General features: G+C 69.3%; 56 protein-coding genes (1 of these 56 running past the window's edge). 39 read left to right on the forward strand and 17 right to left on the reverse strand.

Translation table 11 applies throughout. The features are described 5' to 3' along the window. Positions 1-309: 309 nt before the first annotated feature. Positions 310-1080 carry a precorrin-6A synthase (deacetylating) gene (cobF, locus tag AB8M46_RS37725; protein WP_394363291.1) on the reverse strand — a complete coding sequence of 257 codons (771 nt, stop codon included), beginning with the start codon at positions 1078-1080 and terminating at the stop codon, positions 310-312. 96 nt (positions 1081-1176) lie between these two features. Here cobF and AB8M46_RS37730 point away from each other — a divergent pair, with 96 nt between their 5' ends. From AB8M46_RS37730 to AB8M46_RS37740, 3 genes are read left to right on the forward strand one after another with little or no spacing between them, the layout of a single operon-like run. Further along, complete coding sequence (locus AB8M46_RS37730) at positions 1177-1383, forward strand: heavy-metal-associated domain-containing protein (protein WP_037347815.1); 207 nt, start codon at positions 1177-1179, stop codon at positions 1381-1383. Continuing rightward, on the forward strand, positions 1380-1541 hold the full coding sequence (locus AB8M46_RS37735; RefSeq protein ID WP_199755231.1) for a hypothetical protein: 162 nt from the start codon (positions 1380-1382) through the stop codon (positions 1539-1541). Before AB8M46_RS37730 ends, AB8M46_RS37735 begins: the two co-directional genes overlap by 4 nt. Beyond that, positions 1538-3766 carry a heavy metal translocating P-type ATPase gene (locus AB8M46_RS37740; protein ID WP_394363292.1) on the forward strand — a complete coding sequence of 743 codons (2229 nt, stop codon included), beginning with the start codon at positions 1538-1540 and terminating at the stop codon, positions 3764-3766. Before AB8M46_RS37735 ends, AB8M46_RS37740 begins: the two co-directional genes overlap by 4 nt. Here the strand turns inward: AB8M46_RS37740 and AB8M46_RS37745 are convergent. Next, positions 3717-3998: a metal-sensitive transcriptional regulator gene (locus AB8M46_RS37745; protein ID WP_007034631.1), complete on the reverse strand. Its 282-nt coding sequence runs from the start codon at positions 3996-3998 to the stop codon at positions 3717-3719. The genes AB8M46_RS37740 and AB8M46_RS37745 overlap by 50 nt on opposite strands. Positions 3999-4167: 169 nt before the next feature. Here AB8M46_RS37745 and AB8M46_RS37750 point away from each other — a divergent pair, with 169 nt between their 5' ends. Beyond that, positions 4168-4530 carry a YciI family protein gene (locus AB8M46_RS37750; RefSeq protein WP_037347812.1) on the forward strand — a complete coding sequence of 121 codons (363 nt, stop codon included), beginning with the start codon at positions 4168-4170 and terminating at the stop codon, positions 4528-4530. On the opposite strand, the gene AB8M46_RS37755 is transcribed toward AB8M46_RS37750, so the two are convergent. Further along, entirely contained in the window at positions 4531-5199 is a 669-nt protein-coding gene (locus AB8M46_RS37755) for a M protein (protein ID WP_394363293.1), read from the reverse strand. A gap of 290 nt (positions 5200-5489) precedes the next feature. On the opposite strand from AB8M46_RS37755, the gene AB8M46_RS37760 reads away from it, so the two are divergent. Next, positions 5490-6107: a maleylpyruvate isomerase family mycothiol-dependent enzyme gene (locus tag AB8M46_RS37760; RefSeq protein WP_378426430.1), complete on the forward strand. Its 618-nt coding sequence runs from the start codon at positions 5490-5492 to the stop codon at positions 6105-6107. Here AB8M46_RS37760 and AB8M46_RS37765 read toward each other — a convergent pair whose 3' ends face one another. From AB8M46_RS37765 to AB8M46_RS37780, 4 genes are all read right to left on the reverse strand, one after another. Beyond that, complete coding sequence (locus AB8M46_RS37765; RefSeq protein WP_394363294.1) at positions 6108-7442, reverse strand: copper resistance protein CopC; 1335 nt, start codon at positions 7440-7442, stop codon at positions 6108-6110. Beyond that, complete coding sequence (locus AB8M46_RS37770; RefSeq protein ID WP_394363295.1) at positions 7439-8017, reverse strand: hypothetical protein; 579 nt, start codon at positions 8015-8017, stop codon at positions 7439-7441. Before AB8M46_RS37770 ends, AB8M46_RS37765 begins: the two co-directional genes overlap by 4 nt. Before the next feature lie 115 nt (positions 8018-8132). Further along, positions 8133-8819, reverse strand: coding sequence for a helix-turn-helix domain-containing protein (locus tag AB8M46_RS37775; RefSeq protein ID WP_125737539.1), 687 nt, complete (start codon positions 8817-8819; stop codon positions 8133-8135). A 40-nt stretch (positions 8820-8859) separates the two neighbouring features. Next, positions 8860-9699, reverse strand: coding sequence for an AfsR/SARP family transcriptional regulator (locus AB8M46_RS37780; RefSeq protein WP_016332220.1), 840 nt, complete (start codon positions 9697-9699; stop codon positions 8860-8862). Between the two features lie 223 nt (positions 9700-9922). Between AB8M46_RS37780 and AB8M46_RS37785 the strand changes: the two genes are divergently transcribed. From AB8M46_RS37785 to AB8M46_RS37860, 16 genes are all read left to right on the forward strand, one after another. Continuing rightward, the gene (locus AB8M46_RS37785; protein WP_350598176.1) at positions 9923-12193 is read left to right on the forward strand and encodes a TOMM precursor leader peptide-binding protein; all 2271 of its coding nucleotides are present in this window, start codon (positions 9923-9925) and stop codon (positions 12191-12193) included. A 42-nt stretch (positions 12194-12235) separates the two neighbouring features. Then, positions 12236-13681, forward strand: a complete 1446-nt coding sequence (locus AB8M46_RS37790) for a SagB family peptide dehydrogenase (protein WP_394363395.1) — start codon at positions 12236-12238, stop codon at positions 13679-13681. Positions 13682-13854: 173 nt separating this feature from the next. Continuing rightward, complete coding sequence (locus AB8M46_RS37795; RefSeq protein WP_369797490.1) at positions 13855-14757, forward strand: AraC family transcriptional regulator; 903 nt, start codon at positions 13855-13857, stop codon at positions 14755-14757. A gap of 161 nt (positions 14758-14918) precedes the next feature. Beyond that, positions 14919-15875: a DUF1702 family protein gene (locus tag AB8M46_RS37800; protein ID WP_255355420.1), complete on the forward strand. Its 957-nt coding sequence runs from the start codon at positions 14919-14921 to the stop codon at positions 15873-15875. Then, the gene (locus AB8M46_RS37805) at positions 15872-17836 is read left to right on the forward strand and encodes a CRTAC1 family protein (RefSeq protein WP_394363296.1); all 1965 of its coding nucleotides are present in this window, start codon (positions 15872-15874) and stop codon (positions 17834-17836) included. Before AB8M46_RS37800 ends, AB8M46_RS37805 begins: the two co-directional genes overlap by 4 nt. Next, positions 17833-18828: an enediyne biosynthesis protein gene (locus AB8M46_RS37810; RefSeq protein WP_394363297.1), complete on the forward strand. Its 996-nt coding sequence runs from the start codon at positions 17833-17835 to the stop codon at positions 18826-18828. Before AB8M46_RS37805 ends, AB8M46_RS37810 begins: the two co-directional genes overlap by 4 nt. Next, positions 18825-20177 (forward strand): cytochrome P450, encoded by a 1353-nt coding sequence (locus AB8M46_RS37815; protein ID WP_394363298.1) that lies wholly within the window; start codon positions 18825-18827, stop codon positions 20175-20177. The genes AB8M46_RS37810 and AB8M46_RS37815 overlap by 4 nt, the downstream gene beginning before the upstream one ends. 5 nt (positions 20178-20182) lie before the next feature. Beyond that, a complete protein-coding gene (locus tag AB8M46_RS37820; RefSeq protein WP_037347793.1) occupies positions 20183-20740 on the forward strand; it encodes a DUF5987 family protein in 558 nt (185 codons plus the stop codon). Beyond that, entirely contained in the window at positions 20737-22389 is a 1653-nt protein-coding gene (locus tag AB8M46_RS37825; RefSeq protein WP_378426417.1) for a GMC family oxidoreductase N-terminal domain-containing protein, read from the forward strand. Before AB8M46_RS37820 ends, AB8M46_RS37825 begins: the two co-directional genes overlap by 4 nt. A gap of 2 nt (positions 22390-22391) precedes the next feature. Further along, positions 22392-23342 carry a carboxymuconolactone decarboxylase family protein gene (locus AB8M46_RS37830; protein ID WP_394363299.1) on the forward strand — a complete coding sequence of 317 codons (951 nt, stop codon included), beginning with the start codon at positions 22392-22394 and terminating at the stop codon, positions 23340-23342. A gap of 266 nt (positions 23343-23608) precedes the next feature. After that, positions 23609-29428: an SDR family NAD(P)-dependent oxidoreductase gene (locus tag AB8M46_RS37835; RefSeq protein WP_394363300.1), complete on the forward strand. Its 5820-nt coding sequence runs from the start codon at positions 23609-23611 to the stop codon at positions 29426-29428. Position 29429: 1 nt separating this feature from the next. Continuing rightward, positions 29430-29870 carry a thioesterase family protein gene (locus AB8M46_RS37840; protein WP_037347784.1) on the forward strand — a complete coding sequence of 147 codons (441 nt, stop codon included), beginning with the start codon at positions 29430-29432 and terminating at the stop codon, positions 29868-29870. A 1-nt stretch (position 29871) separates the two neighbouring features. After that, on the forward strand, positions 29872-30444 hold the full coding sequence (locus AB8M46_RS37845) for a flavin reductase family protein (RefSeq protein WP_037347782.1): 573 nt from the start codon (positions 29872-29874) through the stop codon (positions 30442-30444). A gap of 16 nt (positions 30445-30460) precedes the next feature. Further along, the gene (locus AB8M46_RS37850) at positions 30461-30628 is read left to right on the forward strand and encodes a DUF6222 family protein (protein WP_394363301.1); all 168 of its coding nucleotides are present in this window, start codon (positions 30461-30463) and stop codon (positions 30626-30628) included. Positions 30629-30786: 158 nt separating this feature from the next. After that, positions 30787-32328 (forward strand): acyl-CoA carboxylase subunit beta, encoded by a 1542-nt coding sequence (locus AB8M46_RS37855; RefSeq protein WP_369797493.1) that lies wholly within the window; start codon positions 30787-30789, stop codon positions 32326-32328. Positions 32329-32339: 11 nt separating this feature from the next. Then, a complete protein-coding gene (locus AB8M46_RS37860; RefSeq protein WP_394363302.1) occupies positions 32340-32531 on the forward strand; it encodes an acyl-CoA carboxylase subunit epsilon in 192 nt (63 codons plus the stop codon). Between the two features lie 102 nt (positions 32532-32633). Here AB8M46_RS37860 and AB8M46_RS37865 read toward each other — a convergent pair whose 3' ends face one another. Continuing rightward, positions 32634-32810 carry a hypothetical protein gene (locus tag AB8M46_RS37865; RefSeq protein WP_162836919.1) on the reverse strand — a complete coding sequence of 59 codons (177 nt, stop codon included), beginning with the start codon at positions 32808-32810 and terminating at the stop codon, positions 32634-32636. Between the two features lie 290 nt (positions 32811-33100). Between AB8M46_RS37865 and AB8M46_RS37870 the strand changes: the two genes are divergently transcribed. From AB8M46_RS37870 to AB8M46_RS37905, 8 genes are all read left to right on the forward strand, one after another. Beyond that, a complete protein-coding gene (locus tag AB8M46_RS37870; protein WP_162836918.1) occupies positions 33101-33250 on the forward strand; it encodes a hypothetical protein in 150 nt (49 codons plus the stop codon). Positions 33251-33352: 102 nt separating this feature from the next. Next, positions 33353-33661 carry a DUF6235 family protein gene (locus AB8M46_RS37875; RefSeq protein WP_016332236.1) on the forward strand — a complete coding sequence of 103 codons (309 nt, stop codon included), beginning with the start codon at positions 33353-33355 and terminating at the stop codon, positions 33659-33661. A 240-nt stretch (positions 33662-33901) separates the two neighbouring features. Next, entirely contained in the window at positions 33902-34387 is a 486-nt protein-coding gene (locus AB8M46_RS37880) for a DUF6423 family protein (protein ID WP_016332237.1), read from the forward strand. A gap of 8 nt (positions 34388-34395) precedes the next feature. Continuing rightward, positions 34396-35715, forward strand: a complete 1320-nt coding sequence (locus AB8M46_RS37885) for an FAD-dependent oxidoreductase (protein WP_394363303.1) — start codon at positions 34396-34398, stop codon at positions 35713-35715. Next, entirely contained in the window at positions 35708-36184 is a 477-nt protein-coding gene (locus AB8M46_RS37890) for a DUF6187 family protein (RefSeq protein ID WP_378421929.1), read from the forward strand. The genes AB8M46_RS37885 and AB8M46_RS37890 overlap by 8 nt, the downstream gene beginning before the upstream one ends. After that, the gene (locus AB8M46_RS37895; RefSeq protein WP_037347771.1) at positions 36156-36710 is read left to right on the forward strand and encodes a carboxymuconolactone decarboxylase family protein; all 555 of its coding nucleotides are present in this window, start codon (positions 36156-36158) and stop codon (positions 36708-36710) included. The genes AB8M46_RS37890 and AB8M46_RS37895 overlap by 29 nt, the downstream gene beginning before the upstream one ends. Before the next feature lie 269 nt (positions 36711-36979). Continuing rightward, positions 36980-37171 carry a hypothetical protein gene (locus AB8M46_RS37900; RefSeq protein ID WP_037347770.1) on the forward strand — a complete coding sequence of 64 codons (192 nt, stop codon included), beginning with the start codon at positions 36980-36982 and terminating at the stop codon, positions 37169-37171. Between the two features lie 243 nt (positions 37172-37414). Beyond that, entirely contained in the window at positions 37415-38023 is a 609-nt protein-coding gene (locus AB8M46_RS37905; RefSeq protein WP_081976077.1) for a DNA-binding response regulator, read from the forward strand. On the opposite strand, the gene AB8M46_RS37910 is transcribed toward AB8M46_RS37905, so the two are convergent. Beyond that, a complete protein-coding gene (locus AB8M46_RS37910; RefSeq protein WP_394363304.1) occupies positions 38020-40341 on the reverse strand; it encodes a sensor histidine kinase in 2322 nt (773 codons plus the stop codon). The two genes, AB8M46_RS37905 and AB8M46_RS37910, sit on opposite strands and share 4 nt — an antisense overlap. Positions 40342-40667: 326 nt before the next feature. Here AB8M46_RS37910 and AB8M46_RS37915 point away from each other — a divergent pair, with 326 nt between their 5' ends. Further along, positions 40668-41288: an L-threonylcarbamoyladenylate synthase gene (locus tag AB8M46_RS37915; protein WP_005154159.1), complete on the forward strand. Its 621-nt coding sequence runs from the start codon at positions 40668-40670 to the stop codon at positions 41286-41288. 38 nt (positions 41289-41326) lie between these two features. On the opposite strand, the gene AB8M46_RS37920 is transcribed toward AB8M46_RS37915, so the two are convergent. From AB8M46_RS37920 to AB8M46_RS37930, 3 genes are all read right to left on the reverse strand, one after another. After that, positions 41327-42013, reverse strand: coding sequence for a winged helix-turn-helix transcriptional regulator (locus AB8M46_RS37920; RefSeq protein ID WP_394363305.1), 687 nt, complete (start codon positions 42011-42013; stop codon positions 41327-41329). 48 nt (positions 42014-42061) lie between these two features. After that, the gene (locus AB8M46_RS37925; RefSeq protein ID WP_394363306.1) at positions 42062-42841 is read right to left on the reverse strand and encodes a BTAD domain-containing putative transcriptional regulator; all 780 of its coding nucleotides are present in this window, start codon (positions 42839-42841) and stop codon (positions 42062-42064) included. A gap of 166 nt (positions 42842-43007) precedes the next feature. Next, positions 43008-43613: a DNA-binding response regulator gene (locus AB8M46_RS37930; protein ID WP_037347757.1), complete on the reverse strand. Its 606-nt coding sequence runs from the start codon at positions 43611-43613 to the stop codon at positions 43008-43010. A gap of 419 nt (positions 43614-44032) precedes the next feature. Here AB8M46_RS37930 and AB8M46_RS37935 point away from each other — a divergent pair, with 419 nt between their 5' ends. Next, on the forward strand, positions 44033-45028 hold the full coding sequence (locus AB8M46_RS37935) for a DUF1702 family protein (RefSeq protein WP_394363307.1): 996 nt from the start codon (positions 44033-44035) through the stop codon (positions 45026-45028). 79 nt (positions 45029-45107) lie between these two features. Here the strand turns inward: AB8M46_RS37935 and AB8M46_RS37940 are convergent, their stop codons facing one another. Then, positions 45108-45806 carry an AraC family transcriptional regulator gene (locus AB8M46_RS37940; RefSeq protein ID WP_016332248.1) on the reverse strand — a complete coding sequence of 233 codons (699 nt, stop codon included), beginning with the start codon at positions 45804-45806 and terminating at the stop codon, positions 45108-45110. Between the two features lie 456 nt (positions 45807-46262). Between AB8M46_RS37940 and AB8M46_RS37945 the strand changes: the two genes are divergently transcribed. Continuing rightward, the gene (locus AB8M46_RS37945; protein ID WP_037347878.1) at positions 46263-46868 is read left to right on the forward strand and encodes a DNA-binding response regulator; all 606 of its coding nucleotides are present in this window, start codon (positions 46263-46265) and stop codon (positions 46866-46868) included. Positions 46869-46879: 11 nt separating this feature from the next. Here AB8M46_RS37945 and AB8M46_RS37950 read toward each other — a convergent pair whose 3' ends face one another. After that, on the reverse strand, positions 46880-47977 hold the full coding sequence (locus AB8M46_RS37950) for a glutamate--cysteine ligase (RefSeq protein WP_394363308.1): 1098 nt from the start codon (positions 47975-47977) through the stop codon (positions 46880-46882). A 135-nt stretch (positions 47978-48112) separates the two neighbouring features. On the opposite strand from AB8M46_RS37950, the gene pip reads away from it, so the two are divergent. Continuing rightward, positions 48113-49051, forward strand: a complete 939-nt coding sequence (gene pip, locus AB8M46_RS37955) for a prolyl aminopeptidase (RefSeq protein WP_394363309.1) — start codon at positions 48113-48115, stop codon at positions 49049-49051. A gap of 56 nt (positions 49052-49107) precedes the next feature. Here pip and AB8M46_RS37960 read toward each other — a convergent pair whose 3' ends face one another. Together AB8M46_RS37960 and AB8M46_RS37965 are read right to left on the reverse strand one after the other, a co-directional pair. Then, positions 49108-49923, reverse strand: coding sequence for a DUF4097 family beta strand repeat-containing protein (locus tag AB8M46_RS37960; RefSeq protein ID WP_394363310.1), 816 nt, complete (start codon positions 49921-49923; stop codon positions 49108-49110). Between the two features lie 142 nt (positions 49924-50065). After that, positions 50066-50479, reverse strand: coding sequence for a VOC family protein (locus AB8M46_RS37965; RefSeq protein ID WP_350576962.1), 414 nt, complete (start codon positions 50477-50479; stop codon positions 50066-50068). Between the two features lie 106 nt (positions 50480-50585). Between AB8M46_RS37965 and AB8M46_RS37970 the strand changes: the two genes are divergently transcribed. After that, positions 50586-51428: a sigma-70 family RNA polymerase sigma factor gene (locus AB8M46_RS37970; protein WP_037347744.1), complete on the forward strand. Its 843-nt coding sequence runs from the start codon at positions 50586-50588 to the stop codon at positions 51426-51428. Further along, entirely contained in the window at positions 51425-51820 is a 396-nt protein-coding gene (locus tag AB8M46_RS37975; RefSeq protein WP_378421944.1) for a VOC family protein, read from the forward strand. The genes AB8M46_RS37970 and AB8M46_RS37975 overlap by 4 nt, the downstream gene beginning before the upstream one ends. On the opposite strand, the gene ligD (AB8M46_RS37980) is transcribed toward AB8M46_RS37975, so the two are convergent. After that, positions 51798-52763 carry a non-homologous end-joining DNA ligase gene (gene ligD / locus AB8M46_RS37980; RefSeq protein WP_394363311.1) on the reverse strand — a complete coding sequence of 322 codons (966 nt, stop codon included), beginning with the start codon at positions 52761-52763 and terminating at the stop codon, positions 51798-51800. The genes AB8M46_RS37975 and ligD (AB8M46_RS37980) overlap by 23 nt on opposite strands. A gap of 46 nt (positions 52764-52809) precedes the next feature. Between ligD (AB8M46_RS37980) and ligD (AB8M46_RS37985) the strand changes: the two genes are divergently transcribed. The 4 genes from ligD (AB8M46_RS37985) to AB8M46_RS38000 all read left to right on the forward strand — a co-directional run. After that, positions 52810-53727: a non-homologous end-joining DNA ligase gene (gene ligD, locus AB8M46_RS37985; protein ID WP_394363312.1), complete on the forward strand. Its 918-nt coding sequence runs from the start codon at positions 52810-52812 to the stop codon at positions 53725-53727. Between the two features lie 60 nt (positions 53728-53787). Beyond that, on the forward strand, positions 53788-54060 hold the full coding sequence (locus AB8M46_RS37990) for a hypothetical protein (RefSeq protein ID WP_394363313.1): 273 nt from the start codon (positions 53788-53790) through the stop codon (positions 54058-54060). 114 nt (positions 54061-54174) lie between these two features. Next, positions 54175-54702 carry a MarR family winged helix-turn-helix transcriptional regulator gene (locus AB8M46_RS37995; RefSeq protein WP_152611166.1) on the forward strand — a complete coding sequence of 176 codons (528 nt, stop codon included), beginning with the start codon at positions 54175-54177 and terminating at the stop codon, positions 54700-54702. Positions 54703-54787: 85 nt separating this feature from the next. Further along, positions 54788-55955, forward strand: partial view of a pyridoxal phosphate-dependent decarboxylase family protein gene (locus AB8M46_RS38000; protein ID WP_394363314.1) — the 5' portion only. The gene runs 197 nt beyond the window's last position; only the first 1168 of its 1365 coding nucleotides appear in the window; it begins with the start codon at positions 54788-54790; its stop codon lies off the right edge, out of view.

The following is a 55955-nucleotide window of genomic DNA, read 5'->3' on the forward strand; positions in this document are numbered from 1 at the left end:
AAGGCTTGGGCCCCGGTCGAGAACCACGAGTTCTCCCGGGGCCCAAGCCCTTTTCTCATACCCGAAACCCGCCACACCCGTGATCAGACACGCAACACGCGTGATTGCAGGGCGAACACGCGTGATCCCACGGACGACACGGCCGGTGGTTGTGTCGTCCACCTGATCACGTGTGTCGTCCGTCTGATCACGCGAGATCCCTCCCTAAACACGCGAGATCCGCCTGTAATCACGCGAACCACGGCCTGGAGCACGTGAGTGACGGGACGGGCACGGGGAGGGGAGGGTGAGCCGGGCGCATTTAGAGGACTAAATGCGGGAGGGGGCGGGGCGGCGTAGGTGGTAGATGTCCATGATCCAGCCCTTGCGGGTGCGGGCGGAGGCGCGGACGGAGCGGATCTCCTCGGCGAGGGCCGCGGTCAGCGGGCCGGAGAGCAGGAGCTCGTCGGGGGTGCCGAGGTACGCGCCCCAGTAGATCTCCAGGCCCGTGTCCACGAACTGCGAGAACGTGCACCCCGCGTCCAGCATGACGAAGACGTCGTCCACGTCCGCGGGCCAGTCGGCTTCGAGGCGGCGGCCGGTGGTGACCAGGACCGGACGGCCGATCTGGTTCATCGTGGTCCGGTGCCGTGACGTCAGCGCGGCCACACTGCTCACCCCGGGGATGACGTCGTACTCGAACTCGACGTTCCCGCGGTCGAGCACCGCGTCCAGCAGGGTCAGGGTCGAGTCGTAGAGCGCCGGGTCGCCCCAGACGAGGAACGCGCCCCGCTCATCGGGCCCCAGGGAAGCGATCATGCTCTCGTAGACGTCGGTGCGGAGTCGGTGCCAGTCGGCGACGGCCTTCCGGTAGTCGTCAGGAGTACGGTCGCGTTCGGGGTCCGGTGCCCGCACGACGCGGTAGCCGGGCCGCTCGACGAAGCGGTCGAGGATCTCCTGACGCAGAGCCACCAGGTCCTGCTTTTCCGAGCCCTTGTCGAGCACGAAGAACACATCGGTCTCGTTGAGCCGCCGGATCGCCTGGACGGTCAGGTGGTCCGGGTCGCCGGCGCCGATGCCGATGGCGGAGATCTTCCTCATTTCCGCAGTGTCCCCGCACCCTCTGTGCACACCCCTACCCCCACGGGGTATAAAGGAAGTGATCGCTCCACCTGTCCTGTAGAGGAGTTCGAACCGATGGCCGAAACCACCTACATCGTCAAGGGCATGTCCTGCGGGCACTGCGCCTCCTCCGTCACCGAGGAGGTCAGCGAGATCGCGGGCGTCAGCGCCGTGAACGTGGACGTCGCCAGCGGCAAGGTCACCGTCACCAGCGATGCGCCGTTGGACGTCCAAGCCGTCGACGCGGCCGTCAGCGAGGCCGGTTACCAGCTCGTCTCGTGAGCACCGCCGTCAAGGTGTCGGCGTTCGCCGCGGCTCTGGTCGCGGTGTTCGCCGTCGCCTGGGCGATCGGCTCCGCCGTCGGGCCGCTGGACGAGGAGCCGCCCCCACCGGCGCCGACCAGCGAACACCACGGGCACCACCCGGGAGGTACGCCGTGACATCCCAGCGCGTCGAATTGGCCATCGGCGGGATGACCTGCGCGTCCTGCGCCGCGCGGGTCGAGCGCAAACTGAACAAGGTCGACGGCGTCTCCGCCACGGTCAATTACGCCACCGAGAAGGCGCAGGTCGACTTCCCCGCGGCGGTCTCGGTCGAAGACCTCGTCGGCGTCGTCGAGTCCGCCGGCTACACGGCCCAACCGCCCACACCCGACGAGGACGAGGACCAGGCCGGCTCCCTGAGAACCCGTCTCGTGGTCTCCGCCGTCCTCGCCGTGCCGGTGATCGTGCTGGCGATGGTCCCGGCCTGGCAGTTCCCCTACTGGCAGTGGGTCTCGCTGGCCTTAGCCGCGCCGGTCGTCACCTGGGGCGCGTGGCCGTTCCACCGCCCAGCCTGGACGAACCTCCGCCATGGCGCCGCCACCATGGACACCCTGATCTCCCTCGGCGTCGTCGCCGCCACGCTCTGGTCGCTGTACGCGCTGCTGTTCGGCACCGCCGGGACCCCCGGCATGCGCCACGGCTTCGAGCTGATCATGGAACGCGGGCACGGCGCGGGCAACGTCTATCTCGAGGTCGCCGCCGGGGTGACCACGTTCCTTCTCGCGGGCCGCTACTTCGAGGCCCGGTCCAAGCGCCGCTCCGGCGCCGCGCTGCGGGCACTGCTCGAACTCGGTGCGAAGGACGTCGCGCTCCTCAAGGACGGCATCGAGAGCCGTGTCCCGATCGGCGAGCTGAAGACGGGCGACGAGTTCGTCGTCCGGCCGGGGGAGAAGATCGCCACCGACGGGGTGGTGACCGAAGGTGGCTCGGCCGTCGACCTGAGCATGCTGACGGGTGAGGCCGTCCCGGTCGAGGTGGTGGCCGGGGACGCCGTCGTCGGCGGGACGGTCAACGCGAGCGGCAGGCTCGTCGTCCGCGCCACCCGGATCGGTGCCGACACGCGGCTCGCGCAGATGGCGCGGCTGGTCGAGGACGCGCAGAACGGCAAGGCGCGGGTCCAGCGGCTCGCCGACCGGGTGTCGGCGGTGTTCGTCCCGGTGGTGATCGCCCTCGCGGTCGGCACCCTCGGCTTCTGGCTCGGCGCGGGCAGCGGGGCCGACGCCGCCTTCACCGCCGCCGTCGCGGTCCTGATCATCGCCTGCCCGTGCGCGCTCGGCCTGGCCACGCCGACGGCGCTGCTGGTCGGCACCGGCCGCGGCGCGCAGCTGGGCATCCTCATCAAGGGTCCGGAGGTGCTCGAGTCCACTCGCGCGGTCGACACCGTCGTACTCGACAAGACCGGCACGGTGACCGCCGGGAAGATGAGTCTCACCGACCTGTTCGGCGACGACGAGACCGAAGTCCTGCGCCTGGCCGCGGCGGTCGAGCACGGCTCCGAACATCCGATCGCCCGCGCGATCGTCGCGGCCGCCGAGGAACGGGTGGGCGAGCTGCCGCCGGTCGGCGGGTTCCGCAACGTCGAGGGCCTGGGTGTCGTCGGTGAGGTCGAGGGCAAGACCGTCCTGGCCGGGCGGCCCGCCCTCCTCGACCGGCACGACATCGCCGTCGGCGACGAGTTCACCCAGGCCAAGAAGGTCGCCGAGGAACGCGGCGCGACCGCGGTCGTCGTCGCGTGGGACGGCGAGGCACGCGGTGTGGTCGTCGTCGCCGACACGGTCAAGCCGACTTCCGCCGAGGCCGTGGCCGGGTTGAAGGCGCTCGGGCTCCGGCCGGTCCTGCTGACCGGGGACAACGCCGGTTCCGCGGCGGCCGTCGCCGCCGAAGTGGGGATCGACGAGGTCGTCGCGGAGGTGCTGCCCGCCGACAAGGTCGACGTCGTCAAGCGCCTTCAGGCGCGAGGCAACGTGGTCGCCATGGTCGGCGACGGCGTCAACGACGCGCCCGCGCTCGCGCAGGCCGACCTCGGTCTCTCGATGGGGACCGGGACCGACGCCGCGATCGAAGCGGGCGACCTCACCCTGGTACGTGGCGACCTGCGCGCGGCCGTGGACGCCATCCGCCTCGCCCGCCGCACGCTCGGCACGATCAAGGGCAACCTGTTCTGGGCGTTCGCCTACAACGTCGCCGCCCTGCCACTGGCCGCGCTCGGCCTGCTCAACCCCATGATCGCCGGGGCCGCGATGGCGTTCTCGTCGGTCTTCGTCGTCACCAACAGCCTGCGGTTGCGACGCTTCAGGACCGGACCAGCCGGGCGATGGCGTCGGACGCCTCCCGGACCTTGAGGTCGGCCTCTTCACCGCCCGCGGCCGCGGCGTGGACCACGCAGGTGGCGAGGTGCTCGTCCAGCAGTTCGAGGGAGAACGACTGCAGCGCCTTCGTGGCCGCGGACACCTGGGTCAGGATGTCGATGCAGTACTTGTCCTCTTCCACCATCCGCTGCAAACCGCGGATCTGCCCCTCGATCCGGCGCAGGCGCTTGAGGTAGGCCTCCCGCTCGGTGCCGTAGCCCGTCATTCCCGCACCCGTTCTCTCGTCGTTCCCTGTCGTCTTCCCACTATACCCTCCCCACGTATGCGGCCGGAGAGCGGAAAAAAGTGGGGTGTCAGGATGTCGAGAACGATCCGGTCGCTCCGACTCCTGCGTGAGTGGCCGGGCACCGGCCGCACGACCAGGAGGAACACCGATGAAGTACATGATCATGATCACGATGAACCCCACCGCCTGGGACGCCCTCCCCGAAGAGGAGCGCAACGAGGTGGTCGCCCGCATCGACCCTTTCATGAAGAAGCTCACCGAGAGCGGCGAACTGCTCGGGACGCAGGCGCTGGCGGAGCCGAAGGACAGCACCGTGGTCCGGGTGCGTGACGGCGTCCCGGTGGTCACCGACGGCCCGTTCGCGGAGTCGAAGGAGTACCTGGCCGGCTTCTACCTGGTCGAATGCGACAGCAAGGAGCGGGCGATCGAGATCGCGGGTCAGATCCCGGACGCGCACATCAACGCGATGGAGATCCGGCCGGTGGTCTTCTCGTCCGGCGACAACGCTTAGTCAGGTGGCGGCGGCTTCGGTGCCGGTGCGGGCTTCGGGCCTGCTCCGGCGCTGAACGGGCACTTCCGGTTTCGGTGAGTCCGGTACGGCCAGCACCATGCCGGCTTCGGTGAGCAGTTCGCGGCAGCCGACCAGCTGTTTCAGCACGTCGTCGCGCAGGCGGAGGGCCACATCGGCCTTCTGCCGCGCTTCGGCGACCAGGCGCTCGGCCTCTTCGGCGGCGTCGTCGAGCAGTTTCCGCGCCTTCGCCTGCGCGGCTTCGTCCCGCGCGGCGAGCGCGCGCATCGCCTCCGCGCGGCGCAGTGTCATGGCGCGCTCGAAGTCTTCGGCGATCCGCTTTCGTTCCGCCTCGGCCTTGGTGGCTTCTTCGGCGGCCCGCGCGGCGATGTCGTCGGCTTCCTCGCGTGTGAGTTCGAGCATCCGGCGCGAGCGTTCCTGCAACGCGTCGGGTGCGATCGGCACGCGGCTGATCCGGTCGACGCTGGCCTTCAGTTCGCGATTTTCCTCTTGTGTGGCGGCGAGCTCGCCAGCGAGAGCTTGCCCACGGCGGATCGCTTCGTCGCGTTCGGCTTCCACTCGTCGTAGTTCGGCTTCCACCTCGCGGACGAATTCCCGGACCTGGGCGCGATTGAAACCACGCCACGCCAGATCGAAGCCGGGCATCTCCATTGGTCACCTCCACAGTGGTCGATGTGTCACCGTTGGGCGCTTTTCTTTGCCACACGGGGCTTTCAACGACCAGTGTGCCTGAAGCCGCGACGACACGCGCCACGGGTGGGTGGTCTTTGCGGTGAACGGTCCGCCGCAAGCGGGAAGAAGGGTGAAGTCTCCCGGCGGTGGGAGAATGGACGACCATCGCATACCCCACGGGAGGTGGCCGCGTGACGAGCAGCCGAATTCGGGTCCCTGGCTGGAATACGGCGACAGCGGCCGAAGGATATCGGCAGGTCAGGGAGAACATCGCGATCTTGGTCACCGACCACGCGGGGGCGGGCGAGCGGGCCGTCCCGGCCTGTCCACAGTGGACCGTGCGCGACCTGATCGCGCATCTGACCGAGATCTGCGATCGGGTGATCACCCGGTTCGGTGGCGAGGCCTGCCCGATCCCGGAATCCGCGTCGGCCGTCGAATTGCTGAAACTCTGGCTCGAACGCGGTCCCGAGGCCGACAACCTCCTCGCCGCCGACGGTGCCGGGAAGAGCCGCGGCGACATCATGGTGATGGACGCCTTCACCCACGAACTCGACATCCGGTACGCGCTCGGCGCTCCGCCGCCGCAAGCGCACGCGGCCTGGCTGCGGGGATTCGAAGTGCTCGTCGGCGGGCTCGGCGCCTCGCTGGGCAGGCACGGGCTGCCGGGGATGCGGCTCGAGACCGAGGGTGCGACCTGGATCGCCGGCACCGAGCCGGTCGCGGCGGTGCTCTCGGGCGCGCCCTCGGACCTGTACCGGACGCTCGCCGGGCGGCGGAGCCCGGCCCAGATCGCCGCCATGGACTGGCTGGGCGATCCCGAGCCGTGGCTCCGCGCCTTCACCTGGGGACCGTTCACTCCGCCGGAAGCGGAGATCGAGCGGTGATCAGCCGGTCGGGGACATCGAGGACAACGCCGCGGCCAGCGCGAGCACCACGGCCACGATCAGCACCTCGACGCCGACGCTGACCCGCAGTTTCCGCAGGTCGGCGGTCACCACGCCGGTGCCGCCCCGCCCGGAGATCCCGCGGCGCACCGCATTGCGGCTCATGTTCGCCACGAGCAGCAACGCGGCGAACCCGGTCAGCTTCAGCACGAAGACGATGCCGTAGGCCGACGTCCAGAGCGCCTCCACCGACGGGACGAGCCGGAAACCCAGGTAGGCGCCGCTGACCACCATGATCACGATCGACCGGGTGGCGATCGGATGGAACCGCGCCAGCGCGGGCTCGGCCTCCGACGCCGGGTACCTGCCGCGCAGGAGCACGGCCAGCTGGATCAGCCCGCCCACCCAGACGGCCATCGCGCCGAAATGCGCGAGGTCCGCGCTGACCGAGAGGAACATGATCTTGTCGGCCACCGCGTGCCCGGTCGCGGAGAAGCTCAGCATCACGATGAACCCGGCCGCGATGCCGAGGTTCTCGTAGCGCGATCGCAGCCGATCCGGCAGGTCGCCCGCCAGCAGCCGCCGCACGAGGACGGCGAGCGCGACGATCGCGGCCAGACGCAGGAGCAGGAGCTTCCCGTACGCCACCCGCAGGGTCGCCTCGATCAGCGCGCCGTCGAAGATCGCGCCGGCGCCGCGGCCCGCGACGTACGGGCCTTGCAGCAGGAACCCGGCCACGGCCGTGACACCGGAGAGCCACAGACCCGCGGTGATCAGCTTCCGCGCCGCCGGGTCCGTCCGGCCGCCCGGACGGCAGACCAGCAGGAACACCAGCCCGCCGAGCAGCGCGACCCCGCCGAAGGATACCCAGCGGAACGTGGTGAACAGCGCGTCGGTCACCGGGTCGGTCCCGGTGGAGGCGGACACCGCGCCCGCCGAGGTGATCAGGGGACCGGTGCCGACCACGAAGGCGATCGTGCCGCGCACCGGATGCGAGTCGGTCGAGACGAAGGCGTACTCGACGAGATAGCTGCCGTCGGGAAGGTCCGGTTCGAGTGCGACGGCGACCTCTTCGGCGACTTCGCCGGGCTGGAACACCGGGCCGGACACCACGTCGGTGCCCTGCTGGTCGACGACCTTGATCGAATTCGGCTGGATGCCGATGTTCTCCGACAGGGTGATCGAGACCCGCGCCGGCGCCGAGGTGAGCCGGGCGCCGTCGGCGGGGTTCGAGGAGAGGAGTTCGACGTGGGCCGAGGCCGGGGCCGCGGCGAGTACCGCGACCCCGAACCACGCCGCCACGAGGGCCAGGAGCGCGCAGAGTCTCCCGGTCACGATGCCGCGGTCGCCAGCTCACGCCGGCTGATGGGCGAGCACGTGCAGCCGGTCAGCTCCCGCTCGGCGGCGGAGGCCTTCCGGTGCACGAGCATCGCGATGATCATCGGGATGGTGACGATCGTGTTGTAGAACAGGTGCAGTTCCACCCGCGGGATGAACAGCTGGATGATGCTGCTCGGCGCGGTGCCGCCGCCGAGCCGCCAGCCGGTCTGCGCCTGGATCAGCAGGAGCAGGTGCTCGATGTGGTGCCAGAACTGCAGGCCGAGCGCCAGGTTCCACCACTGCCGCGAGCGGCCGGCGAAACCCTTGCGCAGGGCGAACAGGAAGATCAGCATGACGATGGCGTAGCCGTAGTGCAGCCATTCGGAGCTGATCAGTTTGGGGAACGGGATCCCGAGCACGCCGCGGGCGTCCGGGGTCTTCCAGCCGAGCACGTAGATCTGGAACGCCTGCACCAGGTGTTCCGCCCAGTGGGCCACGACGACCACCGCGAAGGTGAGGAGCGCCGCACGGTGGTATTTCCCGTTGAGCGAGGCGAGCAGACCCGGACGAGGCGAATCGAGTGCGGCCATGAAGGGCTCCTTGGGCGAAAGACCGACCGGTGACGGATGTCGACGATATCCCGCGTTCCGAGGTTTTCCGTTACTCCGGATTGCTGATCCGACCGGCGGTGTTACGCCGGATGGATCAGCGGACGACGATTCCGTCGGACATTTTCGGAGCGGCGGGAATGTGGAACAATTCCGTGAAAAGCTCCAGATATTCGAAGGCGCCCTCGATCCGGATCTTCCCGGTGCGCGTCGCGTCGGCCGCGGAGAGATCCCCGCTCAGCAGATCCTTGATGAACGGGCCCAGCGGTTCGATGACCGCGTCGGCGCCGGGGTGCGCGCCTTCCGCGACCTTGAGCGCGCCGTCCTCGACGATCGCGTGCAGGACCATCTCGCCCGGGTAGCGCAGCTCGTAGGTGACCTGGACGCCCTTGGCCTTTTCACTCCGGAAGGTCGTGTACAGCGAAAGGATCGCCGAATCCAGGGTGAAGACGTCCTCGGCCGCCGGCTGCCCGAGCGATCGCGCGCCCCAAAGCCCGAGGTCCAGCACGATCTGGTCGAGTTCGCTGCCGTATTCGGTGAGCTCGTAGACCACCGCGGCGTCGAGCTGGGGGAGCAGGCGGCGGCGCAGTACGCCGGACTGCTCGAGTTCGTTGAGCCGCGCGGACAGCGTGCTCGCCGGGATCTTGGGGAGACCCGCCTGCAGTTCGGTGAACCGCTTCGGGCCGAGGACGAGGTCACGGACGATCAGCAGCGACCAGCGTTCGCCGATGATCTCCAGCGCGCGGGCCAGACCGCAGAACTGTCCATAGGTACGACTGCTCATCCGTCGATCCTCACTTTCGTTTCCGTGGCGGGAGCGGGGTTCACGCGGGTTCACCTTCGGAAAGCAGGTCGTGGTGCAGGACCTGCAGTTCGTCACAGGGTTCCACGCCCAGTTCGTTGTTGAGCCTCGCCCGCACCTGACGGTACGTGGCGAGCGCGTCGGAGCGGCGCCCGCTGCGGCCGAGCACGCGGATCAGTTGCCCGTGCAAGGCCTCGTCGAGCGGGTTCGCGGTGACCAGGGAACGCAGTTCGCCGATCAGCTCGTGCCGCATCCCGGCCGCGATGTCCGCCTCGATCCGCAGGTGCAGCGTGCTGCGCCGCTGCTCGACGAGGTCGACCGCGTACGCCGACAGCACCGGTCCACAGTGGACGTTCGCGAGCGGCGGACCGGACCACAGGTCGAGCGCCGACCGGAAGGCCTTCGCCGCTTCGGTGTGCTCGCCGCGCAGGTGCAGCTCGCGGCCCTTGTGCTGCAGCTCCTGGAACTCGAAGACGTCCACCTGCTCCGGCGCGATCCGGAACACGTACCCCGGCGGTTTCGTCGCCAGCATGGTCTCGCCGTACGGGGCCAGCTCGTTCTCGTCGATGCACTTGCGCAGCTGGTAGACGTAGGTGTGCATGGTGGTGCGGACGCTGCGCGGCGGGTCGTTGGCCCACAGCTCCTGCACGATCGTGTCGATGTGCACGATCTTCCCCGGGCTCATGACCAGCATGGCGAGCACCTGCAGCAGCTTCGGCGTCGTCGGCGCGTAGTCGATCCCGTCCCGGACGAGTTCGAGCGGGCCGAGGAGGCTGAAACGGACGGGGCTTGCGGACGCGGCCGGAATCGGGTTGGGTGCCGAGCCGTGGTGCTTGTCCGCTACTCGTGATCCGGTGTACATCGCAAGCGCCCTCCAGCTCGATACGCGTCGTGACCTGATTCCCAGTGCTTCGACAGTGACAGAGCGGCCGGTCGCCGGGCCAGTGAGCCGTCCACCAGGGCCCGCATGCGTGTCTCCCGGGAGAACATGGGTTTTTCACGTCCGACGCGTGAATCGCACACTGGCCGGTACCCGGCCCCACACAGCAGGATTCGAGAATCGAACCGACCTACTGGGGGTCATCATGCGCGAGGCATCGTCCACGCCCACCTCGATCGGCGGACTGGGATTCAAACGGCATCTGCGTGCGGAGATCAGCGAGGGCAACGGTGCCTACCTGTTCTCCGAACAGGGGGTCATCGCGATGCGCGGCGCGCAGGTCGCCTCGGTGGCCGCCCTGCTCGACGGCACCCGTGACCTCGACGGGCTCCTGTCCGCCTGCCCGGAGGGGATGAACGCCGAACAGGTCACCGGCGTGGTGGCCCGGCTCGTCGAGGCCGGTCTGGTCACCGTCCGCGTCCCGGACGAGTTCAGCGGGGACGAGCGCGCGCTCGCGTACTGGGACGCGTGCGGGCTCGACGCGTCCGCCGTGGCCTGCCGCCAGAAGCCGGCGACGGCGAGCCTGACCGCGATCGGCCGCGGCGTCGACACCTCGCAGGTGGCGAACGCGCTGGCCGCGAGCGGTATCGAAGTGGTCGAGACGGCTTCCGAGCTCGCCATCGTGCTGTGCGACGACTACCTCGACCCGAGGCTGGCCGAGATCGACGCCGAGCACCGGCGCACCGGACGGCCCTGGCTGCTGGCCCGGCCGTCGGGTTCGCAGGTGTGGATCGGTCCGATCATGCAGCCCGGCCGGTCCGGTTGCTGGCACTGCCTGACGAACCGGTTGTGGGGGCACCGGCACGCCGAGGCCTGTGTGCAGGAGGTGCTGGGGCACGACGGGCCCGCGCCGTTCCCGATGCCCGCCGTACCGCCGTTGACCGCGGCCGCGTCGCAGCTGATCTCCCTCGAAGCGTCCAAATGGCTGGCGGGGCACCGCTATCCGGGGCAGCAGGCCGTGTGGATCCTCGACACCCTCGACCTGCAGGGGCGGTTGCACGAACTGCGCCGCCGCCCGCAATGCCCCGAATGCGGCGACGAAGGCATCGTGGCCGCGCGGACGGCCGAGCCGGTCGTGCTGCGGGAGGCCAAGAAGGCGACGTCGGGCGGTGGCGGGCACCGGACGCTCACCCCGGTCGAGGTGCTCGACCGCTACGGCCATCTGGTCAGCCCGGTCACCGGCATCGTCAAGGAGATCGCCCGCGACCCGAGAGCCCCCGCGTTCGTGAACGCGTACCGCTCCGGGCTGAACGTCGCGCGCCGCGTGCGCGGCGAGGCGGGGCTGCAGGCCGGGCTGCGCGGGGACAACGGCGGCAAGGGCGCGAGCCCGATCGACGCCGAGGTCGGCGCGCTGTGCGAGGCGATCGAACGGTTCTCGGCGAACTACCAGGGTGACGAACTGCGGATCCGCGACACCTTCCGCGCGCTCGGCGACGACGCCGTCCACCCGAACTCGTGCATGCTCTTCGACGAGCGCCAGTACGAAACGCGCGTCGACTGGAACGCGAGGCACGCGAACTTCCAGCACGTCCCCGACCGGTTCGACGCCGAGGCGGCCGTCGACTGGACGCCGCTGTGGTCGCTCTCGCAGCAGCGGCGGAAGCTGATGCCGACGGCGTACCTCTACTACGGGGTGCCGCCGGAGTGCGGGCTCACCGGGATGCGCGCGGACTCCAACGGCTGCGCGGCCGGGAGCAGCGTCGAGGACGCGATCCTGCAGGGCCTGCTCGAACTCGTCGAACGCGACGCCGTCGCGATGTGGTGGTACAACCGGCTTCCCGTGCCCGGCGTCGACATCGCGTCGTTCGACGACCCGTGGGCCGAGGAGATGGTCGGCCAGTACGCGCGGGCCGGCCGGGAGCTGTGGGTGCTCGACCTGACCGCGGATCTCGGGGTGCCGGTGATGGTCGCGCTGTCCAGGAGTATCGCCGGGCCGCGCGAGAACGTCATGATGGGCTTCGGCGCCCACCTGGATCCCAGGACGGCGTTGCGGCGGGCGGTCAGCGAGCTCAACCAGATGATCCCCGCGGTGCTCGCGAACGACGTCGAACTCGACGATCCCGACGCGTCGGCGTGGCTCAAGTACGCGACCGTCGGGAACCAGCCGTATCTGCTGCCGGCGCCGGGACGGTCGGCGAAACGCGCCGCGGACTTCAAGTTCGTCCGGCGGCCCGATGTCCGTGACGACGTGGAGTGCTTGGTACGCAAGCTTTCCGCGCTGGGAATGGAGACGCTCGTGCTGGACCAGACCAGGCCCGACATCGACCTCCCGGTGGTCCGGGTGGTCGTTCCGGGGCTGCGCCCGTTCTGGAGCCGCTTCGCCCCCGGACGGCTGTTCGACGTGCCGGTGCGGCTGGGCAGGCTCGCCGAGCCGACTCCCTACGACCGGCTGAACCCATTCCCTATGTTCTTGTAGAGCAAGCTGGAGCAACCGTTGACGACAGATCCCCCCGGCGGAGTGGCCGAAACGATCCCCTTGTGGTCGCTCACCGACGACAGCCTTGTCGAGATCGGTGAGGACGGCTCGCTGGTGGTCGTCACCCGCTGGGGCGAGTACGAGTTCGACCGCGCGGAACCGCTGGTGCTGGAATCGTTGCGGCGGATGGCGTTGGGGCCGGTCTCGCTGGCGAACGTGACGTCTTCGTGGGAGCCCGTCGAGCGGGAACCCGATCTCGAAGGCGAGCTGAGCTGGACGGCCGAAGGCGCCGACGCGCTGCGGCAGGTACTCAAGGAACTCGGCGGTTCCGTGGTGCGTTCGCTCGGGCTCGCCGACGGCAGGGGACCGCTGCTGTCGGTGATCCCGGTCGTGCTCGCCCCGGTGTTCGCGCCGGTGGAGATCCCGCCCACGCGTCCGATCCGGTTGTCCCGCTTCAGTTCCCTGCGGTCCGACGCCGACGGGATGGGGCTGGAGTCGCCGTCCGCGCGCTACCGCGTCGTGCTGTCCCAGCCGTGGGCGGTGCATGTCGCGGCGACACTGGCGACGGCGAAATCGGTCCGGGACATCGTGTCCACCACCGGGATCGACGCCTCGGTGGTCGGCGCGATCGTGTCCTATCTGGTCGCCGCGGGGGTCGTGCAGGTGGCCGGGGAACACGGCCGGTTCGCCGAGGACGACGATCCCGAACTGGGTTTGTGGTCCCCGGACGAACTCTCGTTCCACACCACCAGCCGCACGTGGCGGCCGGGCGGCCCGGCGGATCTGCCCGGCCTCGGGAAACCGCCGGTGGTCAAGGCTTCCACCGGCGACGGGCCGGTCCATGCGCTGTACCGGCCCGATCTGGCCGACCGCGCGGAGACCGATCCGACGCTGACGACGTTGCTGGAGAACGACCACACCTGCCCCGAATTCACCGAGGGCGTGCTGACCGCCGAGCAGATCGGCGAGTTCCTGTTCCGTGGCGCGAGAATCCGGTCGATCGGGCCCGCGCACCTGCCGAACGGGCCCGCCCACAGTGCTTCGCAGCGGCCCTATTTCAGCGTCGCGTGCCTGTACGAACTCGAGTTGTACGTCTCGGTCAACCGGTGCTCGGGGCTGGACCGCGGGATCTACCACTACGACCCGCTGGAGCATCGGCTCGCGCTGGTGAACGCCGACGAGGCCGACCTCGACGCGATGCTCGACATGGCGATGATCGGCGGCGGCAATCATCGACGGCCCTCGGCGCTGATCACCGTGACCGCGCGGATGCCGCGGATGGCGTCCGTCCTCGGAGGCGGCGCGTACGCCACCACGCTGGCGCACGTCGGTGCGCTGCAACAGACGCTGTACCTCGTCGCCCGCGCCATGGGGCTGGCCGCGCACGCCGTCCCGGTGGACGCCGGCGACCGCGTCGACCGCGCGCTCAAACTCGACTGGCCCGCCGAGGTCAGCGTCGGCGAGTGCGTCCTCGACCTCCCCGTCTGACCCTCGATGATCGCCGTCTGATCACGCGAGTTCCGCGCCCAATCACGCGTGTCACGTCCTGGATCACGCGAGTTCGGCCTTGCGGATCTCGATCGCTCGTCGAGTGCACCGAAATCGGCACCGCGTTTGCTGGCGTACAGAGGAAAAGCGACAGCGAATCCGAGGTTGGTCTGATGCAGCTACGAACAGTCGCCATGGCGGCGAACGAGAAAGGCGTCACCGAACCCGGTCGGCTCCCCGAGCCGGCGTCCCCCTTGCAACCTGCGGTGCTGCAGGCCATCTCAGCGATGCACGCGAGGTACTTCGACCCGATCACCTTGAGCGACCTGGCATCGGAAGTCTTCGTCAGCCCGTTCCACTTCTCGCGGATCTTCACCAAGGCGACCGGGGTCACCCCCGGCCGGTACCTCACCGCGATCCGGCTCTTCGAAGCGAAACGGCTGCTGCTGACGACATCGCTGACGGTGTCGGACATCGTGTGCAGCGTCGGCTACAGCAGCGTCGGCACGTTCACCAGCCGCTTCACCCGTGCGGTCGGGATGACCCCGACCCAGTACCGCGACCCCGAGGTCGGCGAGCTGCTCGTCGCGCTGGCCCCGCATTTCCAGCGCCTCCCGACCCTGGAAGCGTTGCACAGCGCCGGAATGGGCAGCGCCACGATGCGCAGCGGCACCGGCACGATCAGCGTGCGGGTCGAGACCCCGCGCGGGGCCGGTCCGGCGAGTGTCCTCATCGGACTGTTCGCCGAGTCGATCCCGCAGTGCGGCCCCGTCGCCTTCGGTGGCAGGGCGAACGTCCTGTCCGCGGACATCGAGATCCAGAACGTCCCCGAGGGGCGGTGGACCGTCATCGGGGTGGCCGAGCACGCCGCCGGGACCGCGGCCTCGTCGTTCTCCGTGGGCACGCTGCCCGGCCGCGTCGACATCACCCGGTACGGCCGGGTCCACCTGCGGATGCCCATGCGCGCCCCGAGGCCGACCGACGCGCCGATGGCGATCACCCTCGCCGGCGGCCCGAGCTCGGCCGGGAACCGGATGACCATGCCCGCTTCCGAGTACCTCCGCGCGGTGGCCTGAGCGAGGTTGTTCCCGCGGTCTCCCGATTTCGCAAACCGGGAGAACCGCGGGCGCAACCGTGGAGTGGTCGCGTCATCGCCACGCATGTGAGCCTTTAAAGCAATCCGGAATTCGAATCCACCCGTTAGGGGGAGAGTGCGTTGGGCAATGGTTGGCGCACGATCAGACGTCGCATGATCACGCCGGACGTCTCCGAGACGTCACTGGACAAGCGTGGTTTCCACAAGAAGAGCCCGGCCGCTCAAGAATTGCTGGAGACCGTCGGTGAGAAGTTCCTGCTCGGCTACGCGCACGCGGTCGAAGCACGGTCCGTCGAACAGGCGGAAGAATGGCTCGAACGTATTCCGGTGAAATACCGCGGCTTCGCCTACGAAGGCGCGGGAATGGGTTACGGAATGCTGGACGGGCTGCCGGGCGGCGGTCGCCGTCACATCGAGCGGTTCCTCGACGGCCCCGGCGAGAAGCACGACTACATCATCTACGTCGGCGTCGGCTGGGCGATGGCCCGCCTGCCGCGCTTCCGCTGGCCGTCCGCCGAGGACTTCGACCCGTTGCTGCGCTGGCTGGTGCTCGACGGCTACGGCTTCCACCAGGCCTACTTCAAGACGGCGAAGTACGTCGACGGGCAGTTCCAGGACCCGGACTTTTCGTGGCCGCCCGGAAACGACGGCTACGCACTGCGGGCGATCGACCAGGGCATCGGGCGGGCGCTGTGGTTCATCTGCGGTACCGACGTCGACCTGGTCGCCGACACGGTCGCGCGATTCCCCGAGCATCGGCACGGAGACCTCTACGCCGGCATCGGGCTCGCCTCGACCTACGCGTGCGGTGTCACCGGTGACGAACTGCTGAAACTGGCCGAGTTCGCCGGCGAGCACCGCGGGAACCTCGCCCAGGGCAGCGCTTTCGCCGCCGAAGCCCGCGTCCGCGCGGGGCTGCTGATCCCCGAGACCGAGGTCGCCACGCGGGCGATCTGCGGGCTGCCGGCCGAGCGGGCCGCGGCCATCACCCAGGAGGTGCGCCCGGCGACCGTGGTCGACGGCGAACTCCCGGCATTCGAAACCTGGCGACAGCGCATCGCCGCTGAGGTTCTCAACTCTGGAGGTGCAGGGAAATGACCGCGACCTTGGGCTGGCTCCGCAAGCAGCTTGCGGGCATCGTGGCGCTGGTGCTGATGGCGGGACTGTTCGTGGTGGCGCAGCTGCCCACCGTCTCGACCGCCGAGGCCGACACCATGGCTTCGAAGTACGCGTTCGAGCCGCTGACGATCGCCTTGCCGGAGGCGGCGAAGAGCCAGTCGATCCGGACGGTGAACAAGGAGTACGAGCACATCCGCGCCTGGATCTCCTCGGTCGGCGCCGCGATCGCGGTCAACGACCTCGACGGCGACAAGCTCGCGAACGACCTGTGTTTCGTGGACCCGCGCAGCGATCAGCTGGTGATCACCCCGACGCCGGGCAAGGGCGGCGACCGCTACGCGCCGTTCGCGCTCGACGCGGCGCCGCTGCCGATGGGCAAGTACATCGCGCCGATGGGCTGCGTGCCCGCGGACTACAACGAGGACGGCCGGGTCGACCTGCTGGCCTACTACTGGGGCCGCACCCCGATCCTGTTCCTCGCGAAGCCGGGCGCCACGAAGCTGGAGCCGAAGGCCTACGAGCCGGTGGAACTGGTCCCGGGCAACAACTCCAAGAACGGTGAGTACGCCGGTCCATTGTGGAACACCAACGCCGCCTCGGTCGGTGACTTCGACGGCGACGGCCACCAGGACATCTTCATCGGCAACTACTTCCCCGACAGCGCGGTGCTGGACGACCGCGTCTCCGGCGGGGTCGAGATGAACAAGTCGATGTCGCACGCCGACAACAGCGGTGGCAAGTACATCTTCCGGTTCACCGGGGCCACGCAGGGTGCCAAGCCGACGGCCACGTTCGTCTGCGACGACAAGGCCATCCCGGCCGACGCCCAGGGCGGCTGGTCGCTCGCGGCCAGCGCCACCGACGTCGACGGGGACAACCTGCCGGAGCTCTACATCGGCAACGACTTCGGCCACGACCGCCTGCTGTACAACAAGTCCCGCCCCGGGCACGTCGAATTCGCCGAGGTGAAGGGCATCCGCGGGCCCAACGAGCCGAAGTCCAAGGTGATCGGCAACGACTCCTTCAAGGGGATGGGCGTCGACTTCGCCGACCTCGACCACGACGGTCTCTACGACCTGTACGTCAGCAACATCACGACGTCCTGGGGTATCGAGGAAAGCCACTTCCAGTTCATGAACACCGCCAAGGACACCGCGGATCTGCGTGGCCGTCTGCAGGGCGGCGAGGCGCCGTGGGTGGACCGCAGCGCGCAGGCCGGCACCGCCTGGTCCGGCTGGGGTTGGGACGTCAAGATCGCCGACTACAACAACAGCGGAGAATCGGTCATCACCCAGGCGACCGGGTTCGTCAAGGGCGACGTCAACCGCTGGCCGCAGTTGCAGGAGCTGGCGACGTCGAACGACGAACTGCTGAAGCACCCGTACTTCTGGCCGAACATGGTCGCCGGTGACGACGTCGGTGGCGACCACACGCTGCACTTCTGGGCCAAGAGCTCCGACGGCCGCTACACCGACCTGGCCCCGCGCCTCGGTCTCGCGGTCCCGGTGCCCACCCGCGGTATCGCCACCGGTGACGCCGACGGCGACGGCAAGCTCGACTTCGCCGTGGCCCGCCAGTGGGAGCAGCCGATCTTCTACCACAACGTCAGCCCTGACACCGGGTCGTACCTGAACCTGAAGCTGGTGCACGACAAGGCTTCGGCGGACGGTCCGCTCCCGGCGGCGGGTACCGCGGCGATCGGCGCGCAGGTCACCGTCGTCACCCCCGACGGCAAGAAGTACATGGACCGCGTCGACGGCGGCAGCGGCCACTCCGGCAAGCGCAGCCACGAGATCCAGATCGGGCTGGGCAAGGTCACCGGGCCGGTGAAGGTCTGCCTGCAGTGGCGCGACCTGACCGGGCAGATCCGCACGCAGGAAGTCCAGCTGACCCCGGGCGACCACACGTTCCAGCTCGGCGCTCAGGCTAAGGAGAAATGACCGTCATGGCTGAGCAGACACTCACGGCACCGAAGAGCAACAAGACGATCACGGCCCTTCGCCGGTTCGCGATCTCGATCACCATCTTCAACATCATCGGCTACACCGTGCTCGGTTTCGAGCAGCCCTACACCTATCCGTTCATCGCGCTGGCCACGGCGTACACCACGGAAATCCTGCTGGAGATCATCGGGGCCCGTGTCCAGGGACGCGACGTCCGCTTCCGGGGCAACGGGTTCAAGGGACTGGTGGAATTCCTCTTCCCCGCGCATATCACCGGTCTCGCGCTGAACATGCTCACCTACGTCAACGACCAGGTGCTGGTCATGATGTTCGGCGTCGTGGTCGCCGTCGGCGCCAAGTGGGTGCTGCAGGCCCCGGTGCGCGGCAGGCTGCGCCACTACATGAACCCGTCGAACTTCGGCATCACGATCATCCTGCTGGTGTTCCCCTGGGCGAGCATCGCGCCGCCGTACCACTTCACCGAGCAGGTCGACTCGTGGGTCGGCTGGCTGATCGTCGGCATCATCATCATCTCCGGCACCGTGCTCAACGCGATGCTGACCCAGCGCATGTGGCTCATCGGCGCCTGGCTGATCACCTTCGCGCTGCAGGCGATCATCCGTGGTCTGGTGTTCGACACCGCGATCCCCGGCGCGCTCGGGATGATGACCGGTGTGGCCTTCGTGCTCTACACGAACTACATGGTCACCGACCCGGGGACGACCCCGTCCAAGCCCGCGTCGCAGATCCTGTTCGGTTCGGGGGTGGCGCTGGCGTACGGGTTCTTCATGATCGTGCACGTGGCCTACGGCCTGTTCCTCGCCACCGCGCTGGTCTGCCTCATCCGCGGGATGTTCCTGTGGGGCCTGCACTTCTCCAAGAAGGCGACCGAGAAGTGGGAGGCCGAGCAGGCGAAGTCGGCCGAGATCACGTCCCTGCCCAAGCCGGCCGGGAAGCCGGAGACGGAAACCGGGGCCGTGGCGGCATGACCACCGGTGCGGAAACCACCCGGGGGGCGCGTCTCGCGCCCCCCGGGCCGCCGCGCCGGGCGACCTTCGGTCTGCTGAAGAAGCTCTTCACCGACCGGCTGGCGCTCATGTCGGATTCGGCCAAGGCACACGGGGACGTCGTCCGGATCGCGATCGGTCCCAAGACGATGTACCTGGTGAACCACCCCGAACTGGCGAAACACGTGCTCGCGGACAACGCGGCCAACTACCACAAGGGAATCGGCCTCCAGGAGGCGCGACGGGCGCTCGGCGACGGCTTGCTCACCAGCGACGGCGACGTCTGGAAGAAGCAGCGCCGGACCATCCAGCCGGTGTTCCAGCCCAAGCGGATCGCGCGGCAGGCCTCGGTCGTCGCGAACGAGGTCGAAGGACTCGTGAAACGCTTGCGGGACACCGAAGGACCGGTGGAGATCCTGCACGAGATGACCGGGCTTACCCTCGGTGTGCTCGGCAAGACGCTGCTCGACGCGGATCTCGGCGGGTTCACCTCGCTGGGGCACTCGTTCGAGGCCGTGCAGGACCAGGCGATGTTCGAAGCGGTGACGCTGAGCATGGTCCCGCAATGGGCGCCGCTGAAGAAACAGGTGCGGTTCCGGGAATCGCGGGACGACCTCCGCCGCATCGCCGACGAACTCGTCCAGCAGCGGCTGGCCAACCCGGTCGAGAACGGCGAGGACGTGCTTTCGCGGCTCATCGCCACCGACGGGACCCGCGAGCAGATGCGGGACGAGCTGATCACGCTGCTGCTGGCCGGGCACGAGACGACGGCGAGCACGCTCGGCTGGGCGTTCCATCTGCTCGACGAGCATCCGGAGATCGCGGCGAAACTGCGGGCCGAGGCCGACGCGGTGCTGGGCGACCAGTTGCCGACGCACGAGGACCTGCACCGGTTGCCGTACACGGCGAGGGTCGTCGAAGAGGTCATGCGCCTGTACCCGCCGGTGTGGCTGCTGCCGCGGGTCGCGCAGGCCGACGACGAGATCGGCGGCTACCACATCCCCGCCGGATCCGACGTCGTCGTCGTGCCCTTCACCCTGCACCGGCATCCGGATTTCTGGCCGGAGCCGGAGAAGTTCGACCCGGACCGGTTCGACCCGGACCGGCCCAGCGGGCGGCCCCGCTACGCCTACATCCCGTTCGGCGCCGGGCCGCGGTTCTGCATCGGCAACAGCCTCGGCGTGATGGAGGCCGTTTTCGTGCTGACGATGGTCCTGCGCGACCTCGAACTCAGAAAGCTCCCGGGCTACGACGTGGTTCCCGAGGCGATGCTGTCGCTGCGGGTGCGCGGCGGGCTGCCGATGACCGTGCACACCAGGAACAGGAGGTAGGTTCCGTGGATTCGGACGAACAGGTCGAGGTGTCCACTTTGGAGGCCTACGCGGACACGATCGTGCCGGGGGAAAAGCGTTTCCCCGGCGACCACGCCATCGCCGGCGCTTCGCCGGGACCGGGCGCGGTCGTCGCGGGCGCGCTCGAACTGCTGCACACCGAGGCGACCGGGGTGACCGTGGGGCTGCCCTATCTGGCGCAGTCCCTCAACGACCACGCGAAGGTCTACGCCAAGGAACACGACGTCACACTCGACGAGTCGCTGCCGCCGTTCGTCGCGTTGTCCTTCGCGGACAGGACGGCGCTCGTGCGGTCGCTGACCGCGCCGGGGCATCCGGAGAAGGACGGCTGGGTCAGCCTCGCCTTGTTCTGCAACATGTCCTTCGACAGCGCGGCGCACAAGCACACCGCCGAAGCCATCGCCGAGGGCCACCCCGGCCTGCTGGCGATGGGGTACACCGCGCCGGACGAAGACGGGCTGTGGCGGTTCCCCAAGTTCTCCTACCGCCGCGAGCTGGCCAGAGTCCACCCCGACACCACGCCTTCCGGGAGTCCCGCATGACCGCCTACGACAAGACCGACGTCGTCATCGTCGGCAGCGGGTTCGGTGGCTCCATCCCCGCCTACCACTTGGCCGCGGGCGGGGCGAAGGTCACCGTGCTGGAACGCGGGCCGTGGCTGGAGGCGAAGGAGTTCGAGCACGACTATCTGCTCGGCTCGTCCTACACCCGGGCTTTCGATTTCGTCGTCGGCGACGGGATGAGCGTGCTCGGCGGGAACTGTGTCGGCGGCGGCAGCGTGGTGTATTTCGCCGCGATGCCCCGCGCGCCGAAGTTCGTGTTCGAACGTCATGGCGGTATCGGCCGTCGCATGTGGCCTTCGGTGTTGACGCGCGACACGCTGGAGCCTTGGTACGACCGGGTTTCGGAGTCGCTCCCGGTGTCCACACAGGACTGGAACGACGTCTCCTACGCGGGCGGGCTGTGGGCCGCGTTCTGCAACCACTCCGGCCGCACCGCCAACCCCGCCCCGGTCGCGGTGGACAACGACCGGTGCGTGAACTGCAACTTCATGATGGCGGGCTGCCGGTTCGACGCGAAACGCTCGCTGCTGACCAACTACCTGCCCGCGGCGCTCGCGCACGGCGCGAAGATCCGGCCGCTGCACGAGGTCCAGCGGATCGAGCGGATCGACGACGGCGACTACCGCGTGCATTTCAACATCGTCGACGACGAGGACTACCGGCTCCAGTCCGGCAGCGGGACGATCGACGCGAAGGTCGTCATCATCGCCGCGGGTGCGGGCGCGACGCCGGTGATCCTGCAGCGTTCGGAGGCGGCACTGGGCACCATGCCGCACGCGGTCGGCCGGTACTTCTCGGGCAACGGGGAACGGCTCAACACCGCCATCATCAACGAGGAGCGCGTCCGCGAGGTGCTCGGGCTGTCCCGTGAGGACGGGAAGGTCTACGAGGCCAACCACATCGGCAAGGGCCCGACGGTGGCGAACTGGGACAAGCTCGACGGTTCGCTGCCCGAATACGAGCGGTATTCGCTGGAGCAGCTGTACTTCCCGCCCGGGCTCGGCACGATCCTCGCGCAGGTGCCGGACGGCGACGAACCACGCTGGTTCGGCGTGCAGAAGAAGGAGATCCTCAAGAAGTGGGCCTCCTGGCTGACCATCTTCCTGATGACCGAGGACGACAACGAGGGCGTCTTCGGCGCGCCGCCGCCCACCGGCAACGCCTACCGCATCTCGCAGCAGATGCTCGGCCGCGGCCCGCTGAAGTACGACCCGACGCCGAACACCCGGCACGGCTGGGCGCTGGCCGACGCGGAATGCAAGGAGATCCTCGAGAAGGACGGCCTGGCGAAGGTGGCGCCGTGGACCAACGACGTCGTCGGCGCGTACACCGTGCACCCGCTGGCGTCGTGCCGGATCGGTGACGACCCGGCGACGTCGGCCCTGCACCCGAACCACGAACTCCGCGATCACCCCGGCATCTTCGTGACCGACAGCGCTTCCGTGCCGGGCGCGCTGACGGTGAACCCGGCGATGACGATCGCGGCGCTGGCCGAGCGTTCGGTGCCGGGGATCGTGCGGGCGTTGCAGGCTCGCGGTGTCGATGTCACCTATGGCGCCCCCGCTCCGGACGGTTCCATCACCGGGCGGCGGGCGGTCGGCAAGCTGTCGCTGGTGGCCGGGAGCTGAGCGTGGCACCCGTGCTGGTGAGGCTCGCGCTGCGGCGCGCGGTGCGTGAAGCCCGGTACGTCCGGCCGGTTCCCTTCGGCCGGGCGACCGGGCTCGTACGCGACGTCTACGAACGGCTGGAACGCGATTTCGGGATGCTGGCCCCGCCGGTGGCGGTGCATTCGCCGTCACCGCCGGTGCTCGCGGCGAGCTGGGTGATGCTGCGGGAATCGCTGGTGGCGGCGGGGGAGACGAGCCGGGCGGACCGGGAGATCGTCGCGACACTGGTGTCGCGGGGGAACTCGTGTCCGTACTGTGTCGAGGTCCACGGGATGGCGCTGGAGTCGCTCGGGCGTTCCTCCGAGGCCGCGGCGATCGCCTCGGGCCGTCCCGTGGCGGATCCTCGTGCAGGAACCCTTTCGGCGGGGGCCCGGTCGGAGCTGACCGCGGTCGCGTTCGCGTTCCACTACCTGAACCGGGTGGTGAGCGTTTTCCTCGGGCCGTCACCGTTGCCGTCGTCCGTGCCGGATTCGGCGCGGGCGAGGGCGAAGGCCGTCTTGGGGCGGTTCCTTCGGCCGGTGACAGGCGCTTCGCCGGGGGAGTCGCTGGACCTGCTGCCGGTCGGCTCCCGGGATTTCGCCTGGGCCGCGGGCAATCCTGTGGTCGAGGACGCGTTCTCGCGTGCTTCGGCGGCGTTCGCCGCGTTGCCGGTGCCTTCGTCCGTGCGGGACGTCGTGGAGCGTGAACTGTCTACTTGGGACGGTGCGCCACCCGGGTTGAGCCGGTCCTGGGTGGACGCGTACGACGATCCCGCGGTGCGCTTGGCCTTGGTGGTCGCGAAGGCGCCTTATCAGGTGGACGACGCTTTGGTGGCGGCCGCGGGGCTGGGTGATCGGGAGCTGGTCGAGTTGGTGGGGTGGGCGAGTTTCACTGCCGCCGCCCGCGCTGTTTCGGTCGCCCCGCTTCCTGGTTAGTGCGGAGTACTGCCTGTTTATGACGCGAAAGCCACTTTCGCAACGTTCAACGTTGCGGAAGTGGCTTTCGCGTCGTCGTAGGGCCGGATCACTCGGCCAGATGACCGATCCCGGTCAACAACTTGAGAGAAGACTCCGCGTCCGCCCCCGGTTCATGCTTGACCGGACTGCGCGAACGGACGGCGGCCGCGTATCTGGGGACAGAGCCCGGCGCCGGGACCGGATTCCGTGACTTGAGTGGTTGAGAGCTAGGGGAGTGCGGTGGCATGAGCGTTGAGCGGATTTCGATTGTCGGTATCGGTCTCCGATACCCGGACGCCGGTTCCCCGGAAGAGCTGTGGGAAAACGTCCTCGCCGGCCGCCGGGCGTTCCGGAGGCTGCCCGACGAGCGGATGAACCGCGAGGACTACTACTCGCCCGACCCCAAGGCGCCGGACCGTTTCTACGCGCAGAAGGCCGCGGTCCTCCGCGACTACGAATTCGACCGGATCAAGTACAAGGTCGCGGGCAGCACGTTCCGCTCGACCGACACCACGCACTGGCTGGCCCTCGACGTCGCCGCGCAGGCGCTGGCCGACGCGGGCTTCCCCGAGGGCGAGGGGTTGCCGAAATCCGCCACCGGCGTGGTCATCGGCAACAGCCTCACCGGCGAGTTCTCCCGTGCCAACATCATGCGGCTGCGCTGGCCGTACGTGCGCCGCACGGTCGCGGCGGCACTCGCCGAGCGCGGCTGGGCCGACGGCGACACGGCCGAATTCCTCCACGATCTCGAGGCGCAGTACAAGGCACCCTTCCCGGAGATCGACGAGGACACGCTCGCGGGCGGGCTGGCGAACACGATCGCCGGCCGGGTCTGCAACTTCTTCGACTTCGGCGGCGGCGGGTTCACTGTGGACGGTGCCTGCTCGTCGTCGCTGCTTTCCGTGGTCACGGCGGCGAACGCGCTTTCGGAGGGCGACCTCGACGTCGCCATCGCCGGTGGTGTCGACTTGTCGATCGACCCGTTCGAGGTGATCGGTTTCGCCAAGACCGGTGCGCTCGCCAAACGCGAGATGAAGGTCTACGACGCCGATTCCAACGGGTTCTGGCCCGGCGAGGGGTCCGGAATGCTCGTGCTGATGCGCGAAGAGGACGCGATCGCGCAGGGCAAGCGGATCTACGCCACCATCGGCGGCTGGGGCGTCTCGTCCGACGGCAAGGGCGGCATCACCCGCCCCGAGGCCTCGGGGCACCGCCTCGCGCTCAAGCGGGCGTACGACAAGGCGGGATACGGCGTCGAGACCGTTTCCTACTTCGAGGGCCACGGCACCGGGACCGCGCTGGGCGACGCCACCGAGATCGAGGCGCTCTCCACCGCCCGTCGCGACGCCGATCCGCTCGCCGAGCGGGCCGCGCTGAGCACGATCAAGGGCAACATCGGTCACACCAAAGCCGCGGCCGGGGTCGCCGGGCTGATCAAGGCGACCTTGGCGGTGTACCACCAGGTCATCCCGCCCGCGACCGGCCATTTCGAACCGCACGAGTCGCTGGTCGGCGACTCCGCGCGGATGTACGTGCCCGCCGAGGCCGGACTGTGGCCTTCGGACCAGCCGGTCCGCGCCGGTGTCTCCGCGATGGGGTTCGGCGGCATCAACTCGCACGTCACCGTCACCGAAGCGCCGGGCGCGGCCCGTCGCAAGGAGCTCGACGAGCGGACCAGGTCGCTGGTCGCCGGACGGCAGGACAGCGAACTGCTGCTCCTCGACGCCGAAGACGCCGCGTCGCTGCGCGGCCGGGTGACCGGTCTGCTGGAGATCGTGCCGAAGCTTTCCTTCGCCGAACTCGCGGACCTCGCGGGCACGCTTTCGGCCGAGCTGTCCGGGAAACCGGTCCGGGCGGCGATCGTCGCGGCCGGTCCGGACGACGCCGAGCGCAAACTGGCCAAACTCCTCGACCTTCTCGGTGAAGGGGAGCCTGAAGTCTTCTCCGCCAAGGAGGGCATCTTCGCCGGCTCTCGTTCCCAGTCCCCGAAGATCGGTTTCCTGTTCCCCGGCCAGGGTTCCGGGCAGGGCAGGGTCGGCGCGCTGCGCAAACGCTTCGCGCACGCCGACGACATCTACCGCGCCGCGAACCTGTCCACCGGCGCCGACCAGGTCGCCACCGATGTCGCGCAGCCGCGCATCGTCACCGGTTCGCTGGCCGGGCTACGGGTCCTGAAGAGCCTCGGCATCGAGGCGGGCACGGTCGCGGGCCACAGCCTCGGCGAGCTCACCGCCCTGCACTGGGGCGGCGCGCTCACCGAACGCGAAGTGCTCAAGCTGGCCAAGATCCGCGGCAGGGTGATGGCGACCGCCAGCGACGGGAACGGTGCCATGGCGGCGATCGCGGCCACGCCGAGTGTTGCCGAAGGGCTCGCCGAGGGCGAAGAGGTCGTCATCGCGGGCTACAACGCGCCCGAGCAGACCGTCCTTTCCGGACCGGCGGAGGCGATCGACCGCGTGGTCGCCCGTGCCCGCGCGGAAGGGGTCACCGCCGCCCGCATCAACGTCTCGCACGCCTTCCACTCGCCCGCCGTCGTCCCGGCCGCCGAGGCGATGACCGGGGAACTCGCCGCGATCGACTTCGCGCGGCTCGACCGGCCCGTCGTCTCCACGGTGACCGGTGACGTCCTGCACGCCGCCGAGGACCTGCGTGATCTGCTGCGCGACCAGGTGGTGCTGCCGGTCCGCTTCCGCGAGGCGGCCGCGAAGGTCGCCGAGCGCAGCGACCTGGTGATCGAGGTCGGCCCCGGCCGCGTGCTCACCGGTCTGCTGGGCACGATCGCGCCCGGCACCCCGGTGCTTTCGATCGACACCGACAGCCTGACGCTCGCCCCGGTGCTCAAGGTCGCCGGCGCCGCGTTCGCGTTCGGCGCGCCGCTGGAGACGTCCGCGCTGTTCGCCGGCCGCGTCGTACGGCCCCTGCCCGTGGACGGCGAATTCTCGTTCCTCGCCAGCCCGTGCGAGGCCGCGCCGTCGATCGGCGAAGTCCTCACCCGCGACCGGGTCGCCGAGCCCGCCGAGGCCGCCGCCGGAACGGCTTCGGAAAGCGGCGGCAGCAGCACCCTCGACCTGTTGCGCAAGCTCGCGTCCGAACGCGTCGAGCTTCCGCTCGAAGCCGTCACCGCCGACACGCATCCCCTCGATGATCTGCACCTTTCGTCGATCACGGTCGGCCAGCTGGTCAACGACGTGACCAGGGCGCTCGGCCGTCCGGCGCTGGAGGGCATGCCGAACTTCGCGACCGTGTGCCTCGGCGAACTCGCCGAGATGATCGACGAACTCGCGCAGACCGCCAAACCCGCCGACGGCAACCAGGCCGAGGTCGCCGGCGTCGGGCCGTGGGTGCGGCCGTTCGCGGTGGAGTACGTCGTCGCGCCGAAGCCGTCGCCCGATCTCGCCACCGGCATCTCCACCGCGGAGTGGACGGCGTTCGCCCCGGCCGGTCATCCGCTGGCGGAGCCGCTTCGCGCGGCACTGGCCACGGCGGGGGTCGGCGACGGCGTCCTCCTCTGCCTGAACGCCGACAGCGGTTCCGGGGACGTCGGCCTGTTCCTGGACGCGGGCCGCGCGGTGCTGGCCGCGCCCAACGGCACGCGGTTCGTCGTGGTGCAGCACGGTCTCGGTGCCTCCGGCCTGGCGAAGACGCTCCGGCTGGAGGACCCGTCGGCCCGCACCACGATCGTCGACCTGGCCGACCTCAGCCCGGTCGACCCCGAAGCCCTCGACGCCGCGGTGTCCACTGTGGTCACCGAAGTGGCGGCGACGACCGACTTCAGCGAAGTCCGTTACGACTCTGCGGGAGTCCGCACGGTGCCGAAGCTCGCGGCACTGACCCCGGCCGAGGCCGAGGGCACCCCGCTGGACACCGGCGACGTCCTGCTCGTCACGGGTGGCGGAAAGGGCATCACCGCCGAGAGCGCGTTGGCGCTGGCCAAGGATTCCGGCGCGAAACTGGCGCTGCTCGGCCGGAGCGACCCGGCCGACGACGCCGAACTGTCGGAGAACCTCGGCCGCATGGCGGCGGCGGGCATCACCTACCGCTACGAACGTGCCGACGTCACCGACGCACGGCAGGTGGCCGACGCGATCGGCCGGGTGCAGGCCGAATTCGGCCCGGTCACCGCGGTACTGCACGGCGCGGGCCGCAACGAGCCCGCCGCGCTGTTCTCCTTGACCGACGAGAGCTTCCGCAAGACCTTGGCGCCCAAGATCGGCGGTCTGAACGCCGTCCTCGACGCCGTCGACAAGGACAAGATCAAGCTGCTGGTGACCTTCGGCAGCATCATCGGCCGGGCGGGCCTGCGCGGTGAGGCGCACTACGCCACGGCCAACGACTGGATGACCGAACTGACCGTGCGGTTCGGCCAGGAGCACCCCCGGGCCAAGGCGATCGCGCTCGAATGGTCGGTCTGGTCCGGGACCGGGATGGGCGAAAAGCTCGGTGTGGTCAGCGCGTTGATGCGCGACGGCATCACCCCCATCCCGACCGAGGAGGGCATCGAGATCCTCCGTCAGGTCGTCGGCGACCCGGCAGCCCCGTCGGTACTGGTCGTCTGCGGCCGCACCGCCGGGCTGGCCACCCTGCCAGTGGAGAAGCGTGAACTGCCGCTGACCCGCTTCGTCGACCGCGCCGTCGTGCACTACCCGGGGGTCGAGCTGATCACCGAGGCCGACCTGTCCGCGGGCAGCGACCCGTATCTGGCCGACCACCTGCTCGACGGCCAGCTGCTGTTCCCGGCGGTGATCGGCATGGAGGCGATGACCCAGGTCGCCAAGGCCGCGCTGGCCGCGGAAACGCTGCCGGCGCCGGTGTTCTCCGACGTCGAGTTCCTGCGCCCGATCATCGTCTCGCCGGGCGGGTCGACCACGATCCGGCTCGCCGCGCTGGCCCGGGACGCCGAGACGGTGGACGTGGTGCTGCGCAGCGGGGAGACCGGCTTCAGTGCCGACCACTTCCGCGCCCGGCTGAGCTTCTCGCGGCCGGATCCGCTCGGCGACACCGTCGCCCGCGACGTCGCGCTGCCGCCGGTCCCGGTGGACCCGACGACCGAGCTCTACGGCACGGTTTTGTTCCAGGGCAAGCGATTCCAGCGGGTCACCGGCTACCGGCGGGCCAGCGCGCGGCATGCGGTCGCGGAGATCGCGACCGGCGCCGAGGTCGACTGGTTCGCGCCGTTCCTCCCGCAGGAACAGCTCCTGGCCGACCCGGGCACCCGTGACGCGATGATGCACGCGATCCAGTGCTGTGTCCCGGACGCGACCCTGCTGCCGCAAGGCATCGAGCGGCTCTACCTCGCCGAACCCGGTGAGCAGCACCCGGAGTACGTGCTTCTCGACGCCCGCGAGCGTTCGCAGGACGGTGACAGTTACGTCTACGACCTCGACGTCCGCAACCCCGACGGGAAGCTGGTCGAGCGGTGGGAAGGGCTGAAGCTGCGCGCGGTGCGCAAACGCGACGGAGAGGGACCGTGGGTCCCGTCGATGCTCGGGTCCTATTTGGAGCGTTCCGTCGAACGGCTGCTCGGCTCGTCCCGCGCGATCGTCGTCGAACCGGATCCGGTGGGCGTTTCGGTGGAGACCACGCCGGAGCGGCGGGCACAGACGGCACTGGCCGCCGGCCGCGCCGTCGACGCGCCGCTGGAGATCCGCTACCGCCCGGACGGGAAACCGGAGGCCGACGGGGTCGAGGTGAGCGCGTCGCACAGCGCCGAGCTCACCCTGGCGATCGCGGGCGGCGGCCGGATCGCGTGCGACGTCGAAACGGCGATCGAACGCACGCCGGAGGACTGGACGGGCCTGCTCGGCGAGGATCTGCTCGCGGTGGGCGAACTGCTGGCCGCGGACGCCCGCGAGCCGCTTTCGGTGGCGCACACCAGGGTCTGGAGCGCGCTCGAATGCGTGCGCAAGACCGGGGACATGACGCAGGCGCTCACCGTGCACCGGGTCGACCCGGACGGCTGGGCGGTGCTTTCCCACGGCGCAGCCCGTATCGCCACCTGGGTGACGACCGTCAACGACCGGACCGATCCCGTGGTCTTCGCGGTGCTCCAGGGAGAGGAGAGCTGACATGGCCGACTACTACGAGATCCTCCACACGGTCGGATTCGAAGAGACCAACCTGGTGGGCAACGTCTACTACGTGAACTACGTGCGCTGGCAGGGCCGGTGCCGCGAGATGTTCCTGAAGGAGAAGGCGCCCGCGGTGCTCGAAGAGGTCCGCCACGACCTCAAGCTGTTCACGCTCAAGGTGGACTGCGAGTTCTACGCGGAGATCACCGCGTTCGACGAGCTGTCCATCCGGCTGCGGCTGGAAGAGCTGACCCAGACCCAGATCCAGTTCACCTTCGACTACGTCCACCTCACCGCGGAAGGCGAGCGGCTGGTGGCGCGCGGACGGCAGCGGATCGCGTGCATGCGCGGCCCGAACACGGCCACGGTGCCCAGCCGGGTGCCCGAACAGCTGCGTGAGGCGCTGGCCCCGTACACGGTCGACGGCAAGGGGGAATGACGTGGGCACGCTGGAGGAACCGTCGCGGCCGGTGCTGAAACGGCTGCCGACGCCCGTCGCCCGGCGCCGGTTGTCCGCGCAGGCGGGCCTGCGGGAGGTGATGGGCCAGTTCGCCACCGGGGTCACCGTGCTGACCGCCGGCGGCGAACGGGCACACGGGATGACCGCCAACGCCGTCACCTCCGTTTCGCTGGAGCCGCCGATGGTGCTGTGCTGCGTTTCCCGCGCGGCCCGGATGCACGAGGCGATCGTGACGGCGGGCTCGTACGCGGTGACGGTGCTGGCGTCGGACCAGAAGGATCTGGCGAAGTACTTCGCGGACTGGCGCCGCCCGGCCGGGATCGCCCAGTTCGACTCGGTGGACTGGACGGCCGGGCCGCAGACCGGCGCCCCGCTGCTCGACGGCGCGCTGGCGTGGCTGGAATGCGAGCTGGCGGAGGTCTACGAAGGCGGTGACCACTCGATCTTCCTCGGCAAGGTGGTCGCCTCCAGCCGCGGCACCGCGCAGGACTCGCTCGTCTTCTACAGCGGCGGCTACCACCAGATCGACGGCCGCATCCGGGCATCGGCCTGACAGGAGAGGAAATGCCATGACCACCAACGAATCCGCCACGCCCGCTTCGGCGCCCATCGCCGAACGGCCGCCGGTGGTGACCACGATGCCCCGCCTCGGACGGGGGGTGTGCTGGCGCGACATCGTGCGCGAGATCGAACTCGACGAGCTCGAGCGCGAGGCCCGTATGAGGGAGGCGGCGTGACCCTGCAGGGCGATCCGGGCGCCCAGCGCACGGAGGACTCCGAGGTGGTGCCGCTGCCGGAAGACCGGCTGCGGCGCTCCCGGATCCCGAGGCCGACCGACGGGCGGGTGATCCCGCTCGCCCGCGGTGCCGAGCCGGTGCATCCACCGGAACCGACGATGCCGTTGCTGCGCACCCAGCGCGACGAACTGCGCGAGCACATCGTCGACGGACGGCTCGACGGCGTCCGCCGTCAGCACTCGCTCGGCAAGCACACCGCGCGCGAACGGCTGGATCTGTTGCTGGACCCCGATTCCTTCACCGAGGTCGAGTTGTACCGGCGGCATCAGGCGAGCGGGCTCGGGCTGGCGGAGAACCGGCCGTACACCGACGGTGTCATCGCGGGCTCGGGCACCATCGACGGACGGCGAGTGTTCGTCTACGCGCAGGACTTCACCGTTTTCGGTGGTTCGCTCGGCGAGGCGCACGCGGCCAAGATCCAGAAGGTGATGGATCTGGCGATCGCCACCGGCTCGCCGCTGATCGGGCTCAACGACAGCGGGGGAGCGCGGATCCAGGAAGGGGTCATGGCGCTCAACGGCTACGGCGGCATCTTCCGCCGCCAGGTCGAGGCGTCCGGCGTCATCCCGCAGATCAGCGTGGTGCTGGGGCCGTGCGCGGGCGGGGCGGCGTATTCGCCCGCGCTCGCGGATTTCGTCTTCATGGTGCGCGACACCGCCCGCATGTACCTGACCGGACCGGACGTCGTCGAAACCGTGACCGGGGAACGGGTCAGTCACGACGAACTGGGCGGCGCGGACGTGCACGGCGCGTCGTCCGGGGTGGCGACCGTGGTGCACGACGACGAGGAGAGCTGCCTCGCCGACGTCCGGTACCTGGTGTCGCTGCTTCCGTCGAACTACCTGGACCCCGCGCCCCGCGAGCCTTCGCAGGACGCGGGCAAGGACCGGCGGCCGCGGTTCGCCGAACTCGTCCCGGTGGAGCCGAACAAGCCCTACGACATGCGTGACGTGTTCTCGGAACTGGCCGACGACGGCGAATTCTTCGAGCTGCACGAGCGATGGGCGCAGAACGTGCTGTGCGCGCTCGCACGGGTCGACGGGCGCGTGGTCGGCCTGGTCGGCAACCAGCCGGTGGTGTTCGCCGGCGTGCTCGACGGCCCGGCGTCGCAGAAGGCGGCGCGATTCGTGCGGTTCTGCGACGCGTTCAGCATCCCGCTGGTGACCCTGGTGGACGTTCCGGGCTTCCTGCCGGGTGTCGAACAGGAGCATTCCGGGATCATCCGGCACGGGGCGCAACTGCTGCACGCGTACTGTGAGGCGACCGTGCCGCGTGTGCAGGTGATCCTGCGCAAGGCGTACGGCGGCGCGTACATCGTGATGGACTCGCGGTCCATCGGGACCGACCTCTCGCTGGCGTGGCCGACCAACCAGATCGCCGTGATGGGCGCCGAGGGCGCGGTGAACGTGTTGTTCCGCAAGGATCTCGCCGTCGCACCCGATCCGGACGCGTTGCGCGCGCACCTGGTCGCCGAGTACACCGAGGAGTTCATGAACCCGCAGTATTCGGCGGAACGCGGCCTGGTCGACGACATCATCGACCCGGCGGACACCCGGTCCGCGGTCGCCAGAGCGCTGGAGATGCTGCAGGACAAGCGAAAGGCGGCGCCTCAGCGCAAGCACGGCAACCACCCGATCTGAACGGGGGAACCATGTCACCGTCCGGAATGGACAGTGCGCCGGTCTTCCGGGTCCTGCGGGGGGACCCGGAAGACGCCGAACTCGCGGCGCTCGTCGCCGTCTTCACCGCGCTGGCTCCGGCCGCGCCCCCGCCCGCGGCGCCGGCCCGGCCGGCCTGGTCGCCGCTCGTCGCGCCGACCTGGCGCACCTCCGCGCTGCGCTGAGCCGCGCGCGTTCCGTACTGGTCGTGAGTGGCGTTTCGGGTTAGAACCCGAAACGCCACTCACGACCAGCTGTACCGAACGCCAGCCTTTCGCGGCGTGTCCTCACGCGAGCCGGCGCGCGGCCTCGGTCTCCCGCCGCGGCGGATACGTACTGTGGCCGGTGTGCACGGCGACGTAAAGGATCCCGCCGTCGACCACCGTCTCCAGCTCCGTTCGCTCCCAGGGCTCGAACGCGCCCCCGCAGGCCGCGCAGGTCCGTTGCCGCTCCGCCGCGCTCATTGCCGGTCCCGCTGCTCGGGGACCGAGGGGTCGGGCCACGACAGGCCGAGCAGGTCGACGTCGAGCTCGTCCTCGGCATAGATCTCATACGGGTCGAGACGTTCGGTCATGGCGCGCTCCTTGGGTTTCGGGGTACCACAAGGGCACTACCGGCACCCGGTCACCGGCGACTTTTCCTTTGCGCATCGCGCGCGCCCGGCATCCTCGATCGCGTCACGACCGGCTCCCGATCGGACGGGGTCATCCTTGGTTGTCAAGTGAGTCGTTCATCGAAGGCCGGGAGGAACGCCATGACGGCACAGGTGCGAATTTGGGTCGTGACCGATGATCTCGACCCGCGCGGGGCCGTCGAGGCCGACGCGACGGCGTTCGTCCCGGAGCCGAGGCAGGCCGCCGAAAACGATTTCCCGGCCGAGCACATCGTCCTCGGCTACAACTAGCCCACCCCCGTACGACAGCACGGACGAAGAAGACCGCCGGGTATCGCGCGCGCGAGAATGAAGATCGCCCGCGAACCGGCCAGACCACGAGGAGGCCTTCGGATGGCTATGCGCCTCCAGCTCACGTCGGGTTTGCAGGTGCTGGAAGAATGGGCGATCAATGCTCCGCAGGCTGACCGCAATGTCATCTACGAAGCGCTTTTCGCGGTGGCCGACGGATCCGCGTTTCTCATTTACGACATTTTCGGAGATGGCCGCGATCCGCATCAGTTCATCATTCTGGTGAAACACGACCTCGTCATCAGGATAGGACTCAAACGAACCGATTCCTCGTTCGAGATCGTCTACATCGGCGCGCTCGAGCACGGGACACCCGCCGCGGCATGGGCCGACGACGTCGACGGCTCCTGAGCCGGTACCGCTGAACGGCCCAGTCCGCGCCCCGGTACCGGCAGCCTTTCGTACCAATGGATCATGTGTTCCTCACCTTGACATCGTCCAGTTCGGCGTGAAATTCTGCGAGTGTTTGCGGATGGGGAAATTCTGCCGGTCTGGAATTGCGGTCGTCGAGGTCTGGAGGCATGAAAGATGTCATCTCCTGAATTCCCTGGATTGGATGTTTCCACACGGGTGCGCGCACGTGACATCCAGATGGCCGGGGTCGCCGACGTCCGCCGGAGGGTGCTGATGATCTCCGGCGCCATCGACACCACCGAGCACGACATCTCGGTCAGCGTCAATCTCCCCGAACCCGGCCGCTGGCAGGTGATCAAATCCGAGACCAACCTGACCGACAAGACCTGGGTCGCGATGCAGGTCGTCACCGACGAGGACTCGACCTTCGTCAACGACGCCGACACCCTCGTGCTTTCCCGCCAGTTCTCGAAATCCTTCATGACACCGGATCAGCGCCGTCTCACCTTCTACGACGGTGAGGTCCGGCCCGGCGAAGCCGTGCTGAAGGTGTACTCGCTCGATGCCGGCGGGCGGAAGCCGACCTACTCCTATTCCCGCTACAGCCCGATCGCCACCGACACCGCCGAGCAGTCGCAGCAGACACTGGACGAACTGATCAGCAACGGGATGAAGCAGCGCCCCGTGATCGAGCTGATCGTCCCGGTGACCGTGATCGGCTGAGCACGCCGGTGATCACCTTCGTCCCGGAACCGCATCTGCTCGAATCGCCGCGCGGGCGGGCGTGGCCGGTCGTCCCCGGTTCCCGTGCGGCGACCACCCCCGAGCCGCCGTCCGCCGCCGACGTCGTGATCGTCGGGGCGGGTCCGGCCGGGCTCGCCGTCGCTTCCGCCCTGTGGCACCACGGCGTCCGCGACCTCGTCCTCGTCGATCGCGACGGCCGTCCCTGCGGCCGGTTCTTCGACCGCGTCGACCTGCTCGGCCAGCGCGTGCTGCGGTCGCCGTACGAACACCACCCCGGCGTCGAGGGCTACCGCGACTGCGAACTGCTGGACTTCGCGCGGCTGCACTGGTCGGTGCTGACCCCGGTGGAGCGCCGGGAGATCCGCATGGCGCAGGCCGGACATCGCTCGGTCGTCCCGGTCGACGTCTTCGAGGCCTATTGCCGTCATCTGGCCGCGAGCCATCACGTCACCGAACGGACCTGGCGCGGCTCGGTGCGCGAGGTGCTGCCGACCTCCGACGCGGTCACCGTGCGCGCGGACCGGTTCTCCGTCACCGCGCGCCACGTCGTGCTCTGCCTCGGCGAGGAGCGCCGGTCCGCCCCGGACACCTGGTGGGGCGGCGGCCATCCGCCGCGCGGCGTGACCTATTGGGACGAACCCGTTCCCGGAGCGGGCAAACGCCTCGCCGTCGTCGGCGCGGGACTCACCGCCGCACATCTGATCTCCAACGGCCTCACCCAAGGGCGCGAGGTGCACTGGGTGGTCCGCGAAGCGGGCGAACGCTATCAGTGCGCCGACGTCAACTCGTCGTTCTTCCGTCCCGAAGGCCGTGCTCGCTTCGACGGAGTGAGCTGGTCCGAAAGACTCGAACTGATGGGCCGGTTCCGGCGCGCGTCGATCATGTTCGAGTTCCGGCCGATGCTCGAGGCGGCCGAAGCAGAGGGACGGCTGATCGTGCATCGGGGCAAGGCGATCACGAAGGTGACGCCGGGCGTCGGGCTCCACCTCGAAGACGGTTCACGGATTTCCGTGGACCATGCCGTCCTGGCGCTCGGGACCACGCCGTCGATCGGCGACGGCCTGATGCCCGACGACGCCGTGCTCGATCGCGGCGGCTGGCCGAGGCTGGACGAACGCACCTTCGCCTACACCGGCGCGCCCCGGGTCTTCGCCGTCGGCGCGGCCGCGGGGATGGCGCTGGGCCCGGCGGCCCGCAACATCGACGGCCATCGTGTCGCCACCGCCCGGGTCGCGGCGGCGGTCGCCGCGAACCTGCGCCGGGACACCCCGCTGAGGATGGCCACAAAGGACGTCGCCCGTGTCTGAACCCTACGACTCCCGGTTCACCCTGCCGTCGATCGACGACGCGCCCTCGACCGAGTCCGGGGTGATCCTGCTGGGCCTGGACGCCGAACGCCTGCTCGCCGGGGTCGGCCTGGCCCGGCTCGCCGACGAACCCGCGCTGGTGGCCCTCGCCGTGGACCAGGCCCGGCACGAGGCGCTCGACCTCGGCCTCGGCGCGCTCGTCGAGGCGGGAATCCTTCGCTGGCGCGCGGTTCGCCCGTTGATCGAAGCAGGTCCGGAGACGACGACGGCGGGCTCCCTGCGCCGAGAATGGGAACACGCCACCGCGCGGGTCACCGCCACGGTGACCGGGCTGGGACCGGCATCGGTGGCGTGCCTCGCGGCCTGCTGGCTGCGTCGGGACGACGTGGACGTGTTCGCCGAGCACCGGCGGGCGCCGGAAAACGGGAGCGATACACAGGATGTCCTATCTCGGGTCTTTGCCGACTGACACCACACTGCTGCAGGTCTTCCAGAAGTTCCCCGCGCCCGCGGCGAAACTGCTGGACCTCCACGAACTGCTCATGCGGGCGCCGTCGGCGTTCGGCGCGGGGGAGCGGGAGCTGATCGCGGCCTACGTCTCCGGTGTCAACGATTGCGGGTACTGCCACGGGGTCCACACCGTCACCGCGGAGGCTTTCGGTGTGCCGGAAGGACTTCTGGCGGCCGCACTGGCCGATCTCGACTCCTCGCCCGTGGACGACCGGATGAAGCCCGTACTGGCCTACGTGGGCAAGCTGACGCGCACTCCGTCGCGGATGACCGACGCGGACGCCGAAGCGGTGTACGCGGCGGGCTGGGACGAGACCGCGCTGCACGACGCCGTCCTCGTCTGCGCTTTGTTCAACTTCATGAACCGGATGGTCGAGGGGCTCGGCATCCGCGCCGACGCCGCCTACGCGAAGATCTCGGGCGTGCGGTTGAAGGAAGGCGGCTACGCCGGCCTCGCGAGGCTGCTCGAAGAGGCTTCCCGCTGACTGCTCCATTCGAGTGCGGGTAAGCGTGTGATGACCACGGGCGGTCACCCTGCCGCGCTGAGATCGGCCCGCCACTTTCCGTCGTCGGGAACGGTGCCGATTACGCCGTTCGGTGCCCATGATCGCGGAAACGGAGCAGACGAAAGGCATCTTCCGGCGTAGGTGAAAAGCACATGCCCGCGATGATGCATGGCACTGGCCGCGTACCCACCCTGAGCAGCACGATTTCCTCATCGAAGGAACACCACCGAACAGCCTGGGAGCCATCGATGATGAACACCGCGACCGACAACGTCCGCTCGCTCTTCGCCGTCCGGGGGATCGACACCGGGTTCGCCGGGGACCAGGTCGAGCTCGTGATCGACCGCTTCGACCATTGGACCAACCAGCACCGCGGTGAAGCATTCAGCTGTTTCACCGGTGCCTGTTGCACCGCCCCGCCGCTGGCCGAAGCGAGCTGAGGAACACCCCTCCGGCCGTCACTCGCACCCCGAAGGCGAGTGGCGGCCGGTTTCGTGTGCGGGCCACCTGCCGCCACGTCGACGGAAAGTAGCCGACCGACTGCGGATTCCGTCGAGGGGTGACTCTTTCGCCTCACCGCCCCCGCGCCGGGCCTGGCCGACTCACCACCCGAACGGTGGAACGCGTTCCGTGCGGGCGTGTTTATGTTGGGGCCATGGGGGTGTGCGTGAGGGGACGGCGCCATGGTGATCAGGGTTCTCGTGGCCGAAGACATGCACATCGTCAGGGGAGCGCTCGTGGCGCTCCTGCGGCTGGAACCGGATATCGAAGTGGTTTCCGAAGTGGCGTCGGGTGACGAGATCCTTCCCGCCGCACGGGTTTCCCGCACCCAGGTCGCGATCATCGACATCGACCTCCCCGGCAAGGACGGGCTCACCGCGGCCACCGAACTCCACGAGCAGCTCCCCGAGGTCCGGACCCTGATCCTGACCAGTCTCGGCAGGCCCGGCACGCTCCGCCGGGCGCTGGCGGCCAAAGTGAGCGGGTTCCTGCTGAAGGACGCCCCCGCGGAGAAGCTCGCCAACGCCGTGCGCGGGGTGGCCGCCGGACGGCGGATGGTCGACGGCGATCTGGCCCTCGCCGCCTGGGACACCGTGGAATGCCCGCTGACCCCGCGGGAGATCGACGTCCTGCGGCTGACCGCCGAAGGCCGCGACACCCTGGAGGTGGCGGCGAAAGCCTTTCTCTCCACCGGAACCGTCCGCAACTACCTGACCACGATCGTGTCGAAGCTCAACGCGCGCAACCGGGTCGACGCGATCCGCATCGCCAAGGAATCCGGCTGGATCTAAACGGGCACCACGGCACGCAGCCGGAACCGCCCGTCGGGCTCCACGCCGGCGGTCAGCTCCCCGCCCAGCCCGGCGACGCGGTCGGACATGTTCGTGATGCCGCTGCCCGGGGCCTCCACCCGCACCGGCTGCTCCGGCTTCGGCGGCCGTCCGTTCACCACGCCGTCGTTGACGATGTCGAGCGCGACGCCGTCGCCGGTCCGTCGCACGGCGATCTCACAGCGCTCGACCTTGCTGTGCCGCAACACGTTCGTCACGCCCTCGCGCAGCACCACGGCCAGTACGGTGCGCACCGTCGTCGGCAGGTCCTCGTGCTCGATCTCCAGCCGCACCTGGACGTCGGCGGCCACCAGGACCGCCTGCGCCGACCGCGACTCCTGATCCAGCGACAGTTCGCGGTAGCCGCTCGCCACCGACCGGACGTCGCTCAGCGCCTGCCGGGTCAGCCCGAGGATCTCCAGCAGTTCGTCGGAGGCGCGATCGGTGTCGATGTCCATGATCCGGCTGGTCAGCTCGCTCTTCAGCGCGATCGCCGACAGGCTCATCCCCAGCAGATCGTGCAGGTCGCGGGCGAACCGCAGCCGCTCCTCCGCGACCGCGACCTCGGCGAGGCGTTTTCTGGTCTCGCCCAGTTCGGTCACCAGCCGGATCAGCCAGATCAGACCGAACACCATCAGCCCGGTGTTCAGGATGGACGCGAAGGTGTAGAAGCCGCCGAGGAAGTCGGTGCCGTAGGAGATCCGGATCAGCACCACCCCGGCGGCGGTCACGGCGAACGCCGTCCACCCGGCCAGCGGCGGCAGCACCAGCAGCGCGGTGCCGGCGAACAGGCTCGGCAGGCTCACCCACGCGCTCCCGAGCGGGATGAGCGGCAGGAAGATCAGGCAGGCCTGCACGAACAGCAGCGCGTAGCTCTGCCGCGAGCGCAGCCGGACGTTCGGGCGGGCGAAGTAGGACAGCTGCAGCGTGGTCAGCGCGGTGAGGTAGCCGGCGATGAGGGCGAGGGACCAGCCGTCGTCGGTCAGCATGAACGCGCGGGCCATCGCGGAGAGGCTGAAGACGATGAAGACCACCGTCATCGTCCATTGGACGTTCCTGGCGTCGATCCGGGACCAGTGCCCGGACCCCTCGGCCAGCGCCGTCTCGGTGGGCTCGGCCTGTTCGGGCACCGGGAGTTCGGCGTGCAGCCGCCACCGGCCCGCCGCGTCGGGTCCCGCGCTCAGCTTCCCGCCGTGCCCGGCGACCTCCTCGGTCACCTCGCGCAGGCTCTCGGCCGTCTCCTCGGGGACGTCCTCGTGCGCCGTGCCGTCGTGGACGATCTCCAGCGCCACCCGGCCGCCGTTCTCGCGCACGGTGATCTCGCAGTGCTCGACGCCGGTGTAGCGGAGCACGTTCGTGACACCCTCGCGGAGCACCTTCGCCAGCAGGGTGCGCAGCTTCACCGGGAGTTCGACCTGCTCGAGGTCGACCCGCACCGCGACGTTCGACGCCGAGAGCAACGACACCGCCGTCCGTGACTCCTTGTCGAGCGACAGCTCCCGGTAACCCCTGGCCACCGACCGCACGTCGGACAGCGTCCGCTGGGCGATCCCGGTGATCTCGGCGAGCTCCTCACGGGCCCTGTCCAGCGACTTCCGCAGCAGGCGGTGCACCAGTTCGCCCTTGAGCGCGATCGCGGACAGGCTGAGGCCGAGCAGGTCGTGCAGGTCCCTGGCGAAGGCCAGCCGCTGTTCGGCCACGGCCCGTCTCGCCAGCTCGGTCCTGGCCTGGTGCAGTTCGGTGACCAGCCGCGCGAGCCAGGTCAGCAGGTACACGACCAGGGCGTAGAAGACCGCGGTGACGCTGTCGAACACCGCGCCGAGCCAGGTCTCGTCGTAGGTCCACAGGATCCAGATCGTGCCCGCCATGAACACGGTGAACACCGTCCAGCCCGTCCGCGGCCGGAACAGCAGCAGCGCGCTGCCCGCCGCGAGGGTGGTCAGCGAGCTCAGCGCGGCGTCGAAGTGCAAGGTCGGCAGGAACGCCAGGCACGCCTGCACCCCCAGCATGGCCTTCGCGAGCTTGGTGTCGAGCCGGACCGCGGGACGGCTGAAGTACAGCAGCTGGATCGCCAGCACGGGCCCGACGTACAGCACGGCCAGCAGGCCCTGCCAGAAGTCCACCCCCGGCCGGAACAGGACCGCGAGGAGCCCGAACAGGCAGGAGTTGACGAAGACGACGGTGATGATCAGCCCGGCGAGGAACAGTGCCCGCCGCGGGCGCCGGTCGACCCCGGCGGTACCCAGAGGTTCGGCGGTCACGGCGAGCTGTTCCGGCACGGGCACCCCTGTGGTAACAGAAGACGTACTGATCCTTGTCGTGCTGCCCCCTTGCGACGGCCGAGGCCGTCGCACGACCTCCATCGCGGTGTGATTCGGATCCTAACCCATCTTCGTTACCCCGGTTCCCGCTTCCGCGGCCGCGGGGAGGATGATCAAGGAGGCGTTTTCCGTCCCGGGACAGGGAAAATCCCCGTGGTCACCCGCGCGGGTGTGGGACGTTCGGACCACACCGGGGATCGCGGAACTCGCCACGATGGAAGACGTGGGTTCCACTTTGTACGCCACGCGGGGCGGGCGGGCACCGGTGGCCCTAAGCTCTGCGCATGGCCAGGTATTTCGACGTACACCCGGAGAATCCGCAACGACGCGCGATCGGACAGGTCGTCGACATCCTGCGCGAGGACGGACTCATCGCGTATCCGACGGACTCCTGTTTCGCCCTCGGCTGCCAGCTGGGGAACAAACAGGGCATCGACCGCATCCGGAGCATCCGCAAACTCGACGACCGCCACCATTTCACCCTGGTGTGCCAGGACTTCGCCCAGCTGGGCCAGTTCGTGCACGTGGACAACGCGGTCTTCCGCGCGGTCAAGGCGTCCACACCGGGCAGTTACACGTTCATCCTCCCGGCCACCAAGGAGGTTCCGCGCCGTCTGCTGCACGCCAAGAAGAAGACGGTCGGCGTGCGCATCCCGGACCACGTGGTCACCCAGGCCCTGCTCGGCGAACTCGGCGAGCCGCTGCTGTCGAGCACGCTGCTGCTGCCCGACCAGGAGGAGCCGATGACCCAGGGCTGGGACATCAAGGAACATCTGGAGCACGTGGTGGACGCGGTGATCGATTCCGGCGACTGCGGGGTCGAGCCCACCACGGTCATCGATTTCTCGTCGGGCGAGCCGGAGATCGTGCGCCGGGGCGCGGGCGACACCTCGCGCTTCGAATGACGCGTGGGACCGGCGTCCCGGTCCCACGCGCCCGCGGTTCAGTGCGTGACGAGCCCTTCGGCCTTCAACGGCGCCGAGGGGATGTGGAACAGCCGCGTGAACAGCTCCAGCATCGCCGGCTCGCCCTTGATGGCCACGGCGCCGCAGGTGAGCGCGCTCGCGGCGGCCATCTCGCCGTTCAGCAGCTTCAGCACGACCGGGCCGCGCGGCTCGATGACGAGGTCGGGGTTCGGGTGCGGGCCCTCCCCGGCCGTCATGGCGCCGTCCTCGACCACCGCGTGCACGATCATCTGATCGCCGTAGTGCAGTTCGAACGCGCAGTCGATGCCACGGGCCGCGTCGGGCTGGAACGTCGTGTACAGCGACAGGATGGCCGCGTCGAGGGTGAACAGGTCGTCGGCGGCCGGGTCGGTGAGCGACCGGGCGCCCCACAGGCCCAGCTGCAGCAGGATCTGGTCGAGGTCGTTGCCGTATTCGGTCAGCTCGTAGACCACCCCGGCGTCGAGCTGCGAGAGCACGCGGCGCTGCACGACCCCGTGCCGTTCGAGTTCGTTGAGCCGGGTCGACAGGATGCTCGTCGGGATCTTCGGCAGGCCGTGCTGGAGCTCGTCGAAACGTTTCGGCCCGAGCACGAGGTCGCGGATCACGAGCAGGGACCAGCGTTCCCCGATGATCTCGAGCGCGCGGGCGAGGCCGCAGAACTGGCCATAGGTGCGAGCGGTCATGCTTGACTCCTCAGTTTCCTTGATCTGGTGGTGGCGGGTGGTGCTCGTTCAGCGGACCGGATGTCCCTCGGACAGCAGTTCGCGATGCAGCTCTCGCAGTTCGGCGCAGGGTGTCACCCCCAGTTCGTCCTCGAGCCTGGATCGCAGCCACTCGTAGGACGCCAGCGCGTCGCTGCGCCGTCCGCTGAGCCCCAGCGCGCGGATCAGGTGGCCGTGCAGGGTTTCGTCGAACGGGTCGGCGGTGGTCAGCGAGCGCAGCACGCCGAGCATCTCCCGGTGCCTGCCCGCCCGGATCTCGGCCTCGATCCACAGGTCGCGGGCGTTGCGCCGATGCTCCAGCAGATAGACGGTGTAGGCGGCCAAGGTCGGTCCACAGTGGATGTTCGCCAGCGGGGGACCGGACCACAGGTCCAGCGCGGTGCGGAACGCGTGCGCGGCCGCCGCGTTGTCGCCCGCGGCCAAGAGGTCGCGGCCGAGCCGGTGGAGCCGCTGGAACTCCGACACGTCGACCACGCCCGCGTCGATCTCGAGCCGGTAGCCGGGCGAGCTGGTGACCAGCAGGCCGCCGGTGCCGCCGGGGTCGAGGTGACGGCGGAGGTGGTGGACGTAGGTGTGCAGGGTCCGGCGGACACTGCGCGGGGGCGCGTCGTTCCACAGCTCGTGGACGAGGGAGTCGACGTGGACCGTCTTGCCGGGACGGATGAGCAGCATCGCGAGCAGTTGCAGGAGTTTCGGCGTGCTCGGCGCGCGGTCGGCGCCGCCGATGTGCAGCTCGACCGGCCCCAGTACCCTGGCCGTGTCACCCGGTCCGATGGTCATCGCGTGCATCCCTGCCCCTCCGGCGGAGTCCCCCTCGATGACGGTGACAGAGGCGGAACCTTCGGAACAGTGCCGGAAACACCCGGCCGGCCGTGATTTCTTCGTTGCGCGGTATGCGATCGTCACGACCTGGCGCGATGAACCGGTTGTGGCAAAAGAGAAGACGCGGAACGGGTCAGAGCCAGTCGGAATCGGTGGCGATGCGGATGGCGTCCACCCTGTTGCGGGCGTTCAGTTTCGTGACCACGGTGGCGAGATAGTTCCGCACGGTCCCCGGCGACAGGAACAGCTCCGCCGCGATGTCGGCGACCGTGCGCCCGTTCGCGGCGAGCCGGAGGATCTCCGCTTCCCGCGGTGTCAGCGGGCAGTCTTCCGTTTCCCAGGCGGACAAGGCGAGTTCGCTGTCGATCACCCGGCGGCCGATGGCGACCGAACGGACGGCGTTGGCGAGTTTGTCGGCCGGCGCGTCCTTGAGCAGGAAGCCGTTGACCTTCGCGTCGAGCGCGCGGCGCACGGTGCCCGGGCGGCCGAGTGAGGTGAGGATCAGCGTGCGCACGCTCGGAAGTTGCTGGCAGAGCTCGGAAGCGGCCGCGAGCCCGTCCTTGGCCGGTAGATCGATGTCGATGATCGCGACGTCCGGGAGATACTCCGCGGCCATCGGGAGGATCTTGTCGCCGGAGCAGACCTCGGCGACGACCTCGATGTCCTGTTCGAGGTTCAGCAGGGCGACCAAGGCGCCACGGACCATGTGCATATCCTCGGCCAATAGGACTCGGATCACTCCGACCTCCTCTTCCCCAGAAACGCGCTAACTCTCAGTGTACATAGCAAACCCGGAAGAGTGAATCGGAATCGCACGATCCAAGGTTGCGCTTTTCCTCGCGACCTGCCCGCCATGATCAATGTGCCGGTGAGCTGCGACGATGCTCCGGCTTCGAGGGTGCTGAAACTGCGAGCGATCGATTACCGACCGTCAGGTCAGAAGAAGGTAAAATTGCTACCTCGAGTGGTTTTCTTTCTTCGCCGAGTACGTTCCATTCCGGTGAATCAGCCCGGCGAACGGGTGAATTCCCGCCTTTCCGAAGGTGGCGATGGACTGTTCGGCGGTACCGGCGCCGGCCTCGATCGGACGTCGATCGCGGCATGGTCTCCTCGGCAGGAGGTTCGCGCGAAGCCGCCACTATCCACAAAGGACGTATGATGAGCTCATTGCTGGGTGCCCTGCGCAAGGTCATGTTCGCGCCTTCGCTGGCTTCGGTCGGCTTCGAGGGGCGAGGCTTCGGAGTGCCGAGGACGCCGTCGACCGCGCGGCTGGAGTCGATCCCGCAGGCGGTGGTGTGCGGCTTCGAGTGGGGGATCGACGCACCCGCGCTGTGGGAGGCCGAACGGCGGCTGGACATGGTCGAGCCGGAGATGCGCGGGTTCGCCTACGAAGGCGCGGCGATGGCGTTCACCATCCTCGACGTCATGCCCGGCGGCCGGAAGGACCGCACGGCCGAACTGATGAGCGGCCCCGGACTCCCGCACGTGTTCCTGACCTACATCGGCATCGGGTTCGCGATGGCCCGGCTGCCCCGGCCGCTGTGGAAGAAGGTGCTGCCGGATCTGGACGGCGTGCCGTTCCATCCGGCGATGAGCTGGCTGGCCGTCGACGGGTACGCCTTCGACCGCGCCTACTTCGACACCCGCAAGTGGGTCGACGAGCAGTTCGTCCCCCAGCCGTACCCGTGGGCGGGCGCCCCCGAGTACTTCCCGCGCGCCTGCGACCAGGGCATCGGGCGGGCGCTGTGGTTCATCAACGGCGGGGATCCGGTGAAGGTCGCCGCGGCGGTGAACCGCTTCCCGGCCGGACGCCGTCCGGACCTGTGGAGCGGGGTCGGGCTGGCCTCGACCTTCGCGGGCGGCTGCGACCGGGCCGGGCTGGTGAGGCTCCGCGAGGCGGCGGGGGAGCACCAGGACCAGCTCGGGCTCGGCGTCGTCTTCGCGGTGAAGGCGAGGACGTTCTCCTCGTTCGTCCCGCCGCACACCCGCCGCGCCGCCCGCGCGCTCGCCGGGCTGAGCATCGAGGAGGCCGTCGAGCTGGCCGACTCGACCGAGGTCACCGAGGACGCCGCGGACGGGACGCCCGCCTACGAGCTGTGGCGGCGGAACATCCGGGAGGGGCTGGCCCCTGCGGCGGGCCGGCTGTCCGCCTGAGGGTCCGCAGATGTCAGGAAAGGGGCGTTCAAGACGTTTTCCGTCCTGAACGCCCCTTTCCTGACATCCGGGGTGAGGATCAGGCCGCGCGCTGGAACGGCTCCGGCCGGTGCCGCAGGTCGGGCAGCGCCAGCAGGACCGGCGGGTCGAACAGGCGCTTGGGGCGCATCCGCAGGTCCGCGAGCCGCGCGGTGACACCCGGCTCGACGGTGATCGGACCGTGGTGCCCGGTGTACCCGGTGCCGCGGCGCGTGAGCGGGCCGGTCACACAGTGCGCGACGAGGTGCCAGTCGCCCTCCGGGACCTCGGTCAGCTGATAGGGGCCGGGGGCGTCGATGACCGTGTAGCGCACGGGCGCGCCCTCGGGGATCCGCGTCGGGAAGAGACCGACGAAGACGAGGCCGGGTGAGATCTCCGGCGGCGCCGACACGAAACCGCGGACGATCGCCCGTTTCGGGCCGGGACGGGGCTCGCCGGCCAGGCGGCGCTGGAAGCCGCCCTGCCGCCGGTACGCGGACGGGGACAGGCCGACGCGGCTGCTGAACCGCGTGCTGAAGGTGCCGACGCTGTTGTAGCCCACGCGGTGGCTGATGTCGGCGACCGTGATCGAGGTGGTCAGCAGCAGGCGCTTGGCCTCGTCGAGCCGCAGCGCGGACAGGAACCGGCCGGGCGAGACCCCGGTGGCCTGCTGGAACACCCTGGTGAAATGGAATTTGCTGAAGGTCGCGGCGCGGGCGATGTCGTCGATAGTGAGCTCTTCGCCCAGTTTCTCGTTCATGGCCCCAATGGCTCGCTCCACGGCTCGCCGGACAGTCTCATCCATTGTGCCGTCCTTTCGCTCGAGGATTTCTGGCATGCTTTGCGGTTTCCGACAGTAGTGTTCGCCACGGCTTCTCCTGAAGTGCTTGATTCACCGCCGGATATGGATTCATGTGTGCGCCGACGTGAAAATTTCACGGGGTCGGCGAGCATGCGAAAACCATGCCCCGCCGGTGGTGCGCGCACTGGATCCCGGTGGCCGGTGGCCGCAGAATTCCTGGTAGCGCATTCACGCCGGAACCCCCCCGGCCGTGTTGGCGCGGTCCGAAGAACGTATTCCCGCGGCAACACAGAACCGGCCCTTGACCGCGTCCCCGCGGCGGTCAAGGGCCGGTTTCCATTTCGCGGAACGAGTGTGTGAGGATAGTATCGTCGGCTCGTGGGGCGAGACGCAGGCGAAAGGCAGATGGGGTCGATGATCAAGGTCCTGGTGGCCGAGGACATGCACATTGTCCGGGGGGCCCTGGTCGCGCTGCTCGGTTTGGAACCCGACATCGAAGTCGTCGCCGAATGCGCCAGTGGCGACGAGATCCTCCCACTCGCCCAATCCGCGCGCCCCGACATCGCGCTGATCGACATCGACCTGCCGGGCAAGGACGGCCTCACCGCCGCCGCCGAACTGCACGAGCAGCTGCCCGCCGTGCGCACCCTGATCCTCACCTCGCTCGGCAGCCCCGGCACCCTGCGGCGGGCGCTGGCCGCGAAGGTCAACGGTTTCCTGCGCAAGGACGCGCCCGCCGACCGGCTCGCCAACGCGGTCCGCGGGGTCGCCGCCGGACGGCGCGTCGTCGACGGCGACCTGGCGCTCGCCGCCTGGGACAGCGAGGAATGCCCGCTCACCGCCCGCGAGATCGAGGTGCTCCGGCTGGCGTCGGTCGGCTCCGACCCGACCGAGATCGCCGCCGAGTTGTTCCTGTCCGCCGGCACCGTGCGGAACTACCTGACGACGATCGTTTCCAAGCTCAGCGCCCGCAACCGGGTCGACGCCGTGCGGATCGCCCGCGAGTCCGGCTGGCTCTGACGTCGGCTCGACTACCGGGCCGGGACGTTCATCGTCGCGTGGGCGAGATCCGCGGCGAACTCGCCAGGAGAAGCCGCTTCCGCGAACAACCGGCGTTGCCGGGCCGCGCCGGTCCCGTGTTCGAACAGTGAGTCCAGCCCCCGGTCGACGTCGTCCGCGTCGCCCGCGGCCACGAGCGCCGGCCGGATGAACTCGACGAGTTCGCCGAGCAACTCGCGCTGATCGGCCTCTCTGCCGGTGAAGACGTCGATACCGGGCCCGTCGAGACCGCGACGCGCGGCGGCCGTCAAGGCGGCGTCGATCCGGGCACCGCGGACCCGCGGCGGTCTCGCCGTCCCGGCGCAGGTCGCGACCAGCCCGCGCACCAGGGCCGCGAGGAGCACCGCGTCGTCGACGGCCAGGCAGACGTCGGCGATCCGCACCTCGACCGTGGGATACCGCGGGGAAAGACGCGCGTAGAAGTACACGCCCGCCGCGTCGAGGGCGGCGCCGCGACGCAAGGCGTCCCCGATACTCCGGTCGTACGCGGCCGCACCGGTCCACTCGTCGGGCGGTTTCGCCGTCGGCCAGCGATCCCAGATCGGGAACCGCCTGCTCGACCAGCCGGAATCGGCGCCGTTCTGCACCGGGGAGTTGGCGCTGAGGGCGAGCAACGGGCCGAGCCACGGCCGCAGCCCGGCGAGGACGCGGGCGCCGAGATCCCGTGACGGCAGGCCGACGTGCACATGGCAGGCGCACGTCCCGGCCTCGCCGATCAGTTCCGGGAACGCCTGCGCCATCCGCCGGTACCGCGGCTCGGGCGTGAGCGTGTCTCCCCGCAGGTCACCGGGCGGGATCCCCGCTGCCACCATCAAGCAGCCGTCGGCCTCCGCGGCCGTCGCGACGAGGTGCCGCAGCCGTGTCAGTTCCGAGCGCACCTCGTCCAGGCCGCGGCAGACACCCGTCGCGGTCTCGATCTGGAACCGCATCAGCTCACCGGTGACGTCCGGCCCGGGGGCGAGGCTTTCGAGCAGCTCGGGCGCGCGCAACGCGACCGAGCCGTCCATCGGGTCGAGCAGGACGAACTCTTCTTCCACCCCGAGGGTGTAGTTCATGCCGTCGACGGCCATGGTTCCCCGTTCGTGGGTTTTCGCCGGTGAAGTTCTGAATCTGCCCCTTTCCGCGCGGCGAGGAAAGGGCCGGTGTGCTGAACTTCGTTGCGGCGAAAGTGTTTCGTGGCCTCACTGACGGTCTAGTCTCGGTTCATGATCGATCTGTACCCGCCGGCCGAGCCCTACGACAAGGGACTGCTCGATGTAGGTGACGGCAATGTCCTCTATTGGGAGACCTGCGGGAACCCCGCCGGGAAGCCCGCGGTCATGCTGCACGGCGGGCCCGGGCAGGGCTGTACGCCGGGCATGCGGCGGATGTTCGACCCGGCCCGTTACCGCGCGGTGCTGTTCGATCAGCGCGGCTGCGGGCGCAGCACCCCGCACGCGAGCGACCCGGCGACCGACATGCGGCACAACACGACGGACCATCTCGTCGCCGACATGGAACGTCTGCGCGAACACCTGGGGATCGAACGCTGGCTCGTCACCGGAGGTTCCTGGGGCACGACACTCGCGCTCGCCTACGCCGAACGATTCCCGGAGCGGGTCACCGAGATCGTCGTCAGCTCCATCAGCACGACACGGCCGTCCGAGATCGACTGGCTGTATCACGGCGCCCGCCGGTTCTTTCCCGAGGAATGGGCCCGATTCCGCGGTGATCTCTCCGGTGATCTGGTCGCCGCCTACGCACGGCTCATGGAAGATCCCGATCCGCGGGTGCGGATCGAGGCCGCCCGTTCCTGGTGCCGCTGGGAGGATACGGTGCTGTCACTGGAACCCGGTGCGACCGTCCATAATGGACCGATCGGTGAATGGGAACTCGCGTTCGCGCGCATCGTCACGCACTACTACTCCCACGTCGGCTGGCTCGAACCCGGCGCGCTGATCCGCGACGCGGGCCTGTTGCGGGACATTCCCGGCGTGCTGATCCACGGACGCCGGGACCTGAGCTGCCCGGTGGACACGGCTTGGGAACTCGCCCGCGCCTGGCCCGGCGCGGAGTTGCTGATCGACGACGATTCAGGCCACCATTCGAGTGACGTGAAGCGGGCCTGGAAGCTCGCGGCGCTGGACCGGTTCGCTGGTTCTTAGGTGGCCGCATTTAGTCGACTAACTGCGGCCACCCATCCCTCCCGACCCGGCCGGGATCACGCGGCGCGGTGAATGACGATGTCGTCCAGCCGCGTCCGGGCGTAAACCTTGACCCCCGCCTCGCTGTCGGTCGCGACGGAGTTGCGCACGGATCCCTTGGTGCTCTTGGCATCCACCGACGCGCTGTCCCCGTCGACGCCGACCTCGATGCCGCCGGACGCGTTCACCAGTTCGGCCTCGCCGCGCGACAGCCGCCCGATGCGGATCGGGCAGTTGGCCGCCTTCGCGACGATGTCTCCGTCGGCGCGGTCGATGTCGAAACTGCCGCTGGAGCCGGAAAGTTCGACGTCGGACCGGGCGTGCCCGATCCAGACCTTCCCGGTGGCGCCCGAGTATTTGACGGTTCCTTCGACCTCGCCGATCCGGACGCCGGCCGAGCCGCCGTCGAGGTCCACGGTCCCGGCGACGTGCCCGATCGCGATGTCGCCGGCCGCGAGGTTGCCCCGCACCGCCGCGACGCGCTCGATCCGGGCCTGGCCCGACGACATCTCCAGCGCGCAGTCACCGAACCGGCCGTCGGCCTCGACATCCGACCAAGCCGTGTTCAGGACCAGCCCGGAACCGGTGGGCACCTCGATCGTGATCGCGACCGAGCCGTTCTTGCCGCCGGCCTTCTTCGTCTCGATCGACAGCTTTCCGCCGTCGAAGCCGACCTTGGTGTTCTCGGCGACCTTCACGTCCGACTTGCTCGTGGCGTCGATCGGCTCGACCAGCACCACCGTGTCGGTGCGGTCGCTCGCGGTGAGGCGAACCCGGGCGCCGGCGACGGTCAGCGTGGCGGCGATCGGCTGCGGGGTGGGGAAGACGGACATCTCGAACTCCTTGGTGGTGGTGATCTCTCGTTGGTGAAGCAACGATCGCCGACCCGCCTGACACCGGACCGCCACGGCGCTGACACGCCGGAGACACCGGGCCCCTCGCGAGAACACGAGGGGCCCAGAGCTCACCGGAAGATCACTCCGCGTACGGCTGATCAGTGCCCTTCGCGCTGTAGCCGATGCTCCAGATGTAGCCGTCCAGGTCCGCGAAGGTGCCGCCGTACCCGCCCCACGGCAGAGCGCCCGCGGGCTTCAGGATCGTGGCACCCGCCTTCTCGGCCTCCGCGACGATCTCGTCGACGCGTGTCTCGCTGCGGACGACATAGGTGAGGACGAGCCCGCTGAAACCACTGCCTTCCGGGCTCGTGCCCACCTGGCCCGCGAGGCCTTCGCGGCCGTAGAAGCCGACCCGCGAGCCGCCGTCCGGCTCGAAGAACACCGAGACGCCGTAGTCGTCCTTGATCTTCCAGCCGAGCCCCTCGGTGTAGAACGCCTTGGACGTGGCCAGGTCCTTGACGCCGAGGAGGATCGAGCTGACGTGCGCTTTCATCATGGTCTCCTGGGGATTCGATACGGGTGGTCCGACCGGCGATGTCACATCGGGACGGGTTCGCCGGTCATTCGCTGTGACAGACCCGGACGGAGGAATGTGACAGATGGCCGAGCAGGATTGGGTGAGCGAGCGGTTCGCCGAGCACCAAGGTCGCTTGCGGGCGGTGGCCTACCGGATACTCGGCTCGCCGGGGGAGGCCGAGGACGCGGTGCAGGAGGCGTGGCTGCGGGTCAGCCGCGCGGACACCGACGACATCGAGAATCCGGCGGGCTGGCTGACGACGGTCGTCGCCAGGGTCTGCCTGAACATGCTGGAATCCCGCCGCGCCAGACGGGAGGAGTCCGCGGGGGCGATGCCGCCCGAGCCCGGCCTGCCGGACGTCGCCAAGGAAGACCCGGAGGACGAGGCGCTGCTGGCCGATTCGGTCGGTGTCGCGCTGATGGTGGTGCTGGACAAGCTGAACCCCGCCGAGCGGCTCGCGTTCGTCCTGCACGACGTGTTCGCCGTGTCGTTCGGCGAGATCGGCACCGTCCTCGGCCGTTCGCCGGCGGCGGCCCGGCAGCTCGCGAGCCGGGCCCGACGCCGGGTGCAGACCGCTTCCGACGAGACGGACGCCGCGCGATCCCCGAAGCGGGAGGTCATCGCCGCCTTCCTCGCCGCCGCCCGGAACGGTGACTTCGAAGCCCTGCTCGAAGTGCTCGACCCGGACGCCGTGGTCGGCGAGGTCCGCGGCGGCCACGCGGTCGCGGCCTTCTTCTCCGGACGCGCGGAGGCGGCCCGGCTGGCCCTGGTCGGCGGGGATCCTTCGGCCGTCTGGTCACATCGCGGCCAGGCGAAGGCCGTCTTCACGTTCAGCGTTCACGACGGGAAGATCACCAGGATCGACATCGACACCGACCCGGAACGCCTCCGCGGTCTCGAAATCGCCTTCCTCAGCGCCAAATGATCCGGTTCTTCTCGTGCACGCTCGCCGTCCACGATCTCGGCGGCGCGCTCGGCTTCTATCGTGACGTGCTCGGTTTCACCGTGTGGAGTGACGGGCCGGTGAGCGTCGGGCCGCCTTCGCAGCCAGACGTGCGGATCGTCCTCGAACCACCCGACGCGGGCCGTGGTGCCTCACCGGCCGACCGGTCCGCGATCGAGGACCTGATGTCCAAAGCCTTGCTGAACCGGCTCGTCTTCACGACCGACGACTGCGATGGCACCTTCGAGCGCATCGAGGCCGCGGGCGCCGAAGTGATGCAGGAACCGATCGACCGGCCAGGAGGAGTACGCGATTGCGCCTTCCTCGACCCTTCCGGCAATCTGCTGCGCTTCATCCAGAGGAGGGAAGCTTGACGTCCTCGGGCGTCTTGTCCGCCCGCAACCCCCGCCACGTCGTATGCCGCAGACGGCCGTCCGGGGTCCAGTTCCGGTGCACGACCTCGCCGACGAGTTCCGGCTCCACCCAGTGCACGCGCCGCGCCCGATCGCGCGGGACCTCCGAGGCGAAGGGCGGCTTCTTCCGCTCCAGCGGGGTGAGCCGGGCATGCAGGTCTTCGAGCACCTTGTCGCTGAACCCGGTCCCGACGTCGCCGATGTACCGCAGGTCCCCGGCGTCGTCATGGGCGCCGAGCAGCAGTGCGCCGAGCGTCCCGGAGCGCCGTCCGTCACCGGGGCGCCAGCCGCCGATCACGACCTCTTGGGTGTGCCACAGCGCCCGTTTGATCCACTGCCGTGTCCGCTTGCCGGGGTAGTAGCGGCTGTCGAGCTTCTTCGCGATCAAACCTTCGAGCCCGTGCTGCCGGACGACGTCGAGCAGCTGGTCGGGTGAGATGTCCTGGTCGGTGTACCCCGGTGGGATGGCGATGCGGCCGCCGGCGCCCAGGGACGTCAGCACCTCGCGCCGGGCCTCGTACGGCTCGTCGAGCAGGACGTCGCCGTCGAGAAGCAACACGTCGAAGGCGAAGAAGTGCACCGGGCTGCGTTCCAGCAGCGACGCGTCCGGCGTGCGCAGGTGCCGGGTCTGCAACAGCGGGAAGCTGGGCCTGCCCTGCTCGTCGAGCACGACGATCTCGCCGTCGAGGACGGCTTCGCGACCGTCGAGCGCTTCGCCGGTGACATCCGGGTACGTCGCCGTGATGTCGAGCCCGCGGCGGCTGGTCAGACGCGTTTCGCCGTCGCGCGCGACCCGCAGGCAACAGCGGTAGCCGTCCCATTTGTATTCGTAGGCCCACCCGCCGGTGGGCAGGTCGCCGTCGGTCGCCAGCATCGGGGCGATCGCGTCCGGCACGGTGCTCATGCCTCACGGTACCCCGGAAACCCCGCCGGTGATCTATCGTCGAAGGGTGCCTGAGGAGCGGATAACGGTCGAGGTCGAGGGTCGGCGGCTGGGGCTGTCCAATCTGGACAAGGTGCTCTATCCCGCGCACGGTTTCACCAAACGCGAGGTCCTCGACTACTACCGCCGGATAGCCCCGGTGATGCTCCCGCATCTGCGTGACCGCGCCGCCACCTTCCGCCGGTTCCCCGACGGTGTCGACGGCGAACCGTTCTACGAGAAGAACGTTTCCCGGCACGCCCCCGACTGGGTGCGCACCGCGCGGCTCACCAACCGCGGCCGCCGGGGCGGGGAGGAGACGCTCGACTACCCGGTGGTCGGCGACCTCCCGACGCTGATGTGGGCGGCCAATCTCGCCGCGCTGGAACTGCACGTTCCACAGTGGACGGTCGGCCCGCGCGGCGCGCGGAAATCACCCGATCTGCTGGTGTTCGATCTCGATCCCGGGCCGCCCGCGGACGTCGTCGACTGCTGCCGGGTGGCCGAGACACTCAGCGACCTGCTCATCGGGGACGGTCTCACGGTGTACGCGAAGACCAGCGGCAACAAGGGAATGCAGTTGTACTGCCCGGTGCGCACGCGCTCCGACGAACGCACCTCCGAGTACGCCAAGGCCGTCGCGGAGGAACTCGCGCGCCGGTCACCGGAAACCATCGTCGCCAAGATGACGAAGGCCATCCGCCCCGGCCGCGTGTTCATCGACTGGAGCCAGAACAACACCGCCAAGACCACCATCGCGCCGTACTCGCTGCGCGGCCGGGCCGTCCCGACCGTGTCCACGCCGGTGACCTGGGAGGAGGTCGAAGCCTGCCGCAAGGCCGCAGACCTGCTGTTCACCGCCGAGCAGGTGCTCGAACGCGTCGAGGAGATGGGCGACCTGTTCGGCGACATCGCGGAGCATCGCGCGGCCGTGCCCCAACGGTGACCGGAGTCATGTTTGAACCGCCGCCATCGGGAAAGCCTCAGGTCAGAGGAGTGACCCCGAATGACCGAACACACCAAAGACCCCGAAGGCTGGTCATCGCGAGCCCTGGCCATGCTGCGAGCCGTGGCACAGGGCAGGGCCGAGATCACCATCAGCCTGGAGCCCGATCTCTACGTCGACGGCCTGCCGTGCAGTGACCAGAGCACGGCCCACCGTCTGGCCCACGCCGGCCTGATCCGGATGCCGGACGGTGGTGTTCCCGGCAGCCGGGTACCCGCGGAATTGTCCGAAACAGGACAGGATCTGCTGGAGCCCTTGGCGCCCGCCGCTTAGCGAAGAGCAACCCGGAAAGACCACTGTGGACTCCCGCCCGTTCCGCATACGATCTGCGGAGCGGGTGCGCGGGGGTGCGCGCCCATCGGGCTGGTGCCTCCGGGACCGGTGAGGATGTGGCTGTTGACCGGGTATCACACGCTGGCCGAGACCGAGAACGCCGTCCGGGCCAAACTGGGCGGTATCCCGCTGCTGTGGGAGCGGATGGAGGCGGTGGCGAACCTCCACCGCGCCGCGACCGCGGTCCGGCTGCATTTCGAGAACTCGGTCCTGCGCACCGCGGGCCTCACCTGGACCGCGTTCGTGGTGCTCTGGGTGGTGTGGATCTTCGGCGAGAAGGAGACCAGGCACGTCGCCGCGGAGTCCGGGATCACCAAGGGGACGCTGACCGGGGTCATGAAGACCCTGGAGGCGCACGGCCTGGTCACCCGACGCAAACACCCCGTCGACGGGCGGCTGGTGCTGCTCGCGCTGACCCCGGAGGGCGAGCGGCTGATGCGGGAGCTCTTCCCGGAGTTCAACCAGGAGGAAGCGTTCGTCACCGAACGGCTCAGCTCCGAGAAGTGCACCGAGCTGGCCGCTTCGCTGCGGGAGATCGTTCGGCAGCTGGAGGAGAAGGGCGAAGAGCGGCGGGCCCGGTAGAGCCGGCCCCTACCGAAGACGGTTGCGCGGGACCTCCGGCGACTCCTACGTTTTTTGGAGCCGAACGAAGCGAAGGGCGCCCTTGATGGACTTCCGGTACTGGCTCGGTCAGGCGTTGACGTCGAACGAGGCGTGGGCGGAGACGTTCACCCCCGTCCGGCCGCATCCGTCGCTGGAGATCTCCGACGGGCGGTTCGAGACGGCGTTCGAGGAGCTCACCGAGCGGCTGAAGGACAACTACCCGTTCTTCCACCCGTCTTACGCCGGCCAGATGCTCAAACCGCCGCATCCGGCGGCCGTGGTCGGCTACCTGACCGCGATGCTGGTCAACCCCAACAACCACGCGCTCGACGGCGGTCCCGCGACGGCCGAGATGGAACGCGAGGTCGTCCAGGCACTGGCCACGATGTTCGGCTACCCGGAACATCTGGGGCATCTGACCACCAGCGGCACGATCGCGAACCTCGAGGCGCTGTTCGTCGCGCGGGAAACGCATCCGGGCAAGGGGATCGCGTACAGCGCGGAGGCGCACTACACGCACGGACGGATGTGCGGCGTCCTCGGCGTCGAGGGGCATACGGTTCCCGTCGACGCGCGTGGCGCGATGGACCTCGACGCGCTCGAAGACCTGCTGCGCACCGGGAAGATCGGCACCGTCGTCCTCACCGCCGGGACGACCGCACTGGGCACGGTGGAGCCGATCCACGAAGCGCTGGCGCTGCGCGAGCGCTATGGCGTCCGGGTGCACGTCGACGCCGCCTACGGGGGATTCTTCCGGCTTCTGTCCGGTTTGGACGGTCCCGAGGGGCTGCCCGAAGCCCCGTGGCTGGCCATCGCCGAGGCCGACTCGATCGTCATCGATCCGCACAAGCACGGCCTCCAGCCCTACGGCTGCGGCGCGGTGCTGTTCAAGGATCCCGGGGTGGGCCGGTTCTTCCTGCACGATTCGCCGTACACCTACTTCACCTCGGAAGAGCTGCATCTCGGCGAGATCAGCCTCGAATGCTCCCGGGCGGGGGCGGCGGCCGCCGCGTTGTGGCTCACCTTCCGCGTCCTGCCGCCCACCCCCGACGGACTGGGCCGGGTGCTCGCGGCCGGGCGCCGCGCGGCGTTGCGGTGGGCGAAGCTGCTGGAGGACTCCGAGCGGTTCGACCTGTACCAGCCACCGGAACTCGACATCGTCACCTACTTCCCCCGGACGGAGCCGCTTTCGCTGTCGAGGATCGACGAGGAGAGCGCGCGGATCCTGCGCA

Origin of the sequence: Amycolatopsis sp. SB7-3, from assembly GCF_041021335.1 — a bacterium.
In the GTDB taxonomy this organism is placed as follows: domain Bacteria; phylum Actinomycetota; class Actinomycetes; order Mycobacteriales; family Pseudonocardiaceae; genus Amycolatopsis; species Amycolatopsis japonica.

Excerpts from the sequence above, each read along its gene's own strand:
- cobF (WP_394363291.1), bottom strand. The coding sequence starts at position 1,080 with ATGAGGAAGATCTCCGCCATCGGCATCGGCGCCGGCGACCCGGACCAC.
- AB8M46_RS37730 (WP_037347815.1), top strand. The coding sequence starts at position 1,177 with ATGGCCGAAACCACCTACATCGTCAAGGGCATGTCCTGCGGGCACTGC.
- AB8M46_RS37745 (WP_007034631.1), bottom strand. The coding sequence starts at position 3,998 with ATGACGGGCTACGGCACCGAGCGGGAGGCCTACCTCAAGCGCCTGCGC.
- AB8M46_RS37750 (WP_037347812.1), top strand. The coding sequence starts at position 4,168 with ATGAAGTACATGATCATGATCACGATGAACCCCACCGCCTGGGACGCC.
- AB8M46_RS37755 (WP_394363293.1), bottom strand. The coding sequence starts at position 5,199 with ATGGAGATGCCCGGCTTCGATCTGGCGTGGCGTGGTTTCAATCGCGCC.
- AB8M46_RS37770 (WP_394363295.1), bottom strand. The coding sequence starts at position 8,017 with ATGGCCGCACTCGATTCGCCTCGTCCGGGTCTGCTCGCCTCGCTCAAC.
- AB8M46_RS37775 (WP_125737539.1), bottom strand. The coding sequence starts at position 8,819 with ATGAGCAGTCGTACCTATGGACAGTTCTGCGGTCTGGCCCGCGCGCTG.
- AB8M46_RS37780 (WP_016332220.1), bottom strand. The coding sequence starts at position 9,699 with ATGTACACCGGATCACGAGTAGCGGACAAGCACCACGGCTCGGCACCC.
- AB8M46_RS37785 (WP_350598176.1), top strand. The coding sequence starts at position 9,923 with ATGCGCGAGGCATCGTCCACGCCCACCTCGATCGGCGGACTGGGATTC.
- AB8M46_RS37795 (WP_369797490.1), top strand. The coding sequence starts at position 13,855 with ATGCAGCTACGAACAGTCGCCATGGCGGCGAACGAGAAAGGCGTCACC.
- AB8M46_RS37805 (WP_394363296.1), top strand. The coding sequence starts at position 15,872 with ATGACCGCGACCTTGGGCTGGCTCCGCAAGCAGCTTGCGGGCATCGTG.
- AB8M46_RS37810 (WP_394363297.1), top strand. The coding sequence starts at position 17,833 with ATGACCGTCATGGCTGAGCAGACACTCACGGCACCGAAGAGCAACAAG.
- AB8M46_RS37815 (WP_394363298.1), top strand. The coding sequence starts at position 18,825 with ATGACCACCGGTGCGGAAACCACCCGGGGGGCGCGTCTCGCGCCCCCC.
- AB8M46_RS37825 (WP_378426417.1), top strand. The coding sequence starts at position 20,737 with ATGACCGCCTACGACAAGACCGACGTCGTCATCGTCGGCAGCGGGTTC.
- AB8M46_RS37835 (WP_394363300.1), top strand. The coding sequence starts at position 23,609 with ATGAGCGTTGAGCGGATTTCGATTGTCGGTATCGGTCTCCGATACCCG.
- AB8M46_RS37840 (WP_037347784.1), top strand. The coding sequence starts at position 29,430 with ATGGCCGACTACTACGAGATCCTCCACACGGTCGGATTCGAAGAGACC.
- AB8M46_RS37850 (WP_394363301.1), top strand. The coding sequence starts at position 30,461 with ATGACCACCAACGAATCCGCCACGCCCGCTTCGGCGCCCATCGCCGAA.
- AB8M46_RS37855 (WP_369797493.1), top strand. The coding sequence starts at position 30,787 with ATGCCGTTGCTGCGCACCCAGCGCGACGAACTGCGCGAGCACATCGTC.
- AB8M46_RS37860 (WP_394363302.1), top strand. The coding sequence starts at position 32,340 with ATGTCACCGTCCGGAATGGACAGTGCGCCGGTCTTCCGGGTCCTGCGG.
- AB8M46_RS37865 (WP_162836919.1), bottom strand. The coding sequence starts at position 32,810 with ATGAGCGCGGCGGAGCGGCAACGGACCTGCGCGGCCTGCGGGGGCGCG.
- AB8M46_RS37870 (WP_162836918.1), top strand. The coding sequence starts at position 33,101 with ATGACGGCACAGGTGCGAATTTGGGTCGTGACCGATGATCTCGACCCG.
- AB8M46_RS37875 (WP_016332236.1), top strand. The coding sequence starts at position 33,353 with ATGGCTATGCGCCTCCAGCTCACGTCGGGTTTGCAGGTGCTGGAAGAA.
- AB8M46_RS37880 (WP_016332237.1), top strand. The coding sequence starts at position 33,902 with ATGGCCGGGGTCGCCGACGTCCGCCGGAGGGTGCTGATGATCTCCGGC.
- AB8M46_RS37895 (WP_037347771.1), top strand. The coding sequence starts at position 36,156 with ATGTCCTATCTCGGGTCTTTGCCGACTGACACCACACTGCTGCAGGTC.
- AB8M46_RS37900 (WP_037347770.1), top strand. The coding sequence starts at position 36,980 with ATGATGAACACCGCGACCGACAACGTCCGCTCGCTCTTCGCCGTCCGG.
- AB8M46_RS37905 (WP_081976077.1), top strand. The coding sequence starts at position 37,415 with ATGGTGATCAGGGTTCTCGTGGCCGAAGACATGCACATCGTCAGGGGA.
- AB8M46_RS37915 (WP_005154159.1), top strand. The coding sequence starts at position 40,668 with ATGGCCAGGTATTTCGACGTACACCCGGAGAATCCGCAACGACGCGCG.
- AB8M46_RS37920 (WP_394363305.1), bottom strand. The coding sequence starts at position 42,013 with ATGACCGCTCGCACCTATGGCCAGTTCTGCGGCCTCGCCCGCGCGCTC.
- AB8M46_RS37925 (WP_394363306.1), bottom strand. The coding sequence starts at position 42,841 with ATGCACGCGATGACCATCGGACCGGGTGACACGGCCAGGGTACTGGGG.
- AB8M46_RS37935 (WP_394363307.1), top strand. The coding sequence starts at position 44,033 with ATGAGCTCATTGCTGGGTGCCCTGCGCAAGGTCATGTTCGCGCCTTCG.
- AB8M46_RS37940 (WP_016332248.1), bottom strand. The coding sequence starts at position 45,806 with ATGAACGAGAAACTGGGCGAAGAGCTCACTATCGACGACATCGCCCGC.
- AB8M46_RS37945 (WP_037347878.1), top strand. The coding sequence starts at position 46,263 with ATGATCAAGGTCCTGGTGGCCGAGGACATGCACATTGTCCGGGGGGCC.
- AB8M46_RS37950 (WP_394363308.1), bottom strand. The coding sequence starts at position 47,977 with ATGGCCGTCGACGGCATGAACTACACCCTCGGGGTGGAAGAAGAGTTC.
- pip (WP_394363309.1), top strand. The coding sequence starts at position 48,113 with ATGATCGATCTGTACCCGCCGGCCGAGCCCTACGACAAGGGACTGCTC.
- AB8M46_RS37960 (WP_394363310.1), bottom strand. The coding sequence starts at position 49,923 with ATGTCCGTCTTCCCCACCCCGCAGCCGATCGCCGCCACGCTGACCGTC.
- AB8M46_RS37965 (WP_350576962.1), bottom strand. The coding sequence starts at position 50,479 with ATGAAAGCGCACGTCAGCTCGATCCTCCTCGGCGTCAAGGACCTGGCC.
- AB8M46_RS37970 (WP_037347744.1), top strand. The coding sequence starts at position 50,586 with ATGGCCGAGCAGGATTGGGTGAGCGAGCGGTTCGCCGAGCACCAAGGT.
- AB8M46_RS37975 (WP_378421944.1), top strand. The coding sequence starts at position 51,425 with ATGATCCGGTTCTTCTCGTGCACGCTCGCCGTCCACGATCTCGGCGGC.
- ligD (WP_394363311.1), bottom strand. The coding sequence starts at position 52,763 with ATGAGCACCGTGCCGGACGCGATCGCCCCGATGCTGGCGACCGACGGC.
- AB8M46_RS37990 (WP_394363313.1), top strand. The coding sequence starts at position 53,788 with ATGACCGAACACACCAAAGACCCCGAAGGCTGGTCATCGCGAGCCCTG.
- AB8M46_RS37995 (WP_152611166.1), top strand. The coding sequence starts at position 54,175 with ATGTGGCTGTTGACCGGGTATCACACGCTGGCCGAGACCGAGAACGCC.